The organism is Paraglaciecola aestuariivivens (genome assembly GCF_052983255.1).
In genome coordinates this window covers 1-57,671 of sequence record NZ_JBRKBA010000005.1, presented here as the reverse complement: position 1 = coordinate 57,671, position 57,671 = coordinate 1, and the positions used below count along the sequence as shown (strand labels likewise).

Here is a 57,671-nt window from a genome sequence, read left to right as displayed (position 1 = left end):
CACGGGCGGCAATAAAAGTATTGGAAATCCCGCCACCTACCACCAATTGATCAGCAATTTTAGACAAAGCATCTAACACAGTGAGTTTAGTTGACACTTTAGAGCCACCCACTATAGCAACCAAGGGCCTTTCTGGATTGTGTAAGGCTTTGCCTAGGGCTTCAAGCTCGCCTGCTAACAAGGGGCCTGCACAAGCTATTGGGGCATATAAACCCACACCATGAGTAGAGGCTTGAGCACGGTGAGCTGTGCCAAATGCATCCATAACGTACACATCACATAAGGCAGCGTACTGTTTGGCAAGTTGTTCATCGTCTTGTTTTTCACCCGGATTAAAACGCACGTTTTCTAATAGCGCCACTTCTCCTGCCGCTAGATCAACCCCATTTAAATAATTTTTCACTAACTTTACTTTTAACTGGGTGTGTTGTTGTAAGTAGTCAACAACAGGTTGCAGTGAAAACTCATCGGTATACTGGCCTTCTTCTGGGCGCCCTAAATGCGACATCAACATCACTTTGGCCCCAGCTGCGACTGCCGCTTCTATGGTTGGTAAAGATGCACGAATTCGGGCATCAGAAGTCACTTTGTGGTCTTTAATAGGCACATTTAAATCTTGTCTAATAAGGACTCTTTTACCCGCTAAATCGAGCTCTGACATTTTTACTATGGACATAATTTTCCTTATTACTTGTTCAACAACATTTTACTGATTTTTAAACATGACCTTAGCAGTGTCGATCATACGATTGGCAAATCCCCACTCGTTATCACACCAGACTAAGGTTTTAACTAACTGTTTATGGCTAACTCTAGTTTGGCTGCCATCCACTATACAAGAATGCGGATCGTGATTAAAATCCACCGACACTAACGGCTCTTCTGTGTAACCTAACAGCCCTGCCAAGCGCCCTTGCCTTGCTAATTTAAAGGCTTGGTTGACTTCATCTATGCAAACTTGTTTTTCTAAAGTTACGCTTAAATCCATTGCCGTTACATTGATAGTAGGTACTCGCACCGCTATGGCTTCAAACTTACCAGCAAACTTTGGCAAGATCCGCTCGATTCCTACCGCCAACTTAGTATCTACTGGGATAATAGACTGGCTAGCAGCACGGGTTCGGCGTAAGTCTGGGTGATAGGCGTCAATCACTTGTTGGTCGTGCATAGACGAGTGAATGGTAGTGATGGTGCCGCTTAACACATTAAATGCCTGATCTAAGGTTTGAATCACAGGGACGATACAATTGGTGGTGCATGAGCCATTAGATACAATTCGATCATCTGGTTTTAATTCGTGATCATTAATTCCAAAAATCACTGTGGCATCTAAATCTGCACTACAAGGCTGAGAAAACAGCACTTTTTTTGCGCCACTATCAAGATGCGCTTGTCCTGCTGCCCGGTCGTTATGTACTCCCGAACATTCTAAAACTAAATCAATATCTAACGCTTGCCAAGGTAAAGACTGAATATCGCTGTGATGCAACAATTGAATTTTGTCACCCGCCACCCAAAGCTGATCTTGTTGTAATTCAACCGCAAAAGCAAAACGCCCGTGCGAGGTATCGTATTTTAATAAGTGCGCTATGCCTTGTGGCTCGGCTAATTCGTTAATGGCCACAATTTGAAAATCACTGTTTCGCCCTGTTTCGTACAAAGCTCTAACAATATTGCGCCCTATTCTGCCAAAACCGTTTATTGCAATACGTATCATAACCGCGTTTTTTTCACCTTAAGCCTAGGCTTGTTTATTTTATCTGGGATAAAACAAAGGCGCTGTATGGCGCCTTTGTTTGATTGGTATCTTAACTATAAAGACTGGGCCGCTGAAACCACGGCTTCGGCTGTTATCCCAAAGTGCTTAAGTAACGCGGCACCTGGGGCAGATTCACCAAAGGTTGACATACCCACGACTTTCCCTCCAAAACCTATATATTTGTGCCAAAAATCCACATGCGCAGCTTCAACTGCCACACGCTTAGTCACAGATTTAGGTAAGACTTGCTCTTGGTATGCGGCGTCTTGCTGGTCAAACACTGTAGTACTTGGCATAGATACAACGCGAACGGCCATACCTTGTTCAGTTAGGGTTTGCGCTGCTTCTATGCTAATACCTACTTCAGAGCCAGTGGCAATTAAAATAACCTCTGGAGTGCCGGCACAGTCTTTTAATATGTAGCCACCTTTTTCGATATTGGCTAACTGTTCTGCACTTCGTGCTTGAGCAGGTAAGCCTTGGCGACTAAATACTAATGCACTTGGACCAGAGTTGTTCTTTAATGCCGCTTTCCAAGCAACTGCCGATTCGGCAGCATCACAAGGACGCCAAGTTGTTAAATTTGGGGTTAAACGCAAGTTGGCTAGCTGCTCTATAGGCTGGTGAGTCGGTCCATCTTCACCCTGACCAATTGAATCGTGGGTGTACACAAATATATTTGGAATGCCCATCAAGGCTGACATACGTACGGCGTTGCGCGCATATTCCATAAACATTAAGAAGGTAGCCCCAAATGGGCGGAAGCCACCGTGTAATCCAATACCATTCATAATGCCGCTCATGCCAAATTCGCGCACCCCGTAATACAGGTAGTTGCCGCTGGCATCGTCGGCTGTTATGCCCTTAGTACCCGACCACAAAGTAAGGTTAGAGCCGGCTAAATCTGCCGAACCGCCTAGTACTTCAGGAAGCATAGTGGCGAACACTTCAATGGCGTTTTGCGACGCTTTACGGCTAGCAATATTTTCAGCTTTATCTTGCGAGGCTTGAATAAAGGCATCGGCTTTAGCATCAAAGTCAGCGGGCAACTCACCAGCTAAACGGCGTTTAAGTTCTGCCGCTAGACTTGGGTGAGCTTTGGCATAAGCGTCAAACTTAGCTTGCCATTGCTGTTCTTTTTCACCACCTACTTGTTTGGCATCCCAACCCGCATAAATATCGGCAGGGATCTCAAAAGGTGCATGAGGCCAGTTTAAGAATTCACGTGCCGCTTTAATTTCGTCATCACCTAGGGGAGCACCATGACAACCATGGGTACCTGATTTATTTGGCGAACCAAAACCTATAATGGTTTTACAACAAATAAGGGTAGGTTTGTTAGTTTCGGCTTTAGCAGCTTTTATTGCATCACTAATGGCCTGTGGATCATGTCCGTCTACATCGGCAATAACATGCCAGCCATATGACTCAAAACGTGCTGGGGTGTTATCGGTAAACCAACCTTCAACATGCCCATCAATAGAAATGCCGTTGTCATCCCAAAAGGCTACTAATTTGCCAAGCCCTAAAGTACCAGCTAATGAACAAGCTTCGTGCGAAATCCCTTCCATTAAACAGCCGTCACCTAAAAAGCAATAAGTGAAGTGATCAACAATATCAAAGTCGGCTTGGTTAAATTGCGCCGCTAGGGTCTTTTCGGCAATGGCCATACCTACGGCATTGCTTATACCTTGGCCTAATGGACCGGTTGTGGTTTCAACACCTGGGGCGTAACCATATTCAGGGTGACCTGGGGTTTTTGAATGCAATTGACGAAAGTTTTTTAATTCTTCGATAGGCAGGTTGTAGCCAGTTAAATGCAACAACGAATAAATCAACATAGAACCGTGGCCATTAGATAACACAAAACGGTCTCGGTTGGCCCAATCAGGATTATTAGGGTTATGGTGCATAAAGTCTGACCACAACACCTGCGCAATATCAGCCATGCCCATAGGTGCACCTGGATGGCCTGAATTTGCTTGTTGTACGGCATCCATACTTAAAGCACGAATGGCGTTGGCGAGGTTTTGACGTGATGAGGACATGAATTCTCCTGACTGATCGAATATTAAGTGAGTGCCGTAACGATTTTTAGCACCTTTTAGTTAGCTAGGCATTTTGTATTAGCTAGCGATTAACTGCAATGCTAAATGCCCTAAGAAGGGGCAATTTGCTATGACTTTTTTATCCACCTTAGTTAAAAATCAAATTAGACATCTAGACTTCTAGAAGTAAAGACTGGCAATTTATAAAAAAAGCGTTAAAATAGCCGGCATATTTTTTGTTAGTTAAGGTTTCTCTATTATGACCTCACATTTGTTTACCTCTGAGTCTGTCTCTGAAGGTCACCCAGATAAAATTGCCGATCAAATTTCTGATGCGGTTTTAGATGCTATTTTAATTCAAGATCCCAAAGCCCGAGTTGCCTGCGAAACTTTTGTCAAAACAGGTATGGTATTAGTGGGTGGTGAAGTCACCACTTCGGCTTGGGTGGATATTGAAGAAATTACCCGCAAAACCGTTAAAGAAATTGGTTATGTACATTCAGATATGGGCTTTGATGCAGACTCTTGTGCCATTTTAAATGCCATAGGTAAGCAGTCTCCTGATATTAATCAGGGTGTGGATCGTCAATCACCAGAAGAGCAAGGTGCCGGTGACCAAGGTTTAATGTTTGGTTATGCCAGTAATGAAACCGATGTATTAATGCCAGCTCCTATTACCTATTCACATCGCTTAGTTAAGCGCCAATCTGAAGTGCGCAAAAATGGCAGCTTGAATTGGTTACGCCCCGATGCCAAAAGCCAAGTCACTTTTGTATACGAAGATAATGAGCCAGTAGCAATAGATGCAGTTGTATTGTCTACCCAACATGATGAAAGTATCAGTACCGCTGATTTGCGTGAAGCGGTAATGGAAGAAATTATAAAACCGGTTTTACCAGAAAAGTGGTTAAGCAAAAATACTAAGTACTTTATTAACCCAACTGGTCGCTTTGTGATTGGCGGACCAATGGGTGACTGTGGCTTAACAGGTCGCAAAATTATTGTTGATACCTATGGCGGCATGGCTAGACACGGTGGCGGGGCTTTCTCGGGTAAAGATCCCTCTAAAGTTGATCGTTCTGCAGCTTATGCAGGCCGTTATGTAGCTAAAAATATTGTGGCGGCAGGTTTAGCCGACAAATGTGAAATTCAAATTTCATACGCCATAGGGGTGGCAGAGCCTACCTCAATTAATATAGATACATTTGGTACCGGTAAGGTGTCTGACGTTAAGTTAGTGCAAATTGTACGTGAACACTTTGAACTTAGACCTTATGGATTAATTCAGATGTTAGATTTAGAACGTCCAATTTACCAAGCCACGGCTGCATATGGTCACTTTGGTCGTGATGAATTCCCTTGGGAAAAAACCGATTTAGCGGCGCAACTCAAAGCTAGCATTTAGTCCTGTACCGCTACCTGTACCACTAATAAATAAGCGCCTAACACTCAGGCGCTTTTTTTATAGTTCCTGTGCCATAAATTGCTGTTCTTCCGACTCACATAAGGCTTCTGGCAGTGGGCTAATTTTCACTTTACCCGCCACAATAACAGAGACACATTGTCCAACACTTGCAGGTTTATGACTGGCAATAACATTGACTCGATCACCATCTATTGCTGCCAGCTGATATTCGTAGCCAGTATTATCACCTTCAAATAACGCGGTAACTAGCCCACCAAATAAACCACCTACCAGTAAGCCAGCTAACATATCTTCTCTGTTGCCATCTAGATTGTGTAACAATCCATCTACTGCCCCTATAGCTGCAGCTTGACCCGCATAAGATTGAAATTTTACTTTTTCGACTCCTTCAACCCATGCATAAAATTCAGTCACAAATTGATTTTTTGCCTGTGGATCAAAGTGATCTGAATTAGCGCAACTGCTGTTAAACCCTAAAGCAAATAAAACAATAAATAATATACGATAATTAGGCATGGCTTTTTTCTATAGGTAATTATTGATAGGCTCAAGATCAATCTAGCCTTTTGAAACTGAACATAAGCTTAATCGAGTTGCTATTGTTTTGATATATTCATCGATGTTTTTATAAAAAGGAGTTCCCTATGGCTTTGTTACGCCACACATTTGTATGTTCAATTTTATGCTTGGGCTTATTGTCCTGCTCCACTTCTCCCACCGGCCGCAGTCAACTAAAGTTATTTTCTGAGGCGCAATTAGCTGGTATGGGGCAACAAGCCTTTGATAGCATGAAAAGTGAACAAAAGGTCTTAACTCAACCCGTGGCCAATCAATATGTAAAATGTATTGCCGATGCCATAACTCAACATGTGCCTAAATCGGTATTTGATGGAGAATGGGAATTAGTGGTCTTTGACGACCCACAGGTCAATGCTTTTGCCCTACCTGGTGGTAAAATTGGGGTGTACACTGGCCTAATAGAACTGAGCGAAAACCAAGATCAATTGGCCGCGGTGATTGGCCACGAAGTGGGACATGTCATTGCCGAACACGGTAACGAAAGAATGTCGAGCAGCGCTTTAATAGGCGTAGGCATGGAAGTCACCAATCAATTATTGCAAACCAATAATATTGCGAGTAGTGGGCTAATCATGGCGGGATTAGGCTTAGGGGTGCAAGTTGGCGTACAACTACCATTTAGCCGCACCCACGAAACCGAAGCAGATTTGATAGGCTTAGATTTAATGGCTAAAGCTGGTTTTAACCCCAAACAATCAGTGAATTTATGGCAAAACATGGCTAAAGCCAGTAACGGCAATAGGCAGCCAGAATTGTTATCTACTCACCCTAACCCTAGTACCCGTATTAATCATTTAAATAAAAATATGAGTCAGGCGTGGCAAACTTACCAAGCTGCGCCGGTAAAAGCCAACTGCACACAGTAAAAATAAAAATGCCGCAGTATCTGCGGCATTTATTGATTAACGTCTAAATGTTAAGACTCTGATTTGTGTACGTGCACATCCATTTGAGGATAAGGAATCACTATGCCTTCTTCGTCAAAACGTAACTTAACCGCTTCAGTGAAATCAAACTTAACTGGCCAATAATCACCCGAAGCCACCCAAGGACGAACAATAAAGTTAACGCTGCTATCGGCTAACTCTGATACTGCAACTTTAGGTGCTGGATCTTTTAAAATACGCTCATCAGCTTCAACCATTTCATTTAATATGGCCTTGGCTTTTTTCAGGTCGCTGTCGTAACTAATACCAACAACCATATCTATACGACGGGTTTCTTTAGCTGAAAAGTTAGTAATGTTGCCACCATAAATTTTGCCGTTAGGGATAATGATTTCTTTATTATCACCTGTGGTCATAGTGGTAGTAAAAATACCTATACTTTTAACTGTGCCCATTTCGCCACCAGCATCAACAAAGTTTCCTGCGGTAAAAGGTCTAAATACCAGCAGCATCACACCAGAAGCAAAGTTTTGTAATGAACCTTGTAGTGATAAACCAATGGCTAAACCCGCTGCACCTAAAATGGCGACCATAGAAGTGGTATTAACCCCAAGCTCATCAAGCGCGGCCACTATAACAAATAGCATTAATACGGCGTGCACAATGGACTGCACAAAATCCACTAACATATCGTCATATTTAGAGCGAGCCATCACTTTGCCAAAAATATTAACTAATATGCCAACAATAAATTTACCAATAAGGTATATAGCAATGGCCATCACTATATTGATGCCCCAAGGAATAACATAGGTGTTAACTAAATGGGTCATTTTTTCAGCGTCTAATCCAAACATTAGGTTCTCCGTTTTATTTACTTTTTTTAAAAATCACTTCGCCTCAATACATTCTGGCTAAATGTTTAAGATAATCAATTAGTTCATGAAAATCTGATAGAACATTATGTTTTTAAAACAAATAAACTTGTTTAAAATTTCATCATTTATTCATTTTCAAAACATGACGATGCTGGCAAAATAGTCTAGAGTTATTTACTCATATAATGACTGTTTATTTTTTGTTTCTCTAACATCTAGTGCTATAATATCGACCCTGTAAATTGCAGGTCTAATATTTTTAAAGGAATTGAAAATGTTATTTGTATACCTTTTAGGTACAACTCTAGTTGTACTTCTGGCTTTTTCTTTATCACGAGAGAAAGGTAAAAACACCAAATTCGCCCGTAAAGACGTCAACAATTATACTCATGGTCGACAAGGTTCAGGGCCAATTGATACCACCCATGCGATTGAGGTAAATTAATCCAAGCTATTTCAAAGATAAAACTTGTTAATTAGCTAAGCAAAAGTACCATCCTTCCTTAAATTATATGGGTTCTAATAAGGTTAGAACCCAAGCACTAACTAATGTTTTGATATAGCATTATGTAAAAAACTGAGATTTCCATGCGCATTAGCAGAATTTATCACCCCGCTCCTTTAGCCACAGATTTACAAATTGAATTAACCGATGATGCCACCCATCATGTGGCTAATGTATTAAGAGCCAAAGCGGGTCAGCCCTTAGTGTTATTTAATGGTGACGGCAACGAATACAGCGCTCACTTTATTGAAGTACAAAAACGCAAAGTAATAGTCAATGTAGATTCAGTGTTATCACTCAGCATTGAGTCTCCATTAAATATCCATTTAGGCCAAGGTATATCACGCGGCGATAGAATGGATTGGGTGATCCAAAAGTCTATTGAACTAGGCGTGACAGAAATTACCCCCCTGATAACCGAACGCTGTGGCGTTAAATTAGATGAAAGTCGATGGGCCAAAAAGCATCAACAATGGCAGAAGTTGGCCATTGGTGCATGTGAACAATGCGGCAGAAACGTTTTGCCAGTGCTTAATCCCCCTACTTTATTCACCGACTGGATACATCTATCAACCAATCAATTAAGGTTAACCTTGCACCCAAGGGCAGAAAAAGCCTTTAGGCACATTAAAATGCCAGCTTATGGGGCAAGACTTTTAATTGGTCCTGAAGGAGGGTTATCCGACCAAGAAATTTATCAAACAGAACAAAATGGCTTTCAAACCATTCAGTTAGGCCCCAGAACCTTGCGCACAGAAACTGCAGCAATTACCGCCATATCAGCCTTACAGGCCATACACGGTGATTTGTAACGGCTTGTAGAACTTTACAATTGATTAATTTATGGTAGTTTTAACTGGTCTTAGTTGTACAAATAAAAATAATAAAAACTATGCCCGCTTTACAACTCATATCCAGCCATGAAGGTGAAAAAAATACAGCGTTGAAATTTCAGCGCATGTTAGACAATACCTGCGCGTTAGCCATGGAAAAGTCGCTAAATGGTGGCAGCTTAGATGAAAGCTTGTCGGCTATTACTGACTGTCTAGTGAAAATCTTAAATAGTGACTACTGCAAAGTGTTGCTGTTTGATGCTAAAAAACAAATATTTCGCACCCGTTTAGCTAAAGATTGTGCTTATTCAACCTTTATCGAACAATTTATCCAAGATTATTTAGATCCTATTCACGAAAATACCAGCAAGAGCATAAAATCAGGTCAAAGCCTGTGTACCGCTGATATATATGCTGGCAATGCTTGGCCAAAAGTCCATCCTCAAGCTAAAGCCTTGAATACAGTGGCTAGCTGGTTGATACCTATTAATGGCAGCAAACATGCAATTAATGGCTGTATAGTCTTATTATTTAATGCTCCCAAAAAAGCCAATAAATCAGAGTTGTTATGGTTACAACAAGCCAGGCAAAGCATGAGTGCGTTAATTAATCACTCAAAAAGTAAAACCAAAGCCTTACAACAAAAAGTTGCTATTCAACACCAATATTTAGCGCAAAAAGAAGCCACAGCAGAAGCCACCAGTTTACTTAAAAAGGCTGTTGCGCAACGCACTGAAGTACAAGGTCAGTTGATAGAAATTGAAAAAATGGCGGCTTTAGGCACTATGATGTCTAGTTTGACCCATGAAATTAATACCCCAATAGGCGTGTCGTTAACCGCCGCCAGCTTTTTAAGTGATATGCAAGACAATTGTATGCAAAAGCTCGACAACGACATGCTCAAACGCTCTGAGTTGATTAACTATTTAAAAGAGTCGGTTGAGGCCTCGCATATTATTCAACGCAATATGCAAAGAGCGGTAGAGCTTATTCAAACCTTTAAGCGACTTTCAGTAGATCAAGACAGCGAAGACATTCGAAGTTTTGTGTTATGTGATTATGTTTATGAAGTATTGCTGTCTTTGAAGCCGAGATTAAAACATACTCCACATAAATTTTGTGTGGATATTGATAGTGAATTAACCATCAAAAGCAACCCAGGGGCATTTAGTCAGCTGTTAATTAATTTAATAATGAACTCAGCCAACCATGCTTTTGATGATAACACTATAGGTAGAATTACCATTCAGGCTAGGCTAGAAACTCAGGCTTCTGGATTAAAAAACCTAGTATTAAAATACAAAGATAATGGTAAAGGTATGGATCAACAAACCATTGAAAATATCTACAAACCTTTCTTTTCGTTAGCCAGAGAAGCTGACGGTTGTGGTTTAGGCATGCATATTTGCAACAATATTGTAATGAAAGTATTAAAGGGCACCATAGACTGCCAATCAGAATTAGGCAAAGGGGTAGAATTCACTATAGTAGTGCCAGCTTAAACTAGCAGAGTGTGTTGAAGCACACCCTGCTAGGCATAAAACTAGTGCAAAATTCGGGTTTTAATTGTGCCCTTAATTTGTTGGAGTTGAGTAAAAGCTTCTTCTGCTCTATCCGTTTCCACATCCACCACTACGTAACCTATCTCATCATTAGTTTGTAGATATTGCGCGGCAATATTAATTCCTTTTTCGGCAAAAGTTTGGTTAATTTGGGTCAGCACCCCTGGGGTGTTCTTATGAATGTGCAATAAGCGTGAACGGGAAATATGCTCAGGCAAAGACACTTCAGGAAAGTTAACCGCTGATAAGGTTGAACCATTGTCACTATATTTAGCTAATTTGCCAGCGACTTCAATGCCAATATTTTGCTGGGCTTCTTGAGTACTGCCCCCTACATGCGGGGTTAAAATAACATTGTCAAACTTAGTTAAAGGTGACTCAAACAGATCGTCATTTGATTTGGGCTCAACTGGAAATACATCTATAGCTGCGCCAGCAACTTTGTTTGACTCTAATGCTTCTACTAAGGCATCAATATCTATTATGGTGCCTCTAGCATTGTTAATTAAAATCGCACCATCTTTCATCATAGCCAACTCTTTACGCCCAATCATATTGCGCGTTTGTGTGGTCTCTGGCACGTGTAAACTGATCACATCAGAACTGTTCAACAGCTGTTTTAAGCTTTTTACTTGGGTTGAGTTACCCAAGACCAATTTATTTTCAATATCGTAAAACTGAACGCGCATCCCCAGATGTTCAGCCAATATACTTAACTGAGTTCCTATATGTCCGTATCCAATAATACCTAACGTTTTACCTCGCGCTTCATAAGAGCCAACAGCGCTTTTATCCCAAATCCCTTTATGGGCTTTAGCATTTTTTTCAGGTATGCCTCTTAGTAAAATAATAATTTGGGCCAAGGCTAATTCTGCAACTGAACGAGTATTTGAAAAAGGTGCATTAAACACTGGAATACCGCGCTTTTGTGTGGCTTGTAAATCAACCTGATTAGTACCTATACAAAAACATCCAACAGCTACCAATTTATTCGCTGCAGAAATGACCTTTTCGGTCAGTTGTGTTCTTGATCTTATGCCAATGAAGTGCACATCTTTGATTTTTTTAATCAGTTCATCTTCGGGCAATGAAGTTTTTAGGTATTCAATATTTTCGTAGCCATTAGCATGCAATGTGTCTAACGTGCTTTGATGCAATCCTTCAAGTAATAAGATTTTAATTTTGTTTTTAGGTAACGACACTTTGCTCATGATCTTTTTCCATTGACTGTTTAACTAGAGACATCTGGACGTCTATTTGAAATTGAAAATAACAGAGTTTTAATGCAGAAGAAAGCCTATTAATAGTATTAATAGAGATTGTTAAGACTTATTGGCAATTAGGCATTTTAGGCTTTGCTATAATTCGTTTAAATTTAGTCGGTTTTTTGGAGAAATCCCTTGAATAAGGCTTTATATAAATCTTTGTTTAGTGACTACCAACAAGGCTATGCAGCCTATATTCATATATTCAATGATCCTATGCCCCTAATCAAAGAAGTCTCACTGACCAACAGCAGTATCGTAAAACTAAAAGATAGCCTGATTAGATCAGCCCAAGGGCAAAATGTTATTAGTTTATTTAGTGGCAAGGATAGTCGCGCCAAACTTATACAATTGCAAAATAGCGCGCGTATCTCCGAACGAGATGTTTGTGTAGTAGATTGCCAATTACTGGCTAAACACTACATAGGTGAAACTGAAAAGAACCTAGCCCATCTAGTGGCCCAAGCCGAAACTCAAAACTGGCTGTTATACTTATCTCAAGCTCAATATTTGCTAAAAGCTGTGCAACAAAGTACCGGCCACCAAACTAAGCGCAACATAGTTCAAAACGCCGACTTGTTAGAGCGGCTGTCTCAATATAAAGGCTGGGTTATCTTGGATCTCGATGACCCGAAAATATTAGCCGAGGGCCACGCCAAGCTTGATTATGTATTATTTTTTAATCCTTAGACTTTAAATTTACCCTTTCATCTTTAACCTTTAACCAATGCCACGTTTTCTATATTAGCTAGCACCTCTAAGTTAGCTAATGCCAATTGAAATCCTGGCGCAGAAGCTTGCTTTTGACCTGAACAATCAACTTGCCATTGCCTTAGAATATAAGCTGCCACAGCGGCTCTAGCAGGCAATTCCAACTGACCTTCTTGCATGTTGTAATCCATTTCAATGGCCTCAGGGTGAGCAATACTAGGATGTGGGATCAAGACTAAATCCACTATTGCCTGCCATTGATGATCATAAGGGCTAGCTTCGTGAACATGCACTGGCCCAGCTAAGTGCTGAATTTGAGTAAAACGACTCGCCACAAAGTCTCTAAAACTATTACTTTTGCGATCATAGGCCCTAACATGCCAGCGATGACCATTATTTATCAAAGAGTGCGGCACAATAGAGCGTTGAGTTTCACCTGAAGAAAGCGACACATAACCACATTTAAGCGCGGTTTTATTATGAATAGCCCGCATTATGCTGGCAATAATAGCGCTATTTGGGTGTATTAAACGTACCGCATCAAAACATTGTTCAGAAGGTTGCACATGCATAGAAATACCATTACCAAAGCCTCTACTTAAGGCCATTAAAATAGCTTCTGGATCATGTTTAAATATTGGCGCAAAATCATCGGTTCGATAGTAGTTTTTAGTTTGATGGCGCAGCACTAAATTATTTGCAGCCAATTGTTTATAGGCACTAAAGTCACGGGTACTTGCCGCCAAACCTGTTTTAAATCTTTCGATTAGATCTGCCCGTGACACATGACCAAAAAACTGTAACGAAAAATCAATAAATGCTAGACGCTCTCTTTGAGCGTGGCTTAATTGCGCTAACTCTAGTTTACTTTGATCTGTGTTTGTTACAGTTTGGTCCATTTTTGTTCGACTCATTTTGATTAGATAAACCTATACTAAAAGGTTTCTTCTTAAGGTGCAATCAAAATGATTACTTGCTAGATAAGTTTAATGAAAATCCTTGCTCCCAAAACCCGCTAAAACAGGCATAAATACCCTAAAGCAGGACAAAAGCTGATTTTTTATGCGTTATCTGCTTATTATTTCTGCAAAAAATACGATAACCTCTATGCACAGAAGGAAAATTGATAACAAATGAATTCGCAGCTGGCTAAAAATACCAAAGTTTTGATCGTAGATGATCAGGCCCTAGCTAAGGGCTATATGAAGTATTCTCTGGAAGAATTAGGCTTCAGTGACATTACCTACGTGGATAAAATAAATCAGGCCTTAACCACCCTTAGAAGCCAACGTTTTGATCTAATTATTTGTTCTTACAACCTCAAGCGCGAACAAGACGGTTATTATTTTTATGATGAAATCAAAACCAATGGTGAACTACCTTTAAGCACAGCTTTTGTGTTTATCAGCGCCGACACCAATTCAGATTTAGTGCAAAGTATTATTGAGTTACAACCAGACGACTTCTTAGCCAAACCCTTTACCGTAAAAGATTTAGACAGACGACTTAGCCGTGTTTTGAGTCGCAAAAAAGCCTTAAATTCAGTGTATTTGTGCATCGAAAAAAATCAATATTCCCAAGCTTTATCCGAAGTGGAATTATTTTTAGCTAACCCTAAACACTCTGAGTTTTTTCCCATAGCGTTAAAAATAAAAGGCGAAATGTTGACCGCCTGCGGCCAATTTGAACAGGCCAAAACCTTTTATTTAGCGGTATTAAAAGTGCAAACTTTTACATGGGCGCAGTTAGGCTTAGTAAATAGTTACTTACGTTTAGATGAAGATGAATCGGCGGAAAAGCTGGTATTGCGTTTAGCTTTTAAACCCGACTCTCAGTTGGCCGCCTATGATTTACTGACAGCTTTACAAATCAAACAAAATGATTTTGAAAAAGCCTTAGAGTGTGTACTTATGGCCACCGAAATTTCTCCTAGAAGTATCAGGCGGCATAAAACAGCAGTTGATCTTTCGCGCATCACTCACGACTATGAAACCCAATTTGAAGCGGCTAAAAAAATAGTACGGTTAGCCAAAAACTCTATTCACGATAAACCCGAAAATTATATTAACGTGGCCAGGGCGGGTATTGATTACGCCATGACCACTGAGGCTTCAGATACAGAAAAACTAATCAGGCAAGCAAAAGAATACGTACGTCAACTCAGGCAAGCCTTTCCCAAAGCAGAGATTGAAGAACAGCTAAAAGTAGTAAAAGCCCGACTGCTGTATTTAGAAGATGAAAAAGACAATGCCATGGCCTTAATTAACCAACTAGATGAAGGCAGTTGGGATAACGAAAACCCAGAAGCTTTGCTGGATAAAGCCAAGATTTTTCATGATTTAGGCTTACATGAACGAGCTCAAGCAATTCTAGAACAAGTTGAAAAACGCACTAAAGAAAGTGACCAGCAAAACGACATATTTTTGCACTATATTCATCAAGAAAAAGAAGAAAAGTCGAACATTAAAATTAGCTCTAAAGAGCTCAACAATAAGGCCGTAGACTTTTTTCAACGTGGCGATATAGATAACGCCATGCAAACCTTTACACTAGCTTTTTCTATCATGCCTAAAAATATCGCTATCGCCTTAAATCTATTGCAAACTATTGCCGCTAAAGCAGCTGAAAAGGGCCATGAAAGGGTATCTAGCGAGTTACTTAAAAAATGTATTAAAACTATAGAAAACAGCACCTTATCTGACGAACAACAGCTTAGATACCATAAACTAAGAACCAATCTTGATGGCTTAGGCTAACAACCTACAAACCACCAGCCACATCAATAAAACTGCCAGTGGTAAAACTAGATTGCTCAGAAGCCAGCCAATATATGGCTTGCGCCACTTCCTCTGGGTGCCCACCTCTTTGCATTGGAATGTGACTTTTTAAGCGCTCAACTCTATTGGCTTCTCCCCCATCTCCATGGATCTCGGTTTCAATTAATCCCGGCCTTACTGCATTGACTCTTATGCCTTCGTTGGCCACTTCTTTGGCTAGGCCTTTAGTTAGACTATCAATGGCACCTTTGGAGGCGGCGTAATCGACATATTCATTAGGGGAACCGGTTAACGAAGCCAATGATGAAACATTAACAATAGAGCCGCCCGTTTTGCCGTAACGCCTAGACATACGTTTAACCGCTTGTTTTGCACACAAAAAACAGCTCATCACATTGGTATTTAAAATGTGTAAAAATCGTTCTGGGCTGATGTTGTCTAGACGGGATTGTTGCTGTAATACGCCCACATTATTCACTAACACAGTTATAGGCCCTAAGCTTTGCTCAACTTGGTTAAATAAAAGTTCAACTTCAGAAGCTTTAGACACATCAGCTTGCACTGCCAGGCATGGTACCCCTAGCTCTTTAATTTGTTGGATGATTTGCTCGGCAGCTTGTTTGTTGGTTAAATAATTTAGACCTACCGCATAGCCTTTATTAGCAAATAGGACAGCGGTTGCGGCCCCAATACCTCGGCTGGCTCCTGTTATTAACACTACTTTTTTAGAATGCATGCTTGCTCTTTATTAGTCAGCCCAAACTACTTTGTTTCGGCCATTATTTTTAGCTTGGTAGAGCGCTTGATCAGCGCGATCAAACCACTGGATAAAGGACTCTTTTGGAATAAACTCGGCTACCCCTAAACTACAAGTAACTTGTCCAACTGATTCAAAAGATTGCACTGCTACAACTTTGTTTAACCGCTCTGCCAATAACATGGCATCTTTTTTTTCTGAGGTTGGACATAAAATTAAAAACTCTTCGCCGCCCCAACGCGCCGCCACATCCATTTCACGCACAGTTTGCATCACCATTTGCGCCAGCTCTTTTAATACGGCATCGCCCACTGAGTGCCCATGGGTATCGTTAATGGGTTTAAAGTGATCAATGTCTAACATAATTAAACAAGCAGAATGATTATGCCGCAAACAATGCTGACGCTCTTGTTCACAACGTTGGATCATAAAGTTGCGATTAAACATGGAGGTAAGTGGGTCGCGCATTGAAAGAAACTCTAGTGTCTTGTTCTTTTCGAGCAACTGCTTTTGTAACTCTTCAAGCTGTTGATTTTTGTTTAATAATGTTTGATTAAACTGTTTAATTAACCATTGCCGCCACAACCCAATCGAGCTAATTAAACTAAAAATACCTGCAGCTATCCACAGGTAGCTATAATCCACTTCTGTGACTACCTTAGTGTTATTCCATTCTTTATAGACTTCTACATGTAACCATTCAGGAATTTGCTCAATGGCAGCATCTAAACGGTCAACTAAGGCTTGGTTTTGCTTGGATACTCCCATAGCTAACCTATCTTGAGGTTCAGCTATGCCAGAAATATAGAGTTCACGAAAACCATTTTTTTGAATTTTGGCATTGATTGACAATAACGAGCCAATAAATAAATCAATTTTTCCATCGGCTAATAGTTGTAAACCTGCGGTTTCGTTGTCTACTAATTGCAATGAAATTTCTGGATAATAATTAGCAATATATTCGGCATGCCTGTATCCAGCAACTGCACCTAAAGTTCTGTCACCAATTTGTTCATAACCTTGAATAAACCCAAAATCATCTTTTGAAACCAGCACGTTGGTGCCAGTAAAATACGCTTGGGTAAAAGTTAAATACTCTTTGCGTTTAGGGCTACTGTTTAACATGCTAGCTACGTCACATTCACCGCTCTTGAGCTTGGCTAAGGTTTCTTCCCAAGTGGTGGTTTTAACTAAAACAAAATTCACCTCTGCCATAATGCCTATATAGCGCATATAGTCTGCCGACATACCCACATGTTGATTATTACGAATGGCTTCGTAGGGCAACCAGTCTGGGTCAATGCAATAGCTAACATCAGGGAAGATGGGGACAATATCTTGAGAGTCCTGCTGCGCTTCTTGGGCTGGTAGATAAAAAGCAAAGCAATAAAGCCAACAACAGAGTAGCCCACATGTCAGTGTTTTCTGACGAAGTATTACTCGCTCTATGGTTAGCTTCATATTCACTTACTTATGGTTATGATAGGCTTTGGGATCCTAGTTTCAGTATGCAACGAACTTAAAAGCAACTCAATGAATCTTTAACTTCAAGTGCCTAAGTGACTTTTTGAGTTTGATTAAATCGTTTTTCAGTGTAGATCTGGTTTTCGACAATTTCACTGAGAATACTCACAGTTTTTGCGATATCTTCAAAAGACACATACAAAGGTGTCAGCCCAAAGCGTAATATATTTGGCGCCCTAAAGTCGGCAATCACATTTTGCGCAATTAGCGCTTGGCATATTTCAAAAGCGTTGGGGTGAGCAAAAGCAACCTGGCTGCCTCGCTCAGACTGATCTTTTGGAGAACACAATACAAAGTCTGCTAGGCTTGGCTGCTGCTCAACTAAATCAATCAATAACTGACCTAAAGCCAATGACTTGTGCCTAACCAAATCTAAATCTACGTCTTGCCAAACTTCCAAAGCAGCATCTAATGCACTCATAGCAATGACACTAGGAGTACCACATTGGAAATGCTCAATATTGTTAGCACTTTGATAAATAGGCGAAAAAGCAAAAGGCTTAGCATGGCCCATCCAACCCACTAAAGGCTGACTAGCTTTTGCCAAATGACGCTCGGCCACATATAAAAAAGCAGGGGCACCCGGCCCACCATTTAAATATTTATAACCACAGCCAACCGCAAAATCTACCTCACACTGATCTAGTTTTAGCGGCAAGGCTCCAGCGCTATGGGCTAAATCCCAAATTACCAAAATACCTTTATCATGGGCTAACTGGGTAAGTTTTTGCATGTCTAACACTTTGCCAGTTCTAAAGTTCACATGAGTTAACATTAATACCGCCACAGACTCATTTAGATGTTGTTCTATGTCATCTTCGTTGACTGTGGTTAATTCGCATAAATCTTGGCCTAACAAACTGGTTAAACCTTGCACCATATATAAATCGGTTGGAAAGTTATCTTGGGTCGACAGAACTTTATGCCGAGTTGGGTTTAATTTTAATGCAGCAGACAACACCTTAAATAAATTAACCGAAGTTGAATCACAACTGATCACTTGACCTGGCTTAGCACCTATTAAGGCGGCTATTTTTTCTCCCACCTGAATGGGTAAATCTATCCAAGCATGTTGATTCCAGCTGGTAATCAGATCTTCTCCCCATTGTTTGGCCACCACCTCAGCAACCCGGCTTTTCACTGTTTTAGGTAATACTCCTAAAGAGTTCCCGTCTAGATAAATAGTGTTTTGCGGAATTAAAAACGCTTGTTTTTTATTGGCTAAAGGGTCGCTTAAGTCTTGTTGTTTAATTTTCTCTAAATTCATAATTCTGCTATCTGAGTTAACTGTTTAACTAAGCTTTTAAAGCTATCTGAACCTGGGTGTAGCCAATCAAAATGCCCTGCTCCGGCAACAATTATATTAGTATGCTGGGCGCTGGGTAATTCACTATCAGGAACAATAATGTCTTTTTCACCCCTTAATAAATAACTATAGGCATGCACTTTTTGTTTTACCGGATTGGCCAATTCGTAGATTGCGGGGTTGTCTGCTAAGGTCGCCCCCATAAAATCTTTGGTAACTTTTTGGCAGCTGTTACTGCCTAACGAATACTTAGCAATATCAGTAATTGCAGCCAGTCCAATCACAGCTTTAATTTGCGGGAGTTGACTTGCCGCTAACAAAGCTAAATGTCCACCAGCCGAATGCCCCACTAGTACTGCGTTGGATAAATCAAATTTAGTGGGATCTTGCCCTGCAATACTTCTTATTGCCAACAACACATCATCAAAGGTTTTAGGCCAGCCCCCAGCTGTTTGACCTGTGCGCCTATACTCAATTGACCATACATTAAAGCCTGCTTGTGCTAGCCCAGTGGTTAATGCATAGGAATGTTCGATATTGTAAGCGCTTAACCAACAGCCGCCATGAATAAAGATGACATAAGGAAAATCTGACTGGTTTTGTTCCGAAGCTGGCCAAAACTGCGCAAACTGTTGGTCTGATTGGCCATACTCAAGTTGGCTTTGAGGCTTAGCAAAAGGCAAAGCTGTGACCGCTGAATAAGGCACATTATTGGCAATATTAGGAAAACGTATCGGCTCAGCCCGTAACGTTTGGCTAAAGATCAAGGCAACCAGCCCTAGGTTAAACAATTTATACAAAAGTTAAACTCCTCTAAAATGCAAAAAGCGGTGCCAAGGCACCGCCTAATTACATTATTTTGTTACAGGCTGAATAGCAACTTATAACATTTCTACCGCTATAGCAGTGGCTTCACCCCCACCAATACACAATGACGCCACACCTTTTTTCAAGTTACGTTGTTTTAACGCATGCAACAAAGTCACTATGATACGCGCGCCAGAAGCACCAATAGGGTGGCCTAAAGCACAAGCCCCACCTTTAACATTCACTTTGTCTTTGTCCAAACCTAACTTGTTAATGGCTAACATAGTCACCATGGCAAAAGCTTCGTTTATTTCGAATAAGTCTACCTCTTCTTTATCCCAGCCTGCTTTGTCTAATAACTTTTGCATGGCTCCTACAGGGGCAACAGTAAAGTTTTCAGGCTCGATTGCGTGCGAAGCATGGGCGACCACTTTAGCTAATGGAGTTAAGCCCAATTCAGCGGCTTTAGTAGCAGACATAACTAACAGTGCAGCGGCACCATCAGAAATTGAACTAGAGTTTGCCGCCGTCACTGTGCCATCTTTTTTAAAGGCAGGACGCAATGAAGGAATTTTTTCTGGTTTAGCTTGTTTAGGGCCGTCATCACTATCTACCACTAACTCACCTTTACGGCTTTTAATAGTCACAGGTGATATTTCATCGTTAAACAAAGCTTGGGCTTGGGCTTGGTTAGCTTTTTCTAAACTAGCTAAGGCAAATTCATCCATTTGTTCACGGGTAATATTTTCTGCATCTGCTGTAGCTTGAGCAAAACAGCCCATAGCTTGGCCATCATAGGCATTTTCTAGACCATCTAACATCATATGGTCTAATACTTGACCATGACCCATGCGGTAGCCAGAGCGCGCTTTAGGCAATAAATAAGGGGCATTACTCATGCTTTCCATGCCACCTGCAATAATAGCTTGGGCAGTGTCAGCTTTAATTAAATCATGTGCCAACATCAATGCTTTCATACCTGAACCACAGACTTTATTGATGGTGGTTACACCGCTGGCTAATGGTAAACCAGCGGCAAGTGAGGCTTGTCTGGCTGGTGATTGACCTAAACCTGCAGGTAATACACAACCCATGATCACTTCGTCTATGCTGTCTTTTAAATCTGCCGGAAGCCCATTTTCATTCAACACAGCTTGGATAGCGTTAGCCCCAAGTTCAGTAGCAGTAACGGGTGCTAGACTTCCTACAAAGCCGCCCATAGGCGTGCGTTTAGCGGCAACTATCACCACCGAATGATCAGACATAAAACCTCCTCTATTGTAATTTTTGAATAATTCTTTTGTACAAAGCGTACAAGAAATTGCACGCTTTGGCTGTTACTAACTCTTCTAACATAGACAATATTCTTCGCCTATGATTGATTTTGACAGCCTAACACTTTACATTTACTTTCAGTTTACGTAAACGTAAACCTTGTTAACATTTTTTTAGTATATGACATGAGTAAAAGATGGCTGAACAAACTTTTAGCATAGGCGAACTGGCAAAATCAATGGACATCACGCCCCGGTCTATTCGTTTTTACGAAGAGCAAGGCTTATTAAAACCCGCAAGAAGCGGCCAGAACCGCATTTATTCTAAAAAAGACCAGGTTCGCTTAAAACTTATTTTACGAGGTAAACGTTTAGGCTTTTCCCTAGCGGAAACCAAAACCTTATTTGATCTGTATGACAGTCATCAGAATTCTAAAGTACAGCTCGAAGCTATGCTTAAAATGACCTCTGAAAAACGTGCTCATATGCAACAACAACTAGAAGATATTGAGATGCTTAAAGCCGAACTCGAAGAAGTTGAAGGCAGATGTCAAGAAGAGCTCAATACCCTAACCCAAGGACAAAACGCATGAATGCTCCCTACCCTACTTTAAATTTTGGTCTCGGCGAAGAAATCGATATGTTGCGTGACCACGTATACAACTTTGCGCAAAACGAAATCGCGCCTTTGGCCGAAAAAGCCGATGAAAATAACAGCTTCCCTAACGAACTATGGCCAAAATTAGGCGAAATGGGATTATTAGGGGTAACGGTAAAAGAAGAATTTGGTGGCTCTGATATGGGTTATTTAGCCCATGTGATTGCCATGGAAGAAGTCAGCCGAGCATCTGCAGGTATTGGCCTTAGTTATGGTGCCCATTCAAACTTGTGTGTTAATCAAATTCACAAAAATGGCACACAAGCACAAAAAGAAAAGTATTTACCTAAGTTAGTCAGCGGTGAACACATAGGCGCATTAGCCATGAGTGAACCCAATGCGGGTTCTGATGTGGTTAGCATGAAATTACGGGCTGATAAAAAAGGCGATCACTACGTCTTAAACGGCAATAAAATGTGGATCACTAATGGTCCAGATGCCGATACCTTTGTTATCTATGCCAAAACCGATGTAAAAGCAGGTGCCAAAGGCATGACAGCTTTTATTGTTGAACGTGGTACTAAAGGTTTCAGCCAAGCTCAAAAACTAGATAAATTAGGTATGCGTTCGTCTAATACCTGTGAACTAGTATTTGAAGATGTTGAAGTACCAGCAGAAAACATTTTAGGCCAAGAAGGCGGCGGCGTGCGCGTATTAATGAGCGGCTTAGACTACGAGCGTTTAGTCTTATCTGGCGGACCAATTGGCATAATGCAAGCTTGTATGGATCTAGTGGTACCTTATATTCACGACCGTAAACAGTTTGGCCAATCTATTGGTGAGTTCCAACTTATCCAAGGCAAGATTGCCGATATGTACACCCAAATGAACGCCGCACGAGCTTACGTATACGCAGTGGCACGTTCATGTGACCGTGGCGAAACCACCCGTAAAGATGCGGCCGGTGCTATTTTATACTCAGCTGAACTAGCCACAAAAATGTCATTAGATGCCATTCAATTGTTAGGTGGAAACGGTTACATCAACGAGTTCCCAGCAGGACGATTATTAAGAGACGCTAAGTTGTATGAGATTGGTGCAGGTACCTCAGAGATTCGCAGAATGTTAATTGGTCGCGAATTATTTAAAGAGTCTGTGTAATACCTCAATTAGCCTAACAGCAAATATTTGGAGCAATACTGTGCCTAGAATTATCAGTAAGCTAAACGTAAAAAGCCAAGACTTTTTGCTTAATGCCGAGCATATGCAAGCTCAGGTCAAAGATCTGGCTGAAAAAATTGCCGAAATCAAATTAGGTGGAGGCGAAAAAGCCAACCAGCGTCATATTGGCCGTGGTAAATTATTACCCAGAGACAGAATTAACACTCTGTTAGATCAAGGTTCTCCCTTTTTAGAAATCTCTCAATTAGCCGCCTACCAAGTGTATGACGATTACGTTCCTGCAGCGGGTGTGATTGCAGGGATAGGCCGTGTAGCAGGGGTTGAATGTATGATAGTGGCCAATGATGCAACTGTTAAAGGCGGTAGTTACTACCCCTTAACAGTGAAAAAGCATTTACGTGCCCAAACCATAGCCGAACAAAATAATTTACCTTGTATTTATTTGGTTGACTCTGGCGGTGCTAACTTGCCACGTCAAGATGAAGTATTTCCAGATCGCGAGCATTTTGGGCGAATTTTCTTTAATCAGGCCAACTTATCAGCTCAAAATATTCCACAAATAGCTGTGGTTATGGGCTCTTGTACCGCTGGGGGAGCCTATGTTCCTGCCATGGCTGATGAATCAATTATTGTTAAACAACAAGGCACAATCTTTTTAGGTGGTCCACCACTAGTTAAAGCCGCAACCGGTGAAGTGGTGAGCGCTGAAGACTTAGGGGGTGGCGATGTACATTGCCGCACCTCAGGTGTAGTGGATCATTTAGCCAATAACGATCATCACGCGTTAAAAATTGCCCGTGATGCCATTGCCCGATTAAACCGCACTAAAAAGATTGAACTAGATATTAAAGAGCCAGTTGAGCCTCTTTACGCCAAAGAAGAAATCTATGGCGTGATCCCTAAAGACACACGTAAACCTTATGATGTTCGCGAAGTAATTGCCCGCGTTGTAGATGGCTCAGAATTTGATGAGTTTAAAGCTTTATATGGGCAAACCTTAGTCTGCGGATTTGCCCGCATTTTTGGCTACCCTGTAGGCATAGTTGCCAACAACGGGATTTTGTTCTCAGAGTCTGCACAAAAAGGCGCGCATTTCATTGAACTCTGTGCGCAACGTAAAATTCCTCTAGTGTTTTTACAAAATATCACTGGATTTATGGTGGGTAAACAATACGAGGCTGGCGGTATTGCTAAGCATGGCGCCAAAATGGTAACAGCCGTGGCTTGTGCCAAAGTGCCTAAATTTACTGTATTAATTGGCGGCAGTTTTGGTGCGGGTAACTATGGCATGTGTGGTCGCGCATACGATCCACGCTTTATGTTTATGTGGCCTAATGCGCGCATTTCAGTTATGGGTGGCGAACAAGCTGCTGGGGTTTTATCGCAAGTAAAACGCGAACAAAAAGAGCGCATCAACGAAACTTGGAGCGCTGAAGAAGAACAAGCCTTTAAACAGCCAATAATAGATACATACGAATCCCAAGGTCACCCTTATTACGCCTCAGCAAGGTTATGGGACGACGGTGTGATTGATCCTGCAGATACGCGCCAAGTTTTGGGCCTAAGTATTTCAGCCAGTCTAAATAAACCTATTGAGGACACCCGCTTTGGCGTCTTTAGAATGTAAGGGTGAAAATCTAATGAATCAAACCGATAAAGTATTATTTGAAATTGATGCAAAAGGGGTAGCCACTGTTACCCTTAATCAGCCAGATATCCATAATGCATTTGACGATGAGTTAATTGCTCAATTAACCGATATATTTACGCAAGTCGACCAACACCCTGATATTCGAGTGATGGTATTAGCTGCAGCAGGTAAAAGTTTCAGCGCAGGGGCCAATTTAAATTGGATGAAGCGCATGGCAACCTATGATTACCAACAAAACTTGCAAGACGCCAAAGCCTTAGCCGAAATGTTTCACAAGCTAAACACCATTAGCAAGCCTACTATTGCTAAAGTGCAAGGGGCGGCCTTTGGGGGCGCAGTGGGATTAGTAGCCTGTTGCGATATGGCGGTTGGAAGCAAACTAAGTAAGTTTTGTTTAAGTGAAGTCAAACTTGGGCTGATCCCAGCCACTATTAGCCCCTATGTGATTGCCGCTATGGGCGCACGCATAGCCAGACGATACTTTACTACTGCCGAAGTATTTTCAGCGCACCGCGCTAGAAGATTAGGACTATTAAGCGAAGCGGTAGTAGAAGAAGAGCTAGATAGCACAGTACAAAGTTTGATAGACAACATTCTTAAAAACTCACCTCTTGCTGTTAGTGCCGCCAAGCAATTAATTTTTGATGTGTCGAATCAAGACATCAACGAAAGCTTGCTCCATAGCACCAGTGAAAAAATCGCCGCCATTCGCGTTTCACCTCAAGGCCAAGAAGGTCTGAATGCGTTTTTACAAAAACGTCCTGCCAACTGGATAACGGAGTAAGCCATGTTCAGTAAATTATTGATCGCCAACCGTGGCGAAATTAGCTGTCGTATTATCAAAACAGCCAAGCGTATGGGCATTGCTACAGTGGCCTTATATTCAGACGCTGATCAACAGGCTTTACATGTAAAAATGGCTGATGAAGCAGTACATGTGGGTCCTTCACCTTCTAAAGACAGCTACTTACAAGCAGAAAAAATCATTCAAATAGCCTTAAAAGTAGGGGCTGATGCCATTCACCCTGGTTATGGCTTTTTGTCTGAAAATGCGGCTTTTGCCAATTTATGTAGCGAAAATAACATAGTGTTTGTCGGCCCACCTGTTGGTGCCATTGAAGCCATGGGTTCAAAATCTGCTGCCAAACACATAATGGAAAAAGCCAATGTGCCTTTAGTGCCTGGTTATCACGGCGACGATCAAAGTGTAGAAGGGTTGAAATCTCATGCCGATAAAATGGGATACCCTGTATTACTTAAAGCCGCGGCTGGTGGTGGGGGTAAAGGCATGCGTCAGGTATGGTCATCAGCAGAGTTTGCCGATGCCCTAGCCGCTGCTAAGCGCGAAGCCATGTCGAGCTTTAACGACGACTTAATGTTAGTAGAAAAATACCTAACTCAACCCAGACACGTTGAAATTCAAGTATTTTGCGACAACTTTGGCGATGGTGTGTATTTATTTGAACGTGATTGTTCGGTACAAAGACGTCATCAAAAAGTAATTGAAGAAGCCCCCGCTTTTGGCATGACAGAAAGTCTTAGGGCACAAATGGGTGAAGCCGCGTTAAAAGCTGCCAAAGCCATACAATATGCCGGTGCAGGTACTGTTGAGTTTTTACTCGACAGTGATGGGCAATTCTACTTTATGGAAATGAACACCCGTTTACAGGTTGAGCATCCAGTCACAGAAATGATCACCGGCCAGGATTTAGTGGAATGGCAACTACGTATTGCTAACAACGAATCCTTGCCTTTAGCTCAAGCCGATTTAAAAATTCATGGGCATGCATTTGAAGCTCGTATTTATGCCGAAGATCCTGAAAATGACTTTTTGCCAGCCACTGGCCGCTTATCTTTGCTTCAACCACCTATCGAATCAGACTATGTAAGAGTTGATACTGGGGTTGTGCAAGGTGATGAAGTTTCTGTGTATTACGATCCTATGATTGCCAAGCTAATAGTCTGGGACGAAAATCGTGAAAAAGCCCTAGCACGTTTAACTAAAGCTTTAACTGAATACCACGTTGACGGCGTAGTCACAAACATTGAGTTTTTGTATAACCTAGCCACCAGTGCTCCATTTAAAGCAGAACAAATTGATACTGGTTTTATTGAAAAACATCAAGATGTGCTGCACCTAAATACCCAGCAAGACATTCAAGGCTTATTACCTTTAGCGGCTTTGTATGTGTTGTTAAATAATCAAGCAAAAACTCGCCAATCTCAAATTGGCGACCCTTTCTCGCCTTGGTCAAATCATAATGACTGGCGTGCAAACGAGCAGCATATTCAACACTTGGTTTTAGACTTTGGTGAAGAAACTTACGAGATAGAAGTGAGTCAAACAGACGCTGGCAATTCAAATGGATTTAACCTGAACATTGGCCAACAAAGTTATCTTTGTTCGGGTCAAATTCAGCAAGAGCAATTGTTCTCTAATATTAACGGACATAAATCTTTAGCTACTGTGCATGCTAACCAAGATGGCTATTCGTTATTTAGTGGCGGCAAAGTCATTCGCTTTACTCATGTTCAAGCTGATTTAGGTGAAGCTCAAGAAGACACCAATGATGCGGGCTTTGTGGCGCCAATGAATGGCACAGTAGTAGCAATATTAGTGGAACCAGGTCAGTTAGTTGAAAAAGGCCAAAGCCTAATGGTAATGGAAGCCATGAAAATGGAGCATAGTCTTAAAGCCCCTGCTGCGGGTAAAGTCACAGAGTTTTACTTTAAGGCTGGTGAGCTGGTTGATGGTGGCACAGAGTTGCTGGCCTTTGAAGCCAGCCAAGAGGACTAACTATGTTACCTAAAGCGGTAAAAATTGTTGAAGTAGGACCAAGAGACGGCCTACAAAATGAAAAAGGCATTGTGCCTTTGGCAGCCAAAGTAGCCTTAGTCGAACAGCTGGCTAAGGCCGGCTGTTCAGTCATCGAAACCGGTAGTTTTGTATCGCCTAAATGGGTGCCACAAATGGCCGACAGTGCCGAGGTTTTTCAACAAATCAATCGATTGCCAGATGTAACTTACTCTGCTTTAACTCCTAATCTTAAAGGCTTTGAAGCGGCACTTGCAGCGCAAGCAGATGAGGTGGCTATTTTTGCCGCCGCCTCTGAGTCTTTTTCGCAAAAAAACATTAATTGTTCTATTGAAGAGAGTCTGGCCCGTTTTGTTCCTTTAATAGAGCGAGCTAAAGCGCAAAACATTCCTGTAAGAGGTTACGTTTCTTGTGTGTTAGGTTGCCCTTATGAGGGAGATATCGAACCGCAAAAAGTCGCCCAAGTTAGCCAAACTCTGTTAGACATGGGCTGTTATGAAATTTCGCTGGGCGATACTATAGGGGTTGGTACTCCAGTCAAAACTCAACAGATGTTAGAGACTGTATTAGCCCAAATTCCAGCCGAGAAACTAGCAGTACATTTTCATGATACTTATGGTCAGGCTTTGGCTAATATTTTAGTGGCCTTACAGTTGGGTATTGCAGTGGTAGATAGTGCGGTATCGGGTTTAGGTGGCTGTCCTTATGCCAAAGGAGCATCGGGCAATGTGGCCACCGAAGATTTAGTCTTTATGCTAAATGGCATGCAGATTGAAACTGGCATCGATCTTAACCAACTTACCCAAGCGGGTTTAGCCATGATGCAAGCCTTAGGTCGCCCTACTCAATCAAAAGTCGCGCAAGCGCTTTCTGCTTAAAGGACAATTAAGTGGCCAATTCCAGTTCAAAAACTAGCACTATTCCTATTAATGTTAGGGTGATGATTGCCTTAGTTGCCTCACCTACATTGTTAGTAGTAGGCATGTTAATTTACACCCTAGTATTTGATGGCTGGCAAAAAGTCAGTATTAGTATGCTAGTGTTCTCAGGCTTAGCCGGATTAGCTTATTATGCGGTTTTTACGGGTCGGCCACCGCGCTTGTGGGTAAAAAAATCTAACTAATAGGTGTGCCCAAATTTAGCTTCGGGTACACTTGCCTCATATCTATTTCATCTAAAAACAAGCCGTAAGGTAACAATATGCAATACTTCAATTGGCAACCCGATCCCGTATTAATTGAATTATTTGGTCTGAAAATTCATTGGTATGGAGCCTTGTTTGCCACTGCTATAGTGGCGGGTTTGCAGGTTATGAAATGGATTTTTAAACAAGAAAAAATCAAATTGGCACTGTTAGACTCACTGCTTAGTTATTGTGTTATTGGCATAATAGTAGGGGCTCGTTTAGGCCATTGTTTATTCTACAATCCAGAATTTTATTTAAGCAACCCTTTAAAAATATTAGCCATTTGGGAAGGCGGCTTGGCCAGCCATGGAGGAGGCTTAGGGGTGATTTTAGCGGTGTATTTATTTAGCCGTAAACATCAAGTAGGCTATTTATGGCTTTTAGATAGACTGGCCATTGCCACCGCACTGTTTGGATTTTTTGTGCGCTTTGCTAACTTTATTAATTCAGAAATTATCGGCATTCAAACTGATTTACCATGGGCCGTGGTATTTAGCCATATTGACAATATTCCTAGACACCCTGCTCAATTGTACGAGTCGTTAGCCTATCTAAGCATCTTTGCTTTGCTTATTGGCTTATATCAAAAATCGGCCATTAAAAAGCACTCAGGGGCATTATTGGGCTGCTTTTTATGTACTGTGTTTACCGCTAGATACTTAATTGAAATGGTTAAGGTCAAACAAGCGGCTTATCAAACCGATAACTTAATAAGCACTGGCCAAGCCTTAAGTATTCCGTTTTTTATTGCTGGCGTGGGGCTAATTATCTATGCCTGGAAAAAAAGTCGCGCTTAATTTTTTGCGAGTTGGGCTGAAGAAAGTTTTTGTACTAACCACCAAGTGGCTTCTTGTTTATCAGCGAAAAAACGGAAACTGTCTTTGGCCCGGGTATGAATGTCACTTAAGTGACGTTTAGCAAATTCAGGAGAATTGGATTCAGACACAATAATGGCAGCGGCAATACAGCCCTGTTTTCTGTCTTGTTTTATTGCTTCTACTAAATAACTTGCCGCATCGGGTACGTAAATAGGATCCCCTTTTAATACTACTACCTTACCCCAAATACTACCGTGTAAACTTCCCATTAACTTTTGGTAAGTGTAATTAGCATGTTCTAAGGCTTCTAGATTCCAAGGGCCGTCGCCCTCAATAAACAGAATGCTATCTTGAATGTGGCAACTAATACTGCCATGTTCGGTAAAACGCCTCATGCTGCACCCTTGCCACCTAGGGTGACGAAACTAAAAAACCAATGTAAGCAATAATTAAACCGCCTCATAGGTAAAAATTCAACCCCAAGTGTAAAATATTTTAGTATTAAAAAAGGTAATAATTGTAATAACTTACAAGCTCAGGTTAAATTAACCTAGCTTATTCGTAATTCATTATTAAAGTTCGAACTAAGTTGTGCAAAAATTATGCTCATACTTTGTCAATTTGTTGTTCCAAAAATCTAGACCTTGCATGAGTTGGAGTTGCCAAAGACGTGTTTGTAAAGCTAAATCTACTAATCAATAACGTGTCGCCAAACAGGAGTGCAAATCTATGAAAAACCCGTCATCACGTTACATCAGTAACCTGACTCGTGATACCTATGCATTAATTCTAGCCGGAGGACGAGGCTCAAGGTTGTACGAACTGACCAATTGGCGAGCCAAACCAGCCCTATATTTTGGTGGCAAGTTTCGCATTATTGATTTCCCCTTATCTAATTGTATTAATTCTGGTATTCGTAATGTTGGAGTTGTGACTCAATATAAGTCCCATTCATTGATCAGGCATTTAGTTAGAGGTTGGGGACACTTTAAAAAAGAGTTAGGAGAATCAGTAGAAATCTTACCTGCTTCACAACGTTTTTCTGAAAGTTGGTATGAAGGCACGGCCGATGCGGTTTTCCAAAACATAGATATTATTCGTGATGAGCTACCTAAGTACGTAATGATTTTATCTGGCGATCATATCTATCGTATGGATTACGGTCACTTAATTGCTCAACATGCCGAGTCTGGGGCCAAAATGACAGTCAGCTGTATGCCTGTGCCTATTGAAGAAGCCGCGGGGCAATTTGGTGTCATGTCGGTCGATGAGAACTACAAAATCATTGGTTTTGAAGAAAAGCCTGAACACCCTACTCCTCTACCTGACGACCCTAACAATTGTTTAGCCTCAATGGGTAACTATGTTTTTGATACCGAGTTTCTGTTTGAACAACTTAAAGCTGATTCACAAAAATCAGGCTCTGAGCGTGACTTTGGTAAAGATATTATTCCCGCCATTATCAAAGATCATCCGGTTTATGCTTTCCCCTTTAGAAGTGACGAAGAAAACGAAGCTTATTGGCGCGATGTAGGTACCTTAGATTCATTTTGGCAGGCTAATATGGAGTTGGTTGCCCCGGTTCCAGCATTAAATATTTACGACAAAAAATGGCCAATTTGGACCTATCAAGAACAGCTTCCACCAGCAAAGTTTGTGTGGGAAGAAGATAACAGACGCGGTACTGCAATCAATTCGGTTGTTTCGGGTGGCTGTATTATTTCTGGTGCGACCTTAAGGCGTAGTTTGTGTTTCTCCAATGTAAGAGTGCACTCTTACAGCGAAATAGAAGACTCAGTGATATTGCCTGATGTAGAAGTGCAAAGACATTGTCGTATACGCAAAGCCATAATAGATAGAGGCTGTGTTATTCCTGAAGGCACTGTCATAGGCCATAGCCGTGAAGATGACTTAGCTAGAGGCTTTAGAGTGACAGATAAAGGCGTGGTGTTAGTGACCCGTGAGATGTTAGGACTCAAAGTAGGTTATTAAGCACCTAAACTCTAGATGCAATTAGGCCGCTTCTGAGCGGCCTTTTATTTTATTCAGTATGGTCATGCCAAGTTTTAAGGGTTTGACCAATAACTGCTGCCACCTTTTGTGGTTGCTCCATTGGAAACATATGCCCACCTGCTGCGAGCTTTTTATGAGGGATCTGGGTTTTCTTAACAAAAGTGCCTAAAAAGCGCGGGGTACAAACTTCGCTGTTTTCGCCTGTTAGTAACAAGCTAGGTACTTTAAGCTTATGATAATAATGATGTAAGTTATGTGGCACATTACGATATATATTGGTTTCGATTAGCGCATCATAATTTAGTTGCATTAGCCCATCTCTATGCTCAATCACAGCATTTACATAATCTTTTATACAGGCATCAGTAAAATTTTTAAATAACGCCCTAGCTTTAAAATAAGCCACTAAATCTGTACCTGCTGGCCAACTTTGGCAGCGTGTTTTGGTTTTGCCAGCTGGGGTAAATTTATCTATCCAAGCTGTTTTTTTTAATAACTTAAACATCACTCTAGAAAAGCCCGAGGTAATAGGAGGATCGAGCATAATCAAACCTTTTACCAAATCAGGCCTTTGACAGGCAGTCATAAATGATAAAATGCCGCCCATAGAATGCCCCACTAAATACACAGGCTTAGCCACATGCTGCTCTAAATAAGCAATCATCTCGTCAACTAAATTGCTTAAATTAGGGTTAATGGGATAAGCCGGGTCGTGCGCAAATTTTGTTTTACCAAAAATTTCAAATTCTTCGCCAAGCGCGTTAAATATCGCTTGATAACTGCCAATGGGAAAGCCATTCGCATGGGCAAAATGCAGTGGGATTTTTTTGCCAGAGGGCATATTTAACCTTTGAGTATAAAGTGAAAGCGCCTAATAAACTTACTAGGCAACAGGTTTATCGGCAGCAATTATCTACCTAGCCTTTGCTGATATAAAGTTTTTAATCACAGCTCTCGCACTTATCTGATGCTTAAACCCTAACCATTACGAACTTCGGCTGCATGCCAATCGTTTGGAATTTGTTTAGCGGTCCAGAAAAACGCCAAAATCGACATTAAATAGGGCACTGCCAGCCAGGAAAGTGACATTCTTAAAGATTCAACTTCACCATATTGTTGAGCAAAATGATTACTTAACAAACCTATAAAAGTTGGACCGCCCCCTAAGGCGATAATATTGAGCACAAAAAAGAACAAGGCAGTAGACATAGCTCTGACTTTCACTGGCGCCAAAGTTTGAGCTAGTGCAAAAGAAGGCCCTAAATAAAACCCACTAGTAAAAAGTAACACTGTGACCAGTGCAATTGATAAATCTAAAGAGCCAACATGCAGAGAAAAATAGTAGGCCGGCGCCCCTATTATTAGGGCTAAACCTGGTACTAAGCCATATGCGGCACGATTAGTTTTCGCCCACTTATCCACTAATACTCCACCTAACCAAACCCCACCTGCATAAGCGGTACCGTTAATTATGCCAAGAGTGATTAAAAATTGCGTGATATCTAAATTAGCTTGAGTGCGTACATAAAAGTCAATCATCCAAGTGGAAATGGCATAGTTTGCAAACGAGCCAAAAGAAATAGCCAAGCACATGCCCCACCAAGATTTAATTGAGAGTAAGGTTTTAACTGCAACCCAGGAATTTCCTTTAGCTGACTGGGTGTGCATATTGCCACTACGTGCTGGCTCTTTAACCGTAAGTTTAAGTAAAATCGCTAAGGCTATGCCCGGCAGCCCCACAGCTATCATTACAATTCGCCAATCGGCTTGACCGCCCCGTAAAAAAAACGCTGAGGCAAAAAACGCTAACATAATACCAAAGGGGATCCCTAACGAATAAATTGCCAAAGCCCCAGCGCGTTTTTCTTTGGGGAATAAATCAGAAATAATTGAATGTGAAGGCGGACTGCCTCCAGCTTCCCCTATGCCTACCCCAATTCTGGCTAAAGCTAATTGGGTAAAATTGCTGGCCAGTCCAGATAACGCAGTAAAGCCGCTCCACAGGGTTAACGAGATAGCCACTATGTTAACCCTGCTATATCGGTCGGCTAACCAAGCAATAGGAATGCCTACTATAGTGTACAGCAAGGCAAAATAGATCCCTTTTAACCAACCTAATTGGGCATCGTCTAAACCTAAATCAGCTTTAATAAAAGGCGACAAAATCCCTATGATTTGGCGATCGATAAAATTAAAGGCATAGATAAGGGTAAGAATAGCTAACACATAGTTTCGATAGCCATTTGAAATTGGGGCGGGTGTGTCTTCATGCGGGTGCTGTACTAGCGTATCTTCACTTGGCTTCGACATAACTTATCTAATGAGTTGGCTAATTTTAGACCTCCATGTTACGGCTGAGCACCACTAAAATTCAAGTTAAAATGTTAACTTTTTGTAAATATAACAGGGAGTTATGAGTGATCATCAGCCCAATAAATCTTGCACAGTATTTTTATAATTATGCTATCCTTGCAAGATGTCAGACCAGTTGATTTTAGCTAGAGAGCCGATTGTCATGCATATAGATGCCTTATTAGATTCAGTCAAACAAGCAAGTAATACAGATCATTCAGCCATCCAATTGGCCGTACCTAATATGTGGACTCAGGGGCGCACTTTATACGGCGGCATATCGGCTGCCTTAGTGTTCCAAGCCATGCAAAACCTGGTGGACGAGAATACAATATTGCGCTCGCTTTCTACTAACTTTGTAGGCCCAATTGAAGCCAACACTCCATTTGAGATCAGCACTGAAGTGCTACGTGAAGGAAAAAACGTCACTCAGATCACCGCGCGTTTGCTGCAAAATGATAAAGTAGCGATTTTAAGCCTAGCCTGCTTTGGTGTAGATAGAGAATCTAAAATTCACCAGCCAAATACTTTGCAGCATCAATTAGATTATCCAAGCAAAGCCAACTTTCTACCACAAATCCCTAAGGTTACCCCTAAATTTTTAGCTCAATTTGATTTGGCTAAATCTAAAGGTGGATGGCCTTTTACAGGGCAAAAGTCTAGTAATATACAAGGCTGGATGCGCTTTAAAAAAGCTCCAAAAAACTTTACCTATGCGCACTTAGTTGCATTAATAGATGTGTGGCCACCTACAGTATTGCAATTGTTAAAATGGCCAGCCATGGCAAGCTCTATGAGTTGGAGTTTAGATTTTCTTCACCCTCAGCAAGCGGTATCTGGAACAGATTGGTTTGCTTATCAAGCCCAAACTAGGCAAGCGACTAATGGATACGCCAATACCGAAGCCAATATCTGGGATAAGCATGGCTCTTTAGTTGCCATTAGTAGGCAAGTTGTTACTGTATTTGCTTAAGCAAATTTAATACATGGCAAAAGAAGAGGGGCTAAATAAAGCTAATGCGCTCATTAATTGCAAATTGCTAAAATCCAGCGCGTTATCGATGGCCTCGATATCTAAATCTAAATCGCTATACATGCTTTCTGTTAGCTCAAAATCACGCTCATATAGCTCTTGATTGATGTTATTTCTTGCCAATATATAGGCCAATTGCAGTACTTTTTGTGCTTGGCCTTTAGCAGTATGCTCACTTGCATGAGTGTTAGAGATTAACTGGGTAATATCTGCGGGTATGCCCCACTTAGTTAATAAGGCGGCTGAAATATCTGTATAAGTAAATCCTAAATGCTGCTTTTGCAACATAAGTGGGGTGGCATCTGAAGTGAGTTGAGCACACAGCTTGGCCACTTCTGGATTTAATTTTACTAGGGTTAACTCACCAATATTATGTAATAACCCACAAACAAAAAGCTGTTCAGACTCTCTGATACCCACTTCTTCAGCTAAATGTTTAGACAGTAGCGCGCAACTAACACTCTGCTCCCAAAATTTATCTAAATCGATAACATCTGTGGGTAAATCTTGAAAAGCGCTAGCAACCCCATAGGCTAAGACTAGGTCATAAATAGAACGTGTACCTATTACCTGAATGGCTTTAGAGACTGTAGTGATAGTGTTAGGGAACTTATATAGTGCACTATTAGACACTTTTAAGACTTGCGACATTACCGCGGGGTCGTAATTGATCACCTCGGCCACATCCTCCATAGAGGTAGTGTTATCGTCAATTAACTGCTTAATTTTAATGACTGCTTCTGGCAGTACAAAAATATCACCTGCATTGTCGGCATAGTCTTTTACATTCATTAATTGGGCACCCTTAGTCTTGGATATAATCAGTGTAATCTATGATTGTAGGTAGTGCATGGTCAAATCGCTAATTTAAACAAATATTAATTTAATCAAGTGCCTAGCGACAAGTTTTAGCTAAAAAACTTAGACTAAATTCGCAAGTCAGTGCAGATAAAGCGCTTCATCAAATAGAGATGAGTTTGCTGTTTTGAAAGCGTCTAGACTAAATTAAAACGCTAAAGTTAATCAGGGTAAGATTTAGTTCGAGGTCAAATAATAAATTGAAGATTAGATGCTGGGTCGCGCTGGATTACTCAGGCTTCCTGCCTTCGCCCTTCGGGCCATCGCCAAAAAGCGGCGATGTTAAAAATTGTTCCAGACAATTTATTCACTCATATCATCCCTGATATTCGCCCTTCGGGCAGCCTCCGGCTGTGCAATTTGTTCCTACAAATTGGCGAACCACGCTGGTTCTCGTCCGGCACGACGTCAAACTGAAGTGAAAACCTGGAGTAAATTATAAAAGTTGAAAGCTTTGGAGAATTTAAGATGGTGGGTCGTGCTGGATTACTCAGGCTTCCTGCCTTCGCCCTTCGGGCCATCGCCAAAAAGCGGCGATGTTAAAAATTGTTCCAGACAATTTTTTCGAACCGCGCTGGTTCTCGTCCGGCACGACTTATGGCACAGATTAAAATTATTTTAAGTTATCGGGTGTTGTTACTGCTGAGAAATACTTGAGATGGTGGGTCGTGCTGGATTCGAACCAGCGACCAATTGATTAAAAGTCAACTGCTCTACCAACTGAGCTAACGACCCATCTATTGAAACTGTCTTCTTTGTGCGGCTACTTATAGAAAAGTGGTGGGTCGTGCTGGATTCGAACCAGCGACCAATTGATTAAAAGTCAACTGCTCTACCAACTGAGCTAACGACCCTTTTCCATCCGCCTCACTGCGAAGGCGGCATATAATACTCAATTGAAATTTCAGTGCAAGTGCAAACAGAATTTATTTTAATAATTCCAATCGTTTGCTGAAATTCCGAGCAATACTGTCATGCTTGCGGTTATTTTCTTACCATTTCGCAAACTATCAAGCACAAAATTTTAACAAGTTACGCTTCATTAAAATTTAGCAGCAGAGTATTTATAAACTTTTTAAGCGTTTATCTGCTAATTTTGCCGATGACGAATCTGGAAATTCTGCCACAACTTGTTGCCATAATTGTTTAGCTCTGGCTAAGTTTGCACGCTCCATTTCGGTGATGCCAAGCTTCAATAAAGCATCCGCTTTTTTACTTGAATCTGGAAAGCCATCAATTAGCAGCTGAAATTGTTTACCCGCACCAGCCCAATCTCGCTTATTAAACAATAACTGCCCTAACCAATAATGTGCATTTGACACATAGCTTGAATTTGGAAAGTTTTGCAAAAAAGCTTCGAATTCGGGAATGGCCTGATCATAAAGCTTATCTTTTAAGATTAAGTTTACTGCCCTGTCATAGGCTTCATTTTCATTCTGCGAAGGTGGCACGCTTGGCTCATCTTCTACAACTGGACTGTCAGTTGTACTAACTTGACTTACAGCTTGACTGGCATTGGCTTGCATACGCTTATCAATTTCAAGATAGAGTTCGCGTTGGCGTTCTAAAATCTTTTCTAACTGATAATTTTGTACTTCTATGGCGCCACGAAGTTCGTTCACTTCGTTTTGCATATTATCTAACAAGGCTTGCTGACGATGCTGAGCCTGAGTACGACTTTCAAACTTGCGTTCTAGTTCAGCAATACGATCTTCTGTGCTACCAGTGGTTACATCTGATACAGGCGCAGGAGCCGCAATAACTGCGGCTCCATATAGCCCTAGCAAACTCATCGCTAAGGTGCGTTTTTTCATAGTTGACTTCTATTATTGATAAACTAAAACACCACGGCGGTTTTCAGCAAAGGCCGCTTCAGATGTGTAGTTATTAATAGGCTTTTCTTCACCGTAAGATACAACAGACATTTGTGAAGGGCTAACGCCAGCATTTAACAAATAAGTCTGAATTGATTTAGCACGAGACTCACCAAGCGCGATATTGTACTCAGGTGTACCACGGCTATCACAGTGACCTTCAATAACGATTGATTGGTCAGAGTTTTTAACTAAAAAGGCTGCGTGCTTGTCTAACAGATCATAGTATTCTGAGCTGATGCTAGCACGGTCAAAATCAAAATGTACCAATTGGTTATTTTGTAGAGCAGATAGCTCGTTACGCTTTTTCTCTTCTGCAGACATTACTGGCTTGACTGCGCCTGCCTGAACTTGGGCTTCACGTGCTTCTCTGGCAGCCTGGTCAGCGGCAGCTTGCTCTTGGGCAATTCTGTTGCGCTCTGCTTCTTTCTCGGCTTCCGAAGGTCCTGATGAACACGCCATCATAGTTACAACTGGTAGTGCAATCATTAACCCTTTGAAAATTTTATTTAGTTGCATTCTTTGTATTCCTATTTTTGTCGAAATTGTAAAATATTGTTTTTCACTAACGTAAAAACGGTGACCAATTGGGAGCTTTTACCTGACCGTCTGCCGCTGGCAAACGCGCTTTAAATCTTCCATCCAATGACACCAATGATAAAACTTGTTTACCTTGATGTAAGGTACTATAAATAATCATACTGCCATTTGGGGCAATACTGGGTGATTCATCTAAGTAAGTTTTTGTTAACACTTGTAGATGACCACTGGTCAAATCTTGCCTAGCAATATGGTAATTACCCCGGGTACGATTAACCATTACCATGTGTTTACCGTCTGGTGTAATTGTTCCACCTAGATTCATTTCGCCCTCAAAAGTCAAGCGACGAACCTTGCCTGATGCTAAATTTACGCGATAAATCTGAGGTTTACCACCCCGTTCTGAACTAAATATTAAGCTTTCGCCATCTGGGGTCCAGCTTGGCTCGGTATCAATCGCTCGATTTTTGGTAACCCGACGCATTTGTTTAGTTGCAATATCCATGACATACAATTCGGCATTACCATCTTTCGACAACACCATAGCCAACTTTTTACCATCTGGTGAAAAAGTCGGTGAACCATTAATGCCAGGGAAGTTGGTCATTTGGGTGCGATTCATAGTGTAAATATCTTGAATGAAAATCTGTGGTCTTTTGTTCTCAAAGCTTACGTAAGCTAATTTCGTCCCATCTGGTGACCAAGACGGCGACATAAGAGGCTCTTTTGAACGCAGCAACATAGTTTCATTGGCACCATCATAATCAGAAACCACTAATTGAAAAGGAAATTCGTGTTCATTTTTGTCGCGCACTATCACATAGGCAATACGGGTTAAAAATGCGCCTTTTTCACCGGTTAGCTTTTCGTATACTACATCACTTATTCTGTGTGCATATTGCCTAAAATCTGCGCCTGAAATAATAGTTTGGCGACTTTCTAAGACATGATCATTGCTTACCACTAATTTACCGTCGTTGAGCACTTGCGTTTGCCCGCCGGTAATTTGCCCCCGTAATACATCAATCAACTCATAAGACACTGTGTATCTGTCTATACCGGTTAATTCCACTGTACCAACTAACACGGCTTCAACCCCTTTTGAGGCCCAAGCGCTGTAATCAACATCTTTGTCTGTGGCTGGGTACTGGGGCATGTCAGCAGCGCTAATAGGGTTAAATTTACCGCTTCGGCGTAAATCTGCAGCTATCACATCGGTTATCCTGGCAGGTAATACCCCCTCACCTATCCATTTAAATGGCACCACTCCAATCGGACGTGATGTATCTATACCTTCGGTAATCACAATTTCTAAGGCCGCAAAACTGGGTGAACTTACTGATAACAAACAAAAAATAACGACTAGCTGTAAATTTTTAAACATTATAATACTGGCTCTACGGTTAAATTAATTTCACGTAATTGTTGATACACATCTGCCTCTTTAGAGACTGGCAAAGTGTCTGATTTAAATACTGCGGCTTTGGCTGCTCTACACAAAATCGCATCTCCTCCTAACTCTTTAACTTGAGTCACTAGCCCGTTTGACGCCAAACGAATATTCAAACGACAGCTTTTACCTTTCATGGCGTCATCTACAATCAAATTGCGCTGTATGGTTTGTTTGATCAAAGCTTGATATTTCTGAACTTCGGTCAACACCTGTTTGTTTCTTCGCGCCTGTCGGGCTGCCTGCTCGGCCTGCAATTGTTCTTGCAGGAGTTTTTCTTGTTCCGCTTGCTCTAAGGCTTCTTGACGTTTACGCTCGGCTTCTTTTTTAGCTCGCTCTTCGCGCTCACGTTTTTCCCGTTCTTGTTGAGCCTTTTTCTCTGCTGCGCGTTTTTTGGCCTCTTCACGTTTGCGTTGTTCTTCTCGCTCTTTAGCTTTAGCTAATTCTTGCTTTTTCTTTTCACGGGCAGCTATGGCAGCTTGTTCAGCTCTTTGTTGCTCTAATTGTTTTTGTTTAGCTTGCTGCTTTTGTTTTTCAATCAAAGCCTCTTGCTGTTCTTTTTTACGTTGCGCTTCGGCTGCTTGTTGTGCCGCCTTTTGGCGTTTGGCGTTTTCTTCATCTATGACTTTTTGACGTTGCGCAGCCAATGCAGCTTCATCAATCACTTTAGCCTCGATAATAGGGGCACGATTAACTTCTTGCGCTGGCAGACTTGGCAAAGAAAAGTGCCCACTCACCAACAACCCCACCACTACAACTAAGTGCATGGCAAAAGAAATCACCCCAGCTAAACGCAAATTTGTCATAAACCCTTTAGCCCTCTGGCGGAGTGGTCATTAACCCCACCGAAGGTGCACCAGCGCGTTGTAATAACACCATTAACCTAACCACTTCGTTATAAGCTACTGCACCGTCGCCTTTTACAACTACTGGGGTTTGTGGCTCTTTTTGCAAGTGTGCAGCAACTAAAGTCGCTAAATCTACCGCTGACATAGGTTCTTTTTGGCTATCCCCAACATTTAAATAGTATTGGCCCTTGGCATCAACTGTGGCCACTAAGGGAGGTTTAGATTCTTCTTCTAAAGGCTGAGCTTCAGCTTTAGGTAAATCCACTTTTACCCCTTGGGTAATAAGCGGCGCCGTCACCATAAATATAATCAGTAATACCAACATCACATCTATGTAAGGCACAACGTTTATTTCCGAAACAGGACGTCTACGTTTTCTTATATACATAACAAAAAATCCCTAAACAGGAGATTGGGGTGACTTAGCATTCTCTACATTGGCTGAGAGCGCTTGGCGATGCAAAATACTGGCAAACTCTTCCATAAAATTACCATAACTGTTTTCAAGTTTTTCTACTTGATGGCTAAAACGGTTATAGGCAATAACAGCAGGAATAGCGGCAAATAAGCCCATGGCGGTAGCAATTAGCGCTTCGGCAATACCGGGCGCCACCATAGCTAAAGTAGCTTGTTGTTGCCCACCTAAGGCAATAAACGAATTCATGATTCCCCACACAGTGCCAAATAAGCCAATATAAGGGCTAATAGAACCTGTAGTAGCTAAAAAGGGTAAACGACTTTCAAGGCTGTCTATTTCTCGAGATAAAGACACACGCATGGCTCTAGAGGTGCCATCTAATATCGCTTCAGCCGAGGTATTTGAACTTTTACGTAGTCGTACAAATTCTTTAAAGCCTGCACAAAACATACTGGCCATACCTTGCACAGATTGTCTGGCTGCAAGCTCTTGATAAAAGCGGTTGAGATCGACTCCTGACCAAAACTTATCTTCAAACTTTTTCATTTCTGAGCGAGCAAAATTTAAAGCTTTACTACGTTCAATAATAAAAGCCCAAGACACAACCGAAGCAGCAAATAAAATTAGCATCACCAATTGCACCAGCAAGCTGGCCTCAAGGATCAAATCAACAAAAGATAACTCAGATGACACGTGAAAATTCCCCTAAAATTTGTTTGGGAATTGCTTGTGGTTTCATATTCGACAAATTAACACAAGCAACTCTAATTAATGCACTGACCAAAACTGTATTATTTGGACTTATTATGCTTTGTTTGAATATTAAGCTAGCGCGTTTTAATTCTACTATTTGTGTTTCAATACACAACAAATCATTAAAACGAGCTGGGGCTTGATTGTCCATTTCAACTCGTTTGACGACAAAACCCACGGAACGTTCCAAAAGTTCAGCTTGATCTGTGCCAAGCTCCCTTAACCATTCTGTTCTAGCGCGCTCAAAAAATTTTAAATAATTGGCATAATACACTATGCCACCTACATCTGTATCTTCGTAATACACCCGAATACTATGCTGGTGTTTATACATTATTAAGCACCCTAGGTTATTAATTTTCGATGAATCATTATGCTATCAAACTATGGAGATAAAGCCCGTTGCTTTCTAGTGCTTTTGTAAAAAAATGTAATAATTCATCAGGTTAAATCTAAAGGCTAGTTTTAACATGATTACATTCGACTTTTTAGAAGGAATACTTATGCATTTATTCAAAATCTATATTTAGCCAAGAATACCTACAAACACAATACAAAATATAATGGGTTAAAAATCAAACAAATAAATAAACACATAAAAAACAACAACTTAAACCATGTTAATTTAATTAACATTTGATATATACAAAACCAACATGATTTGACATTAGTTTTTCTAATGCAAAGATTAATTTAACTCAATTGTTTATTTTTTAGATCGCTCTAGAATACGCAGCATGTTTTGAACGGCTCATTAATCAACTGCTTAGTAGCCAGTTAGTGCGTATAGTTTATTTAACATGTTCCCTGGATTTATTCCCTTCAACAATAGTTGTTTTTGCCCACCTCTTTAGGTGGGCTTTTTTTTATCTTAATTTTAAAAAACAAAAGTTAGCTTTTAGGCGGGTTGTAGTCTTTGCTGAAATGTAAAAAGGCGCGCTCTGAAGCAATACGTCCTCTGGGGGTACGTTGTAAAAAGCCTTGTTGAATTAAAAACGGCTCTATCACGTCTTCTATAGTGTCGCGCTCTTCTCCTATGGCGGCAGCAAGGTTATCTAAACCAACTGGGCCGCCCATAAACTTTTCAATAATGGCTAATAAAAGTTTACGATCCATATAATCAAAGCCTTCTTTATCCACATCTAATATGTCTAAAGCTTGGCTAGCTACTTCTAAGCTTATGGTGCCATCGGCACGCACTTGGGCGTAATCCCGTACCCGGCGTAATAATCTGTTGCTAATTCTTGGGGTACCTCGTGAACGCTTGGCAATTTCTACTGCCCCGTCTTCATGCAAAGGTAAATTTAGGTAACTGGCTGAACGTTTTACAATTTGGGTTAGATCTTTGAGGTTATAAAATTCTAAGCGTTGCACTATGCCAAAGCGATCGCGTAGCGGTGACGTAAGTGAGCCTGCTCTAGTGGTGGCACCTACTAGCGTAAAAGGTGGCAATTCTAATTTTATTGAGCGCGCTGCTGGTCCTTCGCCAATCATAATATCTAACTGATAGTCTTCCATGGCTGGATACAAAATTTCTTCTACTACTGGACTCAATCGATGAATTTCATCGATAAACAACACGTCATTTTCTTCTAAATTAGTTAATAAGGCGGCTAAGTCACCGGCTTTTTCTAATACTGGCCCAGAGGTCGTTTTAATATTTACCCCCATCTCATTGGCCACAATATTGGCTAAAGTGGTTTTTCCTAACCCGGGGGGGCCAAAAATTAACAAGTGATCTAGGGCATCTTGGCGATTTCGCGCGGCTTGAATAAAAATTTCCATTTGCGCGCAGACATGATCTTGGCCAGTGTAGTCGGCCAACATTTTAGGTCGTATGGCACGATCCACCAACTCATCTTCTTGGCTAGCGGTAGGTTTTATTATGCGGTCTGCTTCAATCATGGGCGTTTTTACAAATGGACTTATAGTGTTTTTTTATACAGTAACAGAAAATTAATTGTTCGTCTGCTTCTATGAGTAAAAGCTAACTTACAACATGGCCTTTAGGGCTTCACGAATAAGTTGTTCGCTGCTGATATCCTCGACATATACTGCATTAATCACTTTGCTGGCTTGGGCTGATTTATAGCCTAATGCCACTAACGCACTTATGGCTTCTTCTTTGGCATCAGAGCGCTGTACAAAGGTATTTTCTACGGCTAAATCTGGAGTCAGGTGAACGGTTTCGGCATAGCCTTCGGCTTTGGCCAGTTTACTTAATCGATCGCGCATTTCGATAAGTAAGCGTTCAGCGGTTTTTTTGCCTACTCCAGGTAATTTGGTTAGCCCGCTGACATCTTCCATGCTGACACATTGCATAAATTGTTGGGCATTCATGCCTGATAAAATAGTTAAGGCTAATTTAGGCCCTACTCCACTGGCTTTGATTAACTCTCGAAACACGGCTCGCTCCTGTTTATTGGCAAAACCAAATAACAACTGGGCATCTTCGCGCACCACAAAATGAATACATAAGTTAGCTTCTTGGCCAATCTCGGGTAATTGGTAAAAGCTGGTCATAGGTACTTGAATTTCATAGCCCACACCTGCTGCTTCTATCAGCACTTCTGGAGGCTGCTTTTCAAGTAAAATACCACGAATATTACCAATCATTTTTTACCCTTATTATTTAATAATGTTACAGCTTTACAGCAGATTTAGCGCAATCTACCTCTAACGGTTTTGCTGGCTTGTCCGGCCATATTAATTAAGCTTTGCTGTGTATGATTGTGGCACAAGGCCACAGCTAAGGCATCTGCCGCATCGGCTTGAGGTTTAGCCGCCAAATTTAATAAATATGTGACCATATGCTGTACTTGTGATTTATCAGCACTGCCCTTGCCCACCACAGCTTGTTTAATTTGCCTTGCTGAATATTCAGCGACAGGTAAATCAAAAGTAGTGGCGGCTACTATTGCCGCGCCTCGCGCTTGACCAAGCTTTAGCGCTGAGTCGGGGTTTTTGGCCATAAAAACTTGCTCTATGGCAAACTCGGTGGGATTAAACTGTTGAATAATTTGACTGACTCCGTCAAATATTTGTTTTAAACGCTGCGCTAATTCGTCACCTTGTACTCTAATGCAGCCACTGCCTATATATTCAGTTTTTTGTCCGACTTTTTTCACAACCCCATAGCCAGTAATGCGTGAGCCTGGATCGATGCCTAAAATAATCGCCATTAATAATATACTCTAGCCATAAGTGTAGGGGTGTTTTTAATCAGATACATGTGACGATAACCCTGATGGCCGTTTGGGTACAAATAATTCTATGGCTTGGCTATTAGTGTCTGACCAGGCTTTTTGTTTAGCCGCCGATTTATCTAACCATACATATGCAGAATGCTCGGTTAATATAATCTCTTGATCAGCGCTTACTTCTAAAGCAAACACATATTCAGTATTAAAAGGCGTATTAGGTGGGTAGCGATCTTTCCATCTGTCACGAATTTCATATCGATTGGTTTGCTGACAATCAATTAGTTGATAGCCCTTAGCATCAATATCTATGCCGGTTTCTTCAAACACTTCGCGCTTAGCGGTTTGAATGGGCAGCTCCCCTGCTTCTAAAGTACCGGTTACCGATTGCCAAAATGCCGGGTCGTCGTTGCGTTGCATCAACAACACCTGCCCTAAGGTGTTATAAATCACGGTTAGGGCAGATTGAGGAATTCGATACCTCATAGTTGTATTAATAAATTAATCCGCTTCTTTTTTAACTAAGGTTTGGATAGACAACTCTTTAAGCTGTTCTGGGTTGGCCTCACCTGGGGCGTCGGTCAACGGACAAGCTGCAGTGGTGGTTTTAGGAAACGCCATCACATCACGAATTGAAGTGGCACCCGTCATTAACATGACTAATCTGTCTAATCCAAAGGCTAAACCAGCATGAGGCGGAGCACCAAACTTTAATGCATCTAACAAGAAGCCAAATTTCATTTCGGCTTCTTCAGCGCTAATGCCTAATAATTTAAACACACAAGATTGCATGGCTTGATCGTGAATACGAACCGAACCACCACCTAACTCACAACCGTTTAACACCATATCGTAAGCATTAGATAAAGCGCCAGCAGGGTTAGCCGCTAGTTCTTCTGGGGTCATGTCGCGAGGCGCAGTAAAAGGATGGTGCAAGGCGTAAAACTGCCCGTCCACTTCTTCAAACATAGGGAAGTCTACAACCCATAAAGGTTTCCACTCACCTTCAAGAAGCTCTAAATCTTCACCTAGTTTTAATCTAAGGGCGCCTAAGGCTTCAGTTACTACTGTGTAAGTATCGGCACCAAATAGCAGTATATCGCCGCTTTGTGCACCACTTCGTGCAACTATGCCGCTGGCAACTTCTTCAGTTAAGAATTTAAGAATGGGAGACTGCAATCCGTCCATGCCGGCGTCTAAGTCGTTAACTTTCATCCAGGCCAAACCTTTGGCCCCATAAATGCCCACAAATTTGCCATATTCATCAATTTGTTTACGCGAAAGCGACGCCCCACCTGGTACGCGAATAACCGCCACCCGACCTTTGGCATCATTGGCTGGCCCAGAGAATACTTTAAATTCAACGTCTTTTAGCAAATCAGCAACGTCAGTTAACTCTAGAGGATTACGTAAGTCAGGCTTATCGCTACCAAAACGACGCATAGCATCGGCGTAAGTCATGCTTGGAAACTCACCCAGATCAACAGACAACATATTTTGGAATAAGTCACGTACCAAACCTTCGGTAATAGCCATAACCCCTTGGGCATCTAAAAAGGTGGTTTCGATATCGATTTGGGTAAACTCTGGCTGACGATCGGCACGTAAATCTTCGTCACGGAAACATTTCACGATTTGATAATATTTATCCATGCCCGACATCATCAACAATTGCTTAAACAATTGAGGTGATTGAGGTAAAGCAAAAAACTGACCTTTGTGAGTACGGCTTGGTACTAAATAATCACGCGCCCCTTCTGGGGTGGCTTTAGTTAAAATGGGGGTTTCGATATCTAAAAACCCGTCATTTTCTAAATAACGGCGTACATTACTGGTCACTTTGGCGCGAAACTTTAAACGGTCGCTCATCACTGGGCGGCGTAAATCTAAATAACGATATTTTAAGCGTTGTTCTTCCGAGTTTTCTTGATTCCAGTCTAACGGTAAAGGTGCGGCTTTGTTTAGGATAGTCAAAGACTTACCTAACATTTCAATTTCACCGGTCGACATGTCTTTATTGATTTGGCCTTCAGGACGTGGGCGTACTAACCCTGTTAGCTGTACGCAAAACTCGTTACGCAAACTATTGGCGATTTCAAAGCTTTCAGCTAAATCTGGATCAAACACCACTTGCACTACACCTTCTCGGTCGCGTAAGTCGATAAAAATCACGCCACCTAAGTCTCGACGTTTATTAACCCAACCGCACAGAGTGACAGTTTGCCCGATGTATGATGAATTGATGTTGCCACAATAGTCTGTGCGCATGAAAAACGACCTCTAAAAACGTAAACACGGATGAAAAATTAAGGCCGCGTAGTATATACCCAAACTTTTGCCAATTCAGCATCCACCAAATTAAATTCTAGGTTTTCGTAAGAAAATGTTGCATCTGTAGACTATTTAACAGGAATTGTTCATATTTGAGCTAATAAAAACACTAAAACAGGGATCCAAACATGTTACAAATCAAAGATGTATCAAAAACCTATGATAATGGGGTGAAAGCCTTAAATAATGTCAATATCACTATACCTAAGGGCATGTTTGGATTATTAGGCCCTAATGGTGCAGGCAAATCGAGTTTAATGCGTACCATAGCCACCTTGCAGCAACCTGACAGTGGTAGCATACAGTTTGACAATACCAATGTATTAACCCAACCCAATGAATTACGCCAACGCTTAGGCTATTTACCTCAAGACTTTGGGGTATACCCAAGAGTCAGTGCCCATGACCTGCTCGACCATTTAGCCATTTTAAAAGGCATAGCAAATAAAGCTGAGCGTAAAGAAGCTGTAGACGGCTTATTAGCCCACACCAATTTATTTCAACATCGCAAAAAAGCGGTCAGTGGTTTTTCTGGCGGTATGCGTCAAAGATTTGGGATAGCTCAAGCGCTACTAGGGGATCCTGATCTATTAATAGTCGATGAACCCACAGCTGGGCTAGATCCAGAAGAGCGCAACCGTTTTCATAACTTGTTAGTCACCCTCGGGGAAGAAAAGGTCATTATCTTATCCACCCACATAGTAGATGACGTATCAGAGTTATGTTCGAGCATGGCGGTATTAGGCAATGGAGAAATTTTATTACAAGGCAACCCGCTTACGGTAACAGATGAATTAAATGGCCAAATATGGCGTAAAACTGTCTCTATTGAAGAAGCCGCAAGACTAGAAAACACCTTGCCAGTAATTTCAAAACGACTTTTTGCTGGGCGCACAGTATTACACGTTTTAGCGCCAGAGGCCCCAGACGGTTTTGAAAGCACGCCTGCAACTTTAGAAGACGTGTATTTCTCAACTCTGCATAACTCTCGTTCAAGCCAAGCAGCATAAGGAAAGTCGCTATGTTTACTCAAATGTTGGGCTTTGAATGGCGCTACTTTACTCGCCAGCCCTCTTTTATTGTGACCTGTTTGGTCTTCTTTTTGTTGCCGTTTTTAGCCATGACAATAGACCAAGTGCAAATAGGCTCTGGTGGTAACGTGTTATTTAACAGCCCCTTTGCCATTGCCCAAACTCTATTAATTTTAGGCTTGTTTGGCATGTTTATGGTGGTGAACTTTGTTGCTGGCACAGCCACCCGCAATCATAGTTCGCTGATGTCGGAGATTATTTATACTAAACCTATTCGACCTTTTTCATACAACTTGGGCCGCTTTGTTGGCGCCTACCTTATCTGCTTAACGGTATTTACTATGGTGCCACTTGGTACCTTTATTGGTAGTTTAATGCCATGGGTTGATAGCGAAAGACTTGGTGACAATTCACTGATGTTCTATTTGCAACCGTTTTTAATCTTTTCTACCACCAGCATATTTGTGTTGGCTGCGCTTTTTTACGCCATTACCAATCAGTTTAAAAACATGATGGCCGGATATATCTGCGCCTTAGGTTTATTTATTTTGTATTTTATTGCAGGCCAAGTATTTGATGAGCCAGATCAACGTACAATTCGGGCATTACTTGACCCTTTTGCATTAAATACCTTTGGTGAATTCACTCGATACTGGACCGCTTTTGAGAAAAACGCCCTAACCCCAAGTTTTGAAGGCATTATTTTACAAAACAGACTGTTATGGTTAGGCATAGGCACGCTAATTTTATTAGCGGCTGGCGGGTTATTTAGGCCGTTAAGCGTTAGCACTAATCGCGCCAACAAAAAAACCAAAAGAGCCAGAGTTGAGGTTATTCCAGAAAACAGCAATATCGCGGTTAAAGCTTCGGCTAACAATGGTTTTGAACAGTTTATCATGCGCACTAAGTTCGAAATTAAACAAGTGGTGCTAAGCCCAGCCTTCCCAGTTTTATTGTTATTTTCGGCCTTTCAGCTAATTGCGAGCTTTTTTAATATTTCGGGCTGGTATGGCGTGCCAGATTGGCCGTTAACCCAAACCTTAGTGCAAATTATTATTGGGGCCTTTTCGTTGATGACCATAATAGTCATCACCTATTACACCGCAGAAGTAGTGTGGCGCGAACGTAGCGTAGGCATGGGCGACATAGTTGACAGCATGCCAGTACACAATGTGACCTTTTGGCTGTCAAAATTATTAGCCGTAATTTTAGTGATTGTTAGTTTGCACCTATTAGGCATGGGCATTGCCATAGTTAAACAACTGATGTCGGGCTACGAAAACCTTGAGATAGGCCAATACTTCATTAGCTTATTTTATTTTGGGGTTTTGCCATTTTGTCTAATGATTGTATTAGCCTTTTTCATTCAGGTATTAAGCCCGAATAAATATGTAGGTATGTTAATTTTTGTTGGCTATATCTTTGTTGAAATTGTGTTTGGACAAATAGGTATAGAGCACAATATGTTTAAGTTTGGCAGTGCTCCCATAATGCAGTACTCAGACTTAAATGGTTATGGTTGGTTCTTCACTACCCAAAACTGGTACATGCTGTACTGGACAACTTTTGCCCTAGTCTTAAGTGTGATTAGTTACGGCATGTGGCAACGAGGCCCACAATCTTCAGTAAAAAGTCGATTTAATCAATTGAGTTATCAATTAGGCACTCAAGGCAAAGGCATTATTGCTGTGGCTCTAGTGATATTCTTATCTACTGGTGGTTACATTCATTACAACACTAAAGTGCTTAATAAGTTTACCGGCCAAGATGAGTTGTTAGATCTTAGAGCGGATTATGAAAAAACCTTTGTTGAGTTTCGTGATGCGCCCTTCCCAACTATTGTAGGGGTAGATGCCGCTATCGACATTTATCCCCAGCAGCGCCGAATACAAGCCAGTGCAGATATTCAATTGGTAAATCGCAACGATGAGATCGTAGAACGTTTTTTGGTGAACTTGCCAGATCACAGCCAAAATATCGATGTGCAAATAGCGGGCGGTCAATTAGCTAAAATTGATAAAAAATATAACCTAGCCTGGTTTGAATTTACTGAGCCTATGCTGCCCGGTGAAACTCGCACTGGGAAGATGATGGTTACACGCGCCCATCATGGCTTTAAAGATAGAGGGGAAGACGCCACTTTAGTGAAAAACGGCACCTTTATTGATAACTTCAGATTGTTCCCAGTCTTTGGCTTTAATGAGACTTATCGCATCACCGACCAACACGAGCGACGCAAACGTGATCTTCCCGAGTTACAACGAGCCTATAAACTAGAAGATAGCAGCCGTTATCATGAAAGCTTTTTTGGCAAAGGGGTAGAATTTATCGACTTTAGCGCCACTGTATCTACTAGCGAAGACCAATTTGCCATAGTGCCTGGGTACCTACAAAAACAATGGCAAGAAAATGGGCGTAACTATTATCGCTACGAAATGGACGCGCCTATGGTGCATTTTTACAGCGTGATGTCGGCTAAGCTTGAAAGCAAAAAAGTCGAACATAATGGGGTAACTATAGAAGTGTATTACCATAAAGATCACGCTTGGAATGTCGACCGTATGATCGAATCAAGCATGGATTCTTTAGACTACTTTAGCCAAGTATTTGGGCCTTATCAGCACAAACAACTGCGCATCATTGAATTTCCTGGGTATCGAACCTTTGCGCAAAGTTTTGCCAATACAGTGCCCTATTCTGAGAAAATCGGTTTTATTGCCGATCTGCGTGATCCTAAAGAAATTGACTCAGTGTATTATGTAACGGCTCACGAAGTCGCCCATCAGTGGTGGGGACATCAACTTAATGCAGCCAATGTGCAAGGTAGCGCTATTTTGTCTGAATCACTATCACAATACAGTGCATTGATGGTGATGAAACAAAAATATGGCGAAACTCGTTTACGTAAATTTTTAACGCATGAATTAGATAGCTATTTACGTGGACGTTCTGCCGAGCGTATTGAAGAAATGCCATTGCTTCGCTCAGAAAACCAACAATACATTCATTATCAAAAAGGCTCAGTGGTCATGATGGCGCTTGAGAATAAACTCGGTGAAGCCAGACTTAATCAAGCCTTAAAATCTTTGCTAAATGAGTTTAAGTTTAGATCAGATCTTTACCCTACCACCTTAGACTTGGTTAGGTATTTGAACGCCCAAGCGACACCAGAGGAACAAGCTTATATTCAAGACTTATTCTCACAAATCACTATTTACGACTTACACGCTAAAGAAGTGAGCTATGAAACCCTTGAAGACGGCAAAACGAAAGTGAGCTTAACCGTATCGGCGCAACAATTTAGTGCAGATGGCAAAGGTAAAGAAACCGAACAACCTTTTGCTCAAGAAGTAGAAATTGCGCTATTTGCTAGTGATCCTAATGACTTTTCTATAGACGCTAAGGTGATTTACCAAGGACTACATTTTGTTGAAAGCGGCGAGTCTGTGATTGAATTAACAGTAGATGAACTACCTAGTTATGCCAGCATAGACCCCTTTGTGCGCTTTATTGATAGAGACAAAGGAAATAACATTATTAAGCTTTAAAACTAGCCAGTTAAAAGCCCTCACTTTGAAGGGCTTTTTTTTGTGCAGAAAGATTTAGAAAATGAAACACTTGTGTATGATTAGCTAAAGTCTTCATTTAAGAGTTTGTTATGTCCTGTGCTTTATCTCATATTCGTGTACTTGAACTAAGCCGTATTTTAGCTGGCCCATGGGCTGGACAAATGCTGGCCGATTTAGGGGCACAAGTGATAAAAGTAGAAAAACCCATAGCAGGTGACGACACCCGTCATTGGGGCCCTCCCTTTGTCACTGAGCCTTCAGAAACTACAACCCAAACCGCCGCGTATTTTTTAGCCGCCAACAGGGGCAAACAATCTATCACGCTAGACATTAGGCAAGCACAAGGCCAAGCCATCATCAAAGAATTAGTTAAAAAAACTGATGTACTAATTGAAAATTTTAAAGTGGGCGGATTAGCTCAATACCAACTCGATTACGCTAGTTTATCGGCCATTAACCCTAAGTTAATTTATTGTTCTATCACAGGTTTTGGTCAAACTGGGCCCTATGCAAAACGCCCAGGATACGACTTTTTAATTCAAGGTATGGGCGGCTTAATGAGCGTAACTGGTGAGCCGGATCATCTAACCGGTGGAGGCCCACAAAAAGTAGGGGTTGCCTTAACAGATATTATGACAGGCATGTATGCCACCACGGCCATACAAGCCGCCATTATTGAACGCGAAAAGTCAGGCTTAGGGCAACATATAGATTTGTCTTTGCTCGACGTTCAAGTAGCCAGCCTTGCAAACCAAGGGATGAATTACTTAGTGGGTCAGCAAGTACCGCAACGTTTAGGCAATGCTCACCCCAACATTGTGCCTTATCAAAGTTTTAAAACGGCTAATGGGCATATTATCTTAACCATAGGCAACGACTCTCAGTTTGCCGATTTTTGCCAGGTTGCCCAATGTCCTGAGCTAATTGACGATGCGCGCTTTGCCACTAATCAAGCCAGAGTCACTCACAGAGAAGAAGTGGTTGCCAAGTTACAGCAAATCATCGAGCGCCAACCTAGTGAATTTTGGTTAAATCAACTAGAAAGCCAAGGTGTACCTTGCGGCCCCATTAACGACATTGAGCAAGTGTTTAACGACCCACAAGTCAAACACCGCAAAATGCGTACCCAACTGCAATCTGAAAACCAAACCAGTGTGCCAAGTATTGGCAACCCAATTCAGTTTTCGCGCACCCCTATCACCTATACATCGGCGCCACCTACACTGGGCCAGCACACACAAGCTGTGTTAAGCCAACTAGGCTACAATCAACAACAAATACAAGAGCTACAACAAGCCAAAGTCATTTAATTTTCTGCTTTAGCGCGCTTTTTTAGTGGTCACTTCTAACTTATAAAAAGGCGTTAATTATCAAGTGCTTGTTTAGCCTATATACTAGTAAGCTGAACTAAATTCACAAAGGATCTCCCATGCGCTTTTTATCTCGCCGTTTAGTTATGCCGAATGATCTTAATTATGCCAACGCGTTATTTGGTGGCCGTGCCTTAGAATGGATAGACGAAGAAGCGGCTATCTACGCTATTTGCCAACTCGAAACCAATTTTTTGGTCACTAAGCACATAGGTGAAATCAGTTTTGAGTCACCCGCTATTCAAGGGGATGTGGTAGAGTTTGGGTTAAAAACCAAAGACGTAGGCCGCACTTCTATCACTGTATCTTGCTTAGTACGTAACAAAGCCACCAAAAAAACCATATGTTTTGCCGATGACATAGTTTTTGTACAAGTTGATCCAGATACAAAACGCCCAGTGCCACACGGTAAAACCATGGAACAACTGGTAGAGCAAACTGAACAAGAAATTCGCAGTTTAAATATTGATGATTAGACTGTTACTGCAAAAAACTTAGTATTAAAACAGAGGGGACATGTCCCCTCTGTCGTTTTTTCGTTAAGACTTTGTATACTAAAGGCATAAATTAACCCTAAGGTAGGCTTATGTTTAAACACACTATAGGGGCACTGTGCTGCCTTGTTATTGCCTTTAGTCAACTGGCCTTGGCCGAAACCTCAACAAGCAACAAACACACTAAAGTCTTGGCTGAAGATCAGGCGCCAGCCAAGGCAAAAATTGAAGAAGTGGCTTGGATTGCAGGAGATTGGCAAGGTGAAATTTGGGGTGGTCACTTTGAAGAAACTTGGTCTAGGCCTTCGGCTGGCTCTATGCAAGCGGCCTTTAAATTCAGTGAAAACAACCAAGTTAAGTTTTATGAATTAATGACCATTTCTGAACACAATAACAGCTTAATTTTACGTCTAAAACATTTTGGCCCCGAGTTAAAAGGCTGGGAAGAAAAAGACCAAAGTGTGAGCTTTAAACTAGTGGAATTAGCCCCACAAACGGCTTATTTTGAAGGCTACACTTTCAAAAAGATCTCACCAGATTCTATGCATGTATATGTGGTAATTGATAACCAAGGGCAAAAACAAGAAACCTTATTTAAGTTTAATCGTAAGCCAGCCCAGTAAGGTTAGCCTGATAACGTCTTAGTTCTCTAAGTAAAACGCCACTCTCTAAGCTGAAGTTATAAGAAAGGCATGGCTAACAAACAGCATCAAACTTAAAAAACTTTATGCAGAGATAAATTCCTAGCCTGGCTAAAGCTTGTTATTCATCTTTGCTTACTTTTTATCCTTGCTAGAGAAACTAAAGTTTATTGAATACTTGAGTCTTTGGGTTTATTTTAATCTTTTACCACTGAAAAAAGATGGAACTCATGATTAAAAAACTAACTAACTGGATCACCCCAAAATCAGCCAGTGTATGGGCTTTATTGGTTTTCCCTTTTTATGGCAGCGCCGAAACCTTAATGTTGCAACAGCCGGCCATTAGCAAAACCCATATTGCTTTTGTTTATGCTGGTGATATTTACCTAACAGATCGCCAAGGCAACAATGCTAGGCGTTTAACCTCACACCCAGCCATAGAAGAGTCGCCGCACTTTTCGCCAGATGGCAAAAGCATTGCTTTTACTGCTGATTATGATGGGAATGAAGATGTGTATGTGGTTGATGTAAATGGCGGTCAGCCTAGTCGACTTACCTATCATCCTGGCAGCGATACTGTAGTGGGTTGGCACCCTAAAAACGGTCAAGTCGTGTTTCGTTCGGCACGAGAAATGGCCAATGGCCGTTCGGGGCATTTATACCAAATCAGTGCATCTGGCGGTTTCCCTGAAAAAATTATGCAAGCCTTAGCGTTTGAAGGTGAGTTTAATGCCAATGCCAAACTCTTGGCTTATCGCCCCTATCGAACCGCGCATAGTGGCGCCAGTGGTTGGCGTAACCACAGAGGTGGTAGCACCCCTCCTATTTGGATTATGGACTTAGCCAAAAACCAGTATTCTGAAGTGCCCCATGTTAACGCTTCTGACACTAACCCAATGTGGATTGGCCAAGATTTATATTTTTTATCTGATCGCGATAAAAACAAAAATTTATATCAATTTAGCCAAGGCAAGCTTAAACAAGTCACCCAATTTAAAGACTGGGACATTAACAGTGCCGACGCTCATGCTGAGCATATAGTTTATGCCAAAGGGGGCGCGCTTTATGTGTTAAATACCGCTAAAAACAGTACCCAAAAACTTAGCATTAGCATCAACCCCGATTTGCCACAATTACGTCCGCAAGTAAAAGATGCCATGCAAGCCATGACCAGCGCACGCTTGTCGAGCACTGGTAAGCGCGTATTAATTAGCGGCAGGGGTGAAGTCTTTACTGTACCGGTAAAAGACGGCAGCACCAGAAACCTCACCGGCACTTCGGGTGTAAGTGAAAGAGATGCTTTGTGGTCACCTAAAGGTGAGCAAGTGGCCTATATTACCGACCAAGGTCATGTTCAAGCTTTAGTTATAGCCGAGCAAAACGGCAAAGTTGTGAAAAAGTTAGCTTTTGGCGACTACCCTGCCGACTTCTATTTAATGCATTGGACAGCCGACGCTAAGCATATTGTTTACGCGGATTCTAATTTAGCTATGTGGGCCATGGATATAAGCAGTGGCAAAGCCACCAAAGTTGCACAACAACATAATATGCTAGGTTTTAATTCGGCGGTGTCTTTTGATGGTGATTGGTTAGCCTACACCAAGAGTGGCGACAATTATTTATGGGATCTATACCTGTATCAATTCTCTAGCCAAAAGACAGTGCGCTTAACCGACGGTATGAGTCACAATAATTGGCCAGCCTTTAGCCGCGATGGTCAATACCTGTACTTTGCATCCTCTACTAATGCCGGCCCCACCAGCTTTGGATTAGACTTATCCACTCAAGAAAGACCCCAGCGTTATGGTTTATATGCTGCGGTATTACAAGCCGATGGAAAATCGCCCCTGTTGCCCAAAACTGGCGACGAATCTGCCCCTTCAACTTCTGACAAAAAAGAGGAAGACAAAGAGGGTGATAGCGATACTCCAGCAACGCTTACTGTTGATAGCAAAGGTCTAACCGAGCGTATTGTAGCTTTGCCTGTACCTAAACGCTTTTACAGCAACTTAGTAGCAGCTGAAGATGGCAATCTTTATTTCATCGAAAACACCCAAGAAGGAGCCAGTATTGAAGCAAATGGCCGCCCTTTAGATGAGTCTGACTTATTAAGATTTAACTTCGAAGATAAAAAAGTCGAAACCGTACTAAGCAAAGTGGAAAACATTCAGTTATCTGCTGACGGTAAACAGGCTCTACTGAGTTATCCACAAAACAGCTTAAAAGTCAGTGCTGTGGGCAAAAAGTTTGAACCCGAAGCTCTGAATACCAAAGACGTAAGAGCCTTAATTAATCCCAAAGAAGAATGGGCACAAATATTCGCTGAAGCATGGCGCAACGAACGCGACTATTTTTACGACCCAAATATTCACGGATTAGACTGGCAAAAAGTGTATAACAAATACCGCCCACTGTTAGACCATGTAGGCAGCCGCGAAGATCTTAACTGGTTAATGGTAGAGATGATTGCCGAAATGGAAGTAGGCCACAACCGCATTTATGGTGGTGATCTGCATAAAGAAAAAACCGTGCAAGTAGGCTTATTAGGAGCCGATATCCGCCCGCATAAAGATCACTTTATCATTGAAAAAATCTATAACGGTGGTGCTTGGAATCCATTTTTAACCGCCCCCTTAGCTGCCCCGGGCATTGGCATAACAGAAGGCGATCATATACTGGCAGTCAATGGTCAAAGCTTTGCTAAAAACAGTAATTTTTATCAATACTTTGTTGATGCTGTAGGCAAACAAGTAACCTTAACTGTTAGCAGTAATGGCTCTAGTAAAAATGCTAAAGATGTGGTGGTTGAGCCTATATCTAATGAAAGCTCTTTACGTCATTGGGATTGGGTAGAAAGCAATCGCAAAAAAGTTGATGAATTAAGTGATGGTAAAGTGGGTTACGTATATTTACCTAACACCACAACCGCAGGTTTCACCTACTTTAACCGCATGTTTTTTGCCCAAACGCATAAACGCGCCATGATCATAGATGAACGCCGAAACGGCGGCGGCCAAGCGGCTAACTATATTACTGATGTACTTAGTCGTGAATATCTAGCTGGCTGGCAATACCGTTCTGGCGATATGGTATTAAGTACCCCTGCTGGTGCGGTGTACGGCCCTAAAGTTATGCTAATCGACCAAGATGCGGGTTCTGGCGGCGACTTTTTACCTTACAGCTTTAAGCGTATGGGTTTAGGTAAACTTATAGGTAAAACCACTTGGGGAGGCTTGATTGGTATTTCAGCCAATCGCTCTTTTATTGATGGTGGCCGCCAAACCGTTCCACACTTTAGGTTCTTTACACCTGAACACGAATGGCGCGTTGAAAACGAAGGCGTAGCCCCAGACATTGAAGTAGAACTAGACCCCACTTTAGTCAACAAAGGCCAAGACGCCCAATTACAACGTGCAGTAACTGAAGTGCTAGAACAGCTTAAAACCCATAAACCTGTTCGACACGACAAGGCACCAGCTTTCCCCACTAAACTAGGGTTGTAACGACTAGCTGTTTGTAAATCTAATAAAGAGTGACAGGTGAATCTAAACCCGTCACTCTTTTTATTGCCAGTATGTTGGTTATCTGTTTAAGCTCATAATGGTGAATTCTGGCTGTCCAAAGAACTGAGAAAGCGGTCGTTGCACTTGGCTTAAATTTAAAAGCACGCTTCGCGCAATCATCCCTGATTGTTTATGTCTCGAATCCCTTCGAGCCAGTTACTTTTTCTTCAACAGCAAAGAATAAA

50 protein-coding genes, 2 tRNA genes and 1 other RNA gene (1 of these 53 running past the window's edge) are annotated in these 57,671 nt (G+C 41.5%); 22 read left to right on the top strand and 31 right to left on the bottom strand.

Annotated elements, in window-relative coordinates:
• From ACVCDT_RS08925 to tkt, 3 genes are all read right to left on the bottom strand, one after another.
• Positions 1–676: the 5' portion of a phosphoglycerate kinase gene (locus tag ACVCDT_RS08925; protein ID WP_447132423.1), read on the bottom strand. Its footprint begins 488 nt before the window's first position; only the first 676 of its 1,164 coding nucleotides appear in the window; its start codon is at positions 674–676; its stop codon lies beyond the left edge, outside the window.
• A 30-nt stretch (positions 677–706) separates the two neighbouring features.
• Positions 707–1,717: an erythrose-4-phosphate dehydrogenase gene (epd, locus tag ACVCDT_RS08920; protein WP_447132422.1), complete on the bottom strand. Its 1,011-nt coding sequence runs from the start codon at positions 1,715–1,717 to the stop codon at positions 707–709.
• Between the two features lie 95 nt (positions 1,718–1,812).
• Positions 1,813–3,807: a transketolase gene (gene tkt / locus ACVCDT_RS08915; protein ID WP_447132421.1), complete on the bottom strand. Its 1,995-nt coding sequence runs from the start codon at positions 3,805–3,807 to the stop codon at positions 1,813–1,815.
• 259 nt (positions 3,808–4,066) lie between these two features.
• On the opposite strand from tkt, the gene metK reads away from it, so the two are divergent.
• Positions 4,067–5,212, top strand: a complete 1,146-nt coding sequence (gene metK / locus ACVCDT_RS08910) for a methionine adenosyltransferase (protein WP_447132420.1) — start codon at positions 4,067–4,069, stop codon at positions 5,210–5,212.
• A 57-nt stretch (positions 5,213–5,269) separates the two neighbouring features.
• Here metK and ACVCDT_RS08905 read toward each other — a convergent pair whose 3' ends face one another.
• Positions 5,270–5,749, bottom strand: a complete 480-nt coding sequence (locus tag ACVCDT_RS08905; protein ID WP_447132419.1) for a hypothetical protein — start codon at positions 5,747–5,749, stop codon at positions 5,270–5,272.
• Between the two features lie 128 nt (positions 5,750–5,877).
• Between ACVCDT_RS08905 and ACVCDT_RS08900 the strand changes: the two genes are divergently transcribed.
• Positions 5,878–6,678: a M48 family metallopeptidase gene (locus ACVCDT_RS08900; RefSeq protein ID WP_447132418.1), complete on the top strand. Its 801-nt coding sequence runs from the start codon at positions 5,878–5,880 to the stop codon at positions 6,676–6,678.
• Between the two features lie 50 nt (positions 6,679–6,728).
• Here the strand turns inward: ACVCDT_RS08900 and ACVCDT_RS08895 are convergent, their stop codons facing one another.
• Complete coding sequence (locus tag ACVCDT_RS08895; protein WP_447132417.1) at positions 6,729–7,556, bottom strand: mechanosensitive ion channel family protein; 828 nt, start codon at positions 7,554–7,556, stop codon at positions 6,729–6,731.
• 609 nt (positions 7,557–8,165) lie between these two features.
• On the opposite strand from ACVCDT_RS08895, the gene ACVCDT_RS08890 reads away from it, so the two are divergent.
• Both ACVCDT_RS08890 and ACVCDT_RS08885 read left to right on the top strand, forming a co-directional pair.
• Positions 8,166–8,894 carry a 16S rRNA (uracil(1498)-N(3))-methyltransferase gene (locus ACVCDT_RS08890; protein ID WP_447132416.1) on the top strand — a complete coding sequence of 243 codons (729 nt, stop codon included), beginning with the start codon at positions 8,166–8,168 and terminating at the stop codon, positions 8,892–8,894.
• Positions 8,895–8,974: 80 nt separating this feature from the next.
• Positions 8,975–10,417, top strand: coding sequence for a GAF domain-containing sensor histidine kinase (locus tag ACVCDT_RS08885; RefSeq protein ID WP_447132415.1), 1,443 nt, complete (start codon positions 8,975–8,977; stop codon positions 10,415–10,417).
• Positions 10,418–10,458: 41 nt separating this feature from the next.
• On the opposite strand, the gene serA is transcribed toward ACVCDT_RS08885, so the two are convergent.
• Positions 10,459–11,688, bottom strand: coding sequence for a phosphoglycerate dehydrogenase (gene serA, locus ACVCDT_RS08880; protein WP_447132414.1), 1,230 nt, complete (start codon positions 11,686–11,688; stop codon positions 10,459–10,461).
• A gap of 189 nt (positions 11,689–11,877) precedes the next feature.
• Here serA and ACVCDT_RS08875 point away from each other — a divergent pair, with 189 nt between their 5' ends.
• The gene (locus ACVCDT_RS08875) at positions 11,878–12,432 is read left to right on the top strand and encodes a hypothetical protein (protein ID WP_447132413.1); all 555 of its coding nucleotides are present in this window, start codon (positions 11,878–11,880) and stop codon (positions 12,430–12,432) included.
• Between the two features lie 23 nt (positions 12,433–12,455).
• Here ACVCDT_RS08875 and ACVCDT_RS08870 read toward each other — a convergent pair whose 3' ends face one another.
• The gene (locus ACVCDT_RS08870) at positions 12,456–13,367 is read right to left on the bottom strand and encodes a WYL domain-containing protein (RefSeq protein WP_447132412.1); all 912 of its coding nucleotides are present in this window, start codon (positions 13,365–13,367) and stop codon (positions 12,456–12,458) included.
• Positions 13,368–13,586: 219 nt separating this feature from the next.
• Between ACVCDT_RS08870 and ACVCDT_RS08865 the strand changes: the two genes are divergently transcribed.
• Positions 13,587–15,209, top strand: coding sequence for a response regulator (locus ACVCDT_RS08865; protein ID WP_447132411.1), 1,623 nt, complete (start codon positions 13,587–13,589; stop codon positions 15,207–15,209).
• A gap of 4 nt (positions 15,210–15,213) precedes the next feature.
• On the opposite strand, the gene ACVCDT_RS08860 is transcribed toward ACVCDT_RS08865, so the two are convergent.
• The 5 genes from ACVCDT_RS08860 to ACVCDT_RS08840 form a co-directional block, all read right to left on the bottom strand.
• Complete coding sequence (locus ACVCDT_RS08860) at positions 15,214–15,966, bottom strand: SDR family oxidoreductase (RefSeq protein ID WP_447132410.1); 753 nt, start codon at positions 15,964–15,966, stop codon at positions 15,214–15,216.
• 12 nt (positions 15,967–15,978) lie between these two features.
• On the bottom strand, positions 15,979–17,448 hold the full coding sequence (locus tag ACVCDT_RS08855; RefSeq protein ID WP_447132409.1) for a diguanylate cyclase: 1,470 nt from the start codon (positions 17,446–17,448) through the stop codon (positions 15,979–15,981).
• A 94-nt stretch (positions 17,449–17,542) separates the two neighbouring features.
• Positions 17,543–18,778, bottom strand: coding sequence for a kynureninase (gene kynU, locus ACVCDT_RS08850; RefSeq protein ID WP_447132408.1), 1,236 nt, complete (start codon positions 18,776–18,778; stop codon positions 17,543–17,545).
• Positions 18,775–19,617 (bottom strand): alpha/beta fold hydrolase, encoded by an 843-nt coding sequence (locus tag ACVCDT_RS08845; RefSeq protein ID WP_447132407.1) that lies wholly within the window; start codon positions 19,615–19,617, stop codon positions 18,775–18,777. The genes kynU and ACVCDT_RS08845 overlap by 4 nt, the downstream gene beginning before the upstream one ends.
• A gap of 81 nt (positions 19,618–19,698) precedes the next feature.
• On the bottom strand, positions 19,699–20,889 hold the full coding sequence (locus ACVCDT_RS08840; protein ID WP_447132406.1) for a thiolase family protein: 1,191 nt from the start codon (positions 20,887–20,889) through the stop codon (positions 19,699–19,701).
• Positions 20,890–21,095: 206 nt separating this feature from the next.
• Here ACVCDT_RS08840 and ACVCDT_RS08835 point away from each other — a divergent pair, with 206 nt between their 5' ends.
• From ACVCDT_RS08835 to lgt, 8 genes are all read left to right on the top strand, one after another.
• Positions 21,096–21,491, top strand: a complete 396-nt coding sequence (locus ACVCDT_RS08835; RefSeq protein ID WP_447132405.1) for a MerR family transcriptional regulator — start codon at positions 21,096–21,098, stop codon at positions 21,489–21,491.
• Positions 21,488–22,657 carry an isovaleryl-CoA dehydrogenase gene (locus ACVCDT_RS08830; RefSeq protein WP_447132404.1) on the top strand — a complete coding sequence of 390 codons (1,170 nt, stop codon included), beginning with the start codon at positions 21,488–21,490 and terminating at the stop codon, positions 22,655–22,657. Before ACVCDT_RS08835 ends, ACVCDT_RS08830 begins: the two co-directional genes overlap by 4 nt.
• A gap of 40 nt (positions 22,658–22,697) precedes the next feature.
• Complete coding sequence (locus ACVCDT_RS08825; RefSeq protein WP_447132403.1) at positions 22,698–24,305, top strand: carboxyl transferase domain-containing protein; 1,608 nt, start codon at positions 22,698–22,700, stop codon at positions 24,303–24,305.
• A gap of 13 nt (positions 24,306–24,318) precedes the next feature.
• Complete coding sequence (locus ACVCDT_RS08820) at positions 24,319–25,113, top strand: enoyl-CoA hydratase/isomerase family protein (protein WP_447132402.1); 795 nt, start codon at positions 24,319–24,321, stop codon at positions 25,111–25,113.
• A gap of 3 nt (positions 25,114–25,116) precedes the next feature.
• A complete protein-coding gene (locus ACVCDT_RS08815; protein ID WP_447132401.1) occupies positions 25,117–27,126 on the top strand; it encodes an acetyl/propionyl/methylcrotonyl-CoA carboxylase subunit alpha in 2,010 nt (669 codons plus the stop codon).
• A 2-nt stretch (positions 27,127–27,128) separates the two neighbouring features.
• Complete coding sequence (locus tag ACVCDT_RS08810) at positions 27,129–28,022, top strand: hydroxymethylglutaryl-CoA lyase (RefSeq protein WP_447132400.1); 894 nt, start codon at positions 27,129–27,131, stop codon at positions 28,020–28,022.
• An 11-nt stretch (positions 28,023–28,033) separates the two neighbouring features.
• Entirely contained in the window at positions 28,034–28,267 is a 234-nt protein-coding gene (locus tag ACVCDT_RS08805; protein WP_447132399.1) for a hypothetical protein, read from the top strand.
• 77 nt (positions 28,268–28,344) lie between these two features.
• Positions 28,345–29,127 carry a prolipoprotein diacylglyceryl transferase gene (lgt, locus tag ACVCDT_RS08800; protein WP_447132398.1) on the top strand — a complete coding sequence of 261 codons (783 nt, stop codon included), beginning with the start codon at positions 28,345–28,347 and terminating at the stop codon, positions 29,125–29,127.
• Here the strand turns inward: lgt and ACVCDT_RS08795 are convergent.
• A complete protein-coding gene (locus ACVCDT_RS08795) occupies positions 29,124–29,543 on the bottom strand; it encodes a hypothetical protein (protein ID WP_447132397.1) in 420 nt (139 codons plus the stop codon). The two genes, lgt and ACVCDT_RS08795, sit on opposite strands and share 4 nt — an antisense overlap.
• A gap of 334 nt (positions 29,544–29,877) precedes the next feature.
• On the opposite strand from ACVCDT_RS08795, the gene glgC reads away from it, so the two are divergent.
• Positions 29,878–31,140, top strand: coding sequence for a glucose-1-phosphate adenylyltransferase (gene glgC, locus ACVCDT_RS08790; protein WP_447132396.1), 1,263 nt, complete (start codon positions 29,878–29,880; stop codon positions 31,138–31,140).
• 49 nt (positions 31,141–31,189) lie between these two features.
• Here glgC and ACVCDT_RS08785 read toward each other — a convergent pair whose 3' ends face one another.
• Positions 31,190–32,002, bottom strand: a complete 813-nt coding sequence (locus ACVCDT_RS08785) for an alpha/beta fold hydrolase (protein WP_447132395.1) — start codon at positions 32,000–32,002, stop codon at positions 31,190–31,192.
• 137 nt (positions 32,003–32,139) lie between these two features.
• Positions 32,140–33,471 carry a spinster family MFS transporter gene (locus ACVCDT_RS08780; protein ID WP_447132394.1) on the bottom strand — a complete coding sequence of 444 codons (1,332 nt, stop codon included), beginning with the start codon at positions 33,469–33,471 and terminating at the stop codon, positions 32,140–32,142.
• Between the two features lie 205 nt (positions 33,472–33,676).
• Between ACVCDT_RS08780 and ACVCDT_RS08775 the strand changes: the two genes are divergently transcribed.
• A complete protein-coding gene (locus ACVCDT_RS08775; protein ID WP_447132664.1) occupies positions 33,677–34,486 on the top strand; it encodes an acyl-CoA thioesterase in 810 nt (269 codons plus the stop codon).
• A 6-nt stretch (positions 34,487–34,492) separates the two neighbouring features.
• Here ACVCDT_RS08775 and ACVCDT_RS08770 read toward each other — a convergent pair whose 3' ends face one another.
• The 16 genes from ACVCDT_RS08770 to aspS all read right to left on the bottom strand — a co-directional run bounded on the left by ACVCDT_RS08770 (position 34,493) and on the right by aspS (position 46,755).
• Positions 34,493–35,338, bottom strand: coding sequence for an HDOD domain-containing protein (locus ACVCDT_RS08770; RefSeq protein WP_447132393.1), 846 nt, complete (start codon positions 35,336–35,338; stop codon positions 34,493–34,495).
• Positions 35,339–35,873: 535 nt separating this feature from the next.
• Positions 35,874–36,010: non-coding RNA, RtT sRNA (locus ACVCDT_RS08765), on the bottom strand.
• A gap of 53 nt (positions 36,011–36,063) precedes the next feature.
• Positions 36,064–36,139: transfer RNA gene (locus ACVCDT_RS08760), tRNA-Lys, on the bottom strand.
• Between the two features lie 43 nt (positions 36,140–36,182).
• Positions 36,183–36,258 (bottom strand) — tRNA-Lys (locus tag ACVCDT_RS08755).
• Positions 36,259–36,468: 210 nt separating this feature from the next.
• Positions 36,469–37,218 (bottom strand): tol-pal system protein YbgF, encoded by a 750-nt coding sequence (gene ybgF / locus ACVCDT_RS08750; RefSeq protein ID WP_447132392.1) that lies wholly within the window; start codon positions 37,216–37,218, stop codon positions 36,469–36,471.
• 12 nt (positions 37,219–37,230) lie between these two features.
• Entirely contained in the window at positions 37,231–37,797 is a 567-nt protein-coding gene (pal, locus tag ACVCDT_RS08745; RefSeq protein WP_447132391.1) for a peptidoglycan-associated lipoprotein Pal, read from the bottom strand.
• Between the two features lie 46 nt (positions 37,798–37,843).
• The gene (tolB, locus tag ACVCDT_RS08740; protein ID WP_447132390.1) at positions 37,844–39,202 is read right to left on the bottom strand and encodes a Tol-Pal system beta propeller repeat protein TolB; all 1,359 of its coding nucleotides are present in this window, start codon (positions 39,200–39,202) and stop codon (positions 37,844–37,846) included.
• The gene (gene tolA, locus ACVCDT_RS08735; RefSeq protein ID WP_447132389.1) at positions 39,202–40,074 is read right to left on the bottom strand and encodes a cell envelope integrity protein TolA; all 873 of its coding nucleotides are present in this window, start codon (positions 40,072–40,074) and stop codon (positions 39,202–39,204) included. The genes tolB and tolA overlap by 1 nt, the downstream gene beginning before the upstream one ends.
• A gap of 7 nt (positions 40,075–40,081) precedes the next feature.
• A complete protein-coding gene (gene tolR / locus ACVCDT_RS08730; RefSeq protein WP_447132388.1) occupies positions 40,082–40,504 on the bottom strand; it encodes a protein TolR in 423 nt (140 codons plus the stop codon).
• Between the two features lie 12 nt (positions 40,505–40,516).
• Positions 40,517–41,227 carry a protein TolQ gene (gene tolQ / locus ACVCDT_RS08725; RefSeq protein ID WP_447132387.1) on the bottom strand — a complete coding sequence of 237 codons (711 nt, stop codon included), beginning with the start codon at positions 41,225–41,227 and terminating at the stop codon, positions 40,517–40,519.
• Positions 41,217–41,621: a tol-pal system-associated acyl-CoA thioesterase gene (ybgC, locus tag ACVCDT_RS08720; protein WP_447132386.1), complete on the bottom strand. Its 405-nt coding sequence runs from the start codon at positions 41,619–41,621 to the stop codon at positions 41,217–41,219. The genes tolQ and ybgC overlap by 11 nt, the downstream gene beginning before the upstream one ends.
• Positions 41,622–42,178: 557 nt before the next feature.
• The gene (ruvB, locus tag ACVCDT_RS08715; protein ID WP_447132385.1) at positions 42,179–43,192 is read right to left on the bottom strand and encodes a Holliday junction branch migration DNA helicase RuvB; all 1,014 of its coding nucleotides are present in this window, start codon (positions 43,190–43,192) and stop codon (positions 42,179–42,181) included.
• 87 nt (positions 43,193–43,279) lie between these two features.
• Entirely contained in the window at positions 43,280–43,903 is a 624-nt protein-coding gene (gene ruvA / locus ACVCDT_RS08710) for a Holliday junction branch migration protein RuvA (RefSeq protein WP_447132384.1), read from the bottom strand.
• Positions 43,904–43,947: 44 nt separating this feature from the next.
• Positions 43,948–44,469 (bottom strand): crossover junction endodeoxyribonuclease RuvC, encoded by a 522-nt coding sequence (gene ruvC, locus ACVCDT_RS08705; protein ID WP_447132383.1) that lies wholly within the window; start codon positions 44,467–44,469, stop codon positions 43,948–43,950.
• 36 nt (positions 44,470–44,505) lie between these two features.
• Positions 44,506–44,973, bottom strand: coding sequence for a dihydroneopterin triphosphate diphosphatase (gene nudB, locus ACVCDT_RS08700; RefSeq protein ID WP_447132382.1), 468 nt, complete (start codon positions 44,971–44,973; stop codon positions 44,506–44,508).
• Between the two features lie 15 nt (positions 44,974–44,988).
• The gene (gene aspS, locus ACVCDT_RS08695; protein ID WP_447132381.1) at positions 44,989–46,755 is read right to left on the bottom strand and encodes an aspartate--tRNA ligase; all 1,767 of its coding nucleotides are present in this window, start codon (positions 46,753–46,755) and stop codon (positions 44,989–44,991) included.
• A 191-nt stretch (positions 46,756–46,946) separates the two neighbouring features.
• Between aspS and ACVCDT_RS08690 the strand changes: the two genes are divergently transcribed.
• From ACVCDT_RS08690 to ACVCDT_RS08665, 6 genes are all read left to right on the top strand, one after another.
• Positions 46,947–47,828: an ABC transporter ATP-binding protein gene (locus ACVCDT_RS08690; protein ID WP_447132380.1), complete on the top strand. Its 882-nt coding sequence runs from the start codon at positions 46,947–46,949 to the stop codon at positions 47,826–47,828.
• Between the two features lie 11 nt (positions 47,829–47,839).
• Entirely contained in the window at positions 47,840–51,397 is a 3,558-nt protein-coding gene (locus ACVCDT_RS08685) for an ABC transporter permease/M1 family aminopeptidase (RefSeq protein WP_447132379.1), read from the top strand.
• 110 nt (positions 51,398–51,507) lie between these two features.
• The gene (locus ACVCDT_RS08680; RefSeq protein ID WP_447132378.1) at positions 51,508–52,728 is read left to right on the top strand and encodes a CaiB/BaiF CoA transferase family protein; all 1,221 of its coding nucleotides are present in this window, start codon (positions 51,508–51,510) and stop codon (positions 52,726–52,728) included.
• Between the two features lie 119 nt (positions 52,729–52,847).
• Entirely contained in the window at positions 52,848–53,264 is a 417-nt protein-coding gene (locus ACVCDT_RS08675) for an acyl-CoA thioesterase (protein WP_447132377.1), read from the top strand.
• Positions 53,265–53,374: 110 nt separating this feature from the next.
• Positions 53,375–53,905, top strand: coding sequence for a DUF6265 family protein (locus tag ACVCDT_RS08670; protein ID WP_447132376.1), 531 nt, complete (start codon positions 53,375–53,377; stop codon positions 53,903–53,905).
• 248 nt (positions 53,906–54,153) lie between these two features.
• Entirely contained in the window at positions 54,154–57,426 is a 3,273-nt protein-coding gene (locus ACVCDT_RS08665) for a S41 family peptidase (protein WP_447132375.1), read from the top strand.
• Positions 57,427–57,671 lie beyond the last annotated feature (245 nt).

Coding starts and splice junctions, on each gene's coding strand:
- epd (WP_447132422.1), bottom strand. CDS start 1,717: ATGATACGTATTGCAATAAACGGTTTTGGCAGAATAGGGCGCAATATT.
- tkt (WP_447132421.1), bottom strand. CDS start 3,807: ATGTCCTCATCACGTCAAAACCTCGCCAACGCCATTCGTGCTTTAAGT.
- metK (WP_447132420.1), top strand. CDS start 4,067: ATGACCTCACATTTGTTTACCTCTGAGTCTGTCTCTGAAGGTCACCCA.
- ACVCDT_RS08905 (WP_447132419.1), bottom strand. CDS start 5,749: ATGCCTAATTATCGTATATTATTTATTGTTTTATTTGCTTTAGGGTTT.
- ACVCDT_RS08900 (WP_447132418.1), top strand. CDS start 5,878: ATGGCTTTGTTACGCCACACATTTGTATGTTCAATTTTATGCTTGGGC.
- ACVCDT_RS08895 (WP_447132417.1), bottom strand. CDS start 7,556: ATGTTTGGATTAGACGCTGAAAAAATGACCCATTTAGTTAACACCTAT.
- ACVCDT_RS08890 (WP_447132416.1), top strand. CDS start 8,166: ATGCGCATTAGCAGAATTTATCACCCCGCTCCTTTAGCCACAGATTTA.
- ACVCDT_RS08885 (WP_447132415.1), top strand. CDS start 8,975: ATGCCCGCTTTACAACTCATATCCAGCCATGAAGGTGAAAAAAATACA.
- serA (WP_447132414.1), bottom strand. CDS start 11,688: ATGAGCAAAGTGTCGTTACCTAAAAACAAAATTAAAATCTTATTACTT.
- ACVCDT_RS08870 (WP_447132412.1), bottom strand. CDS start 13,367: ATGAGTCGAACAAAAATGGACCAAACTGTAACAAACACAGATCAAAGT.
- ACVCDT_RS08865 (WP_447132411.1), top strand. CDS start 13,587: ATGAATTCGCAGCTGGCTAAAAATACCAAAGTTTTGATCGTAGATGAT.
- ACVCDT_RS08860 (WP_447132410.1), bottom strand. CDS start 15,966: ATGCATTCTAAAAAAGTAGTGTTAATAACAGGAGCCAGCCGAGGTATT.
- ACVCDT_RS08855 (WP_447132409.1), bottom strand. CDS start 17,448: ATGAAGCTAACCATAGAGCGAGTAATACTTCGTCAGAAAACACTGACA.
- kynU (WP_447132408.1), bottom strand. CDS start 18,778: ATGAATTTAGAGAAAATTAAACAACAAGACTTAAGCGACCCTTTAGCC.
- ACVCDT_RS08840 (WP_447132406.1), bottom strand. CDS start 20,889: ATGTCTGATCATTCGGTGGTGATAGTTGCCGCTAAACGCACGCCTATG.
- ACVCDT_RS08835 (WP_447132405.1), top strand. CDS start 21,096: ATGGCTGAACAAACTTTTAGCATAGGCGAACTGGCAAAATCAATGGAC.
- ACVCDT_RS08830 (WP_447132404.1), top strand. CDS start 21,488: ATGAATGCTCCCTACCCTACTTTAAATTTTGGTCTCGGCGAAGAAATC.
- ACVCDT_RS08820 (WP_447132402.1), top strand. CDS start 24,319: ATGAATCAAACCGATAAAGTATTATTTGAAATTGATGCAAAAGGGGTA.
- ACVCDT_RS08815 (WP_447132401.1), top strand. CDS start 25,117: ATGTTCAGTAAATTATTGATCGCCAACCGTGGCGAAATTAGCTGTCGT.
- ACVCDT_RS08810 (WP_447132400.1), top strand. CDS start 27,129: ATGTTACCTAAAGCGGTAAAAATTGTTGAAGTAGGACCAAGAGACGGC.
- lgt (WP_447132398.1), top strand. CDS start 28,345: ATGCAATACTTCAATTGGCAACCCGATCCCGTATTAATTGAATTATTT.
- ACVCDT_RS08795 (WP_447132397.1), bottom strand. CDS start 29,543: ATGAGGCGTTTTACCGAACATGGCAGTATTAGTTGCCACATTCAAGAT.
- glgC (WP_447132396.1), top strand. CDS start 29,878: ATGAAAAACCCGTCATCACGTTACATCAGTAACCTGACTCGTGATACC.
- ACVCDT_RS08785 (WP_447132395.1), bottom strand. CDS start 32,002: ATGCCCTCTGGCAAAAAAATCCCACTGCATTTTGCCCATGCGAATGGC.
- ACVCDT_RS08780 (WP_447132394.1), bottom strand. CDS start 33,471: ATGTCGAAGCCAAGTGAAGATACGCTAGTACAGCACCCGCATGAAGAC.
- ACVCDT_RS08775 (WP_447132664.1), top strand. CDS start 33,677: ATGCATATAGATGCCTTATTAGATTCAGTCAAACAAGCAAGTAATACA.
- ACVCDT_RS08770 (WP_447132393.1), bottom strand. CDS start 35,338: ATGAATGTAAAAGACTATGCCGACAATGCAGGTGATATTTTTGTACTG.
- ybgF (WP_447132392.1), bottom strand. CDS start 37,218: ATGAAAAAACGCACCTTAGCGATGAGTTTGCTAGGGCTATATGGAGCC.
- pal (WP_447132391.1), bottom strand. CDS start 37,797: ATGCAACTAAATAAAATTTTCAAAGGGTTAATGATTGCACTACCAGTT.
- tolB (WP_447132390.1), bottom strand. CDS start 39,202: ATGTTTAAAAATTTACAGCTAGTCGTTATTTTTTGTTTGTTATCAGTA.
- tolA (WP_447132389.1), bottom strand. CDS start 40,074: ATGACAAATTTGCGTTTAGCTGGGGTGATTTCTTTTGCCATGCACTTA.
- tolR (WP_447132388.1), bottom strand. CDS start 40,504: ATGTATATAAGAAAACGTAGACGTCCTGTTTCGGAAATAAACGTTGTG.
- ybgC (WP_447132386.1), bottom strand. CDS start 41,621: ATGTATAAACACCAGCATAGTATTCGGGTGTATTACGAAGATACAGAT.
- ruvB (WP_447132385.1), bottom strand. CDS start 43,192: ATGATTGAAGCAGACCGCATAATAAAACCTACCGCTAGCCAAGAAGAT.
- ruvA (WP_447132384.1), bottom strand. CDS start 43,903: ATGATTGGTAATATTCGTGGTATTTTACTTGAAAAGCAGCCTCCAGAA.
- ruvC (WP_447132383.1), bottom strand. CDS start 44,469: ATGGCGATTATTTTAGGCATCGATCCAGGCTCACGCATTACTGGCTAT.
- nudB (WP_447132382.1), bottom strand. CDS start 44,973: ATGAGGTATCGAATTCCTCAATCTGCCCTAACCGTGATTTATAACACC.
- aspS (WP_447132381.1), bottom strand. CDS start 46,755: ATGCGCACAGACTATTGTGGCAACATCAATTCATCATACATCGGGCAA.
- ACVCDT_RS08690 (WP_447132380.1), top strand. CDS start 46,947: ATGTTACAAATCAAAGATGTATCAAAAACCTATGATAATGGGGTGAAA.
- ACVCDT_RS08685 (WP_447132379.1), top strand. CDS start 47,840: ATGTTTACTCAAATGTTGGGCTTTGAATGGCGCTACTTTACTCGCCAG.
- ACVCDT_RS08680 (WP_447132378.1), top strand. CDS start 51,508: ATGTCCTGTGCTTTATCTCATATTCGTGTACTTGAACTAAGCCGTATT.
- ACVCDT_RS08675 (WP_447132377.1), top strand. CDS start 52,848: ATGCGCTTTTTATCTCGCCGTTTAGTTATGCCGAATGATCTTAATTAT.
- ACVCDT_RS08670 (WP_447132376.1), top strand. CDS start 53,375: ATGTTTAAACACACTATAGGGGCACTGTGCTGCCTTGTTATTGCCTTT.
- ACVCDT_RS08665 (WP_447132375.1), top strand. CDS start 54,154: ATGATTAAAAAACTAACTAACTGGATCACCCCAAAATCAGCCAGTGTA.